34 protein-coding genes (1 of these 34 cut by a window edge) are annotated in these 54,452 nt (G+C 73.8%); 5 read left to right on the forward strand and 29 right to left on the reverse strand.

Features of this window, described 5'->3' with window-relative positions:
* The 6 genes from ACFO60_RS31675 to ACFO60_RS31700 form a co-directional block, all read right to left on the reverse strand.
* Positions 1-265 carry the 5' portion of a hypothetical protein gene (locus tag ACFO60_RS31675; RefSeq protein ID WP_380847727.1) on the reverse strand. 32 nt of this gene lie to the left of the window's left edge, so only the first 265 of its 297 coding nucleotides appear in the window; it begins with the start codon at positions 263-265; the stop codon falls past the left edge of the window.
* Positions 266-361: 96 nt separating this feature from the next.
* Complete coding sequence (locus ACFO60_RS31680) at positions 362-649, reverse strand: hypothetical protein (RefSeq protein ID WP_380847730.1); 288 nt, start codon at positions 647-649, stop codon at positions 362-364.
* 155 nt (positions 650-804) lie between these two features.
* Positions 805-1,584: a hypothetical protein gene (locus ACFO60_RS31685; RefSeq protein ID WP_380847733.1), complete on the reverse strand. Its 780-nt coding sequence runs from the start codon at positions 1,582-1,584 to the stop codon at positions 805-807.
* Between the two features lie 431 nt (positions 1,585-2,015).
* Positions 2,016-2,351: a hypothetical protein gene (locus ACFO60_RS31690; RefSeq protein ID WP_380847736.1), complete on the reverse strand. Its 336-nt coding sequence runs from the start codon at positions 2,349-2,351 to the stop codon at positions 2,016-2,018.
* 208 nt (positions 2,352-2,559) lie between these two features.
* Positions 2,560-3,522 (reverse strand): hypothetical protein, encoded by a 963-nt coding sequence (locus tag ACFO60_RS31695; protein WP_380847739.1) that lies wholly within the window; start codon positions 3,520-3,522, stop codon positions 2,560-2,562.
* Positions 3,523-3,526: 4 nt separating this feature from the next.
* Positions 3,527-3,823 (reverse strand): hypothetical protein, encoded by a 297-nt coding sequence (locus ACFO60_RS31700; protein ID WP_380847742.1) that lies wholly within the window; start codon positions 3,821-3,823, stop codon positions 3,527-3,529.
* A gap of 474 nt (positions 3,824-4,297) precedes the next feature.
* On the opposite strand from ACFO60_RS31700, the gene ACFO60_RS31705 reads away from it, so the two are divergent.
* Entirely contained in the window at positions 4,298-4,879 is a 582-nt protein-coding gene (locus ACFO60_RS31705) for a TIGR03086 family metal-binding protein (RefSeq protein WP_380847745.1), read from the forward strand.
* A gap of 107 nt (positions 4,880-4,986) precedes the next feature.
* On the opposite strand, the gene ACFO60_RS31710 is transcribed toward ACFO60_RS31705, so the two are convergent.
* The 3 genes from ACFO60_RS31710 to ACFO60_RS31720 form a co-directional block, all read right to left on the reverse strand.
* Positions 4,987-7,455 (reverse strand): tetratricopeptide repeat protein, encoded by a 2,469-nt coding sequence (locus ACFO60_RS31710; protein ID WP_380847748.1) that lies wholly within the window; start codon positions 7,453-7,455, stop codon positions 4,987-4,989.
* 295 nt (positions 7,456-7,750) lie between these two features.
* Positions 7,751-8,572, reverse strand: a complete 822-nt coding sequence (locus ACFO60_RS31715; protein WP_380847751.1) for an MOSC domain-containing protein — start codon at positions 8,570-8,572, stop codon at positions 7,751-7,753.
* A 121-nt stretch (positions 8,573-8,693) separates the two neighbouring features.
* The gene (locus ACFO60_RS31720) at positions 8,694-9,668 is read right to left on the reverse strand and encodes a helix-turn-helix transcriptional regulator (protein WP_380847754.1); all 975 of its coding nucleotides are present in this window, start codon (positions 9,666-9,668) and stop codon (positions 8,694-8,696) included.
* Between the two features lie 63 nt (positions 9,669-9,731).
* Between ACFO60_RS31720 and ACFO60_RS31725 the strand changes: the two genes are divergently transcribed.
* Positions 9,732-10,847 (forward strand): epoxide hydrolase family protein, encoded by a 1,116-nt coding sequence (locus ACFO60_RS31725; RefSeq protein ID WP_380847757.1) that lies wholly within the window; start codon positions 9,732-9,734, stop codon positions 10,845-10,847.
* 140 nt (positions 10,848-10,987) lie between these two features.
* A complete protein-coding gene (locus ACFO60_RS31730) occupies positions 10,988-11,764 on the forward strand; it encodes an alpha/beta fold hydrolase (RefSeq protein ID WP_380847760.1) in 777 nt (258 codons plus the stop codon).
* Positions 11,765-11,942: 178 nt separating this feature from the next.
* Here the strand turns inward: ACFO60_RS31730 and ACFO60_RS31735 are convergent, their stop codons facing one another.
* On the reverse strand, positions 11,943-12,686 hold the full coding sequence (locus ACFO60_RS31735; RefSeq protein WP_380847763.1) for a TetR/AcrR family transcriptional regulator: 744 nt from the start codon (positions 12,684-12,686) through the stop codon (positions 11,943-11,945).
* Positions 12,687-12,738: 52 nt separating this feature from the next.
* On the opposite strand from ACFO60_RS31735, the gene ACFO60_RS31740 reads away from it, so the two are divergent.
* Positions 12,739-13,557 (forward strand): ABC transporter ATP-binding protein, encoded by an 819-nt coding sequence (locus ACFO60_RS31740; protein ID WP_380847766.1) that lies wholly within the window; start codon positions 12,739-12,741, stop codon positions 13,555-13,557.
* A 3-nt stretch (positions 13,558-13,560) separates the two neighbouring features.
* Complete coding sequence (locus ACFO60_RS31745) at positions 13,561-14,316, forward strand: ABC transporter permease (RefSeq protein ID WP_380847769.1); 756 nt, start codon at positions 13,561-13,563, stop codon at positions 14,314-14,316.
* A gap of 49 nt (positions 14,317-14,365) precedes the next feature.
* Here the strand turns inward: ACFO60_RS31745 and ACFO60_RS31750 are convergent, their stop codons facing one another.
* The 19 genes from ACFO60_RS31750 to ACFO60_RS31840 form a co-directional block, all read right to left on the reverse strand.
* On the reverse strand, positions 14,366-17,281 hold the full coding sequence (locus tag ACFO60_RS31750) for a type I polyketide synthase (RefSeq protein WP_380847772.1): 2,916 nt from the start codon (positions 17,279-17,281) through the stop codon (positions 14,366-14,368).
* Positions 17,282-17,340: 59 nt separating this feature from the next.
* Entirely contained in the window at positions 17,341-19,095 is a 1,755-nt protein-coding gene (locus tag ACFO60_RS31755; protein WP_380847775.1) for a fatty acyl-AMP ligase, read from the reverse strand.
* Between the two features lie 105 nt (positions 19,096-19,200).
* Positions 19,201-19,938 carry a 4'-phosphopantetheinyl transferase family protein gene (locus ACFO60_RS31760; protein ID WP_380847778.1) on the reverse strand — a complete coding sequence of 246 codons (738 nt, stop codon included), beginning with the start codon at positions 19,936-19,938 and terminating at the stop codon, positions 19,201-19,203.
* On the reverse strand, positions 19,929-20,684 hold the full coding sequence (locus ACFO60_RS31765) for a thioesterase II family protein (RefSeq protein WP_380847781.1): 756 nt from the start codon (positions 20,682-20,684) through the stop codon (positions 19,929-19,931). The genes ACFO60_RS31760 and ACFO60_RS31765 overlap by 10 nt, the downstream gene beginning before the upstream one ends.
* A gap of 19 nt (positions 20,685-20,703) precedes the next feature.
* Positions 20,704-21,756, reverse strand: coding sequence for an HAD-IIIC family phosphatase (locus tag ACFO60_RS31770; protein ID WP_380847784.1), 1,053 nt, complete (start codon positions 21,754-21,756; stop codon positions 20,704-20,706).
* A complete protein-coding gene (locus tag ACFO60_RS31775) occupies positions 21,749-22,909 on the reverse strand; it encodes an acyl-CoA dehydrogenase family protein (protein ID WP_380847787.1) in 1,161 nt (386 codons plus the stop codon). The genes ACFO60_RS31770 and ACFO60_RS31775 overlap by 8 nt, the downstream gene beginning before the upstream one ends.
* A 14-nt stretch (positions 22,910-22,923) precedes the next feature.
* Positions 22,924-23,169 (reverse strand): acyl carrier protein, encoded by a 246-nt coding sequence (locus ACFO60_RS31780; protein WP_380847790.1) that lies wholly within the window; start codon positions 23,167-23,169, stop codon positions 22,924-22,926.
* 48 nt (positions 23,170-23,217) lie between these two features.
* On the reverse strand, positions 23,218-24,069 hold the full coding sequence (locus tag ACFO60_RS31785; protein WP_380847792.1) for a 3-hydroxyacyl-CoA dehydrogenase family protein: 852 nt from the start codon (positions 24,067-24,069) through the stop codon (positions 23,218-23,220).
* A gap of 28 nt (positions 24,070-24,097) precedes the next feature.
* A complete protein-coding gene (locus tag ACFO60_RS31790; RefSeq protein ID WP_380847794.1) occupies positions 24,098-27,991 on the reverse strand; it encodes an SDR family oxidoreductase in 3,894 nt (1,297 codons plus the stop codon).
* Entirely contained in the window at positions 27,991-37,242 is a 9,252-nt protein-coding gene (locus ACFO60_RS31795) for an SDR family NAD(P)-dependent oxidoreductase (RefSeq protein ID WP_380847797.1), read from the reverse strand. The genes ACFO60_RS31790 and ACFO60_RS31795 overlap by 1 nt, the downstream gene beginning before the upstream one ends.
* On the reverse strand, positions 37,239-42,257 hold the full coding sequence (locus ACFO60_RS31800) for an SDR family NAD(P)-dependent oxidoreductase (protein ID WP_380847800.1): 5,019 nt from the start codon (positions 42,255-42,257) through the stop codon (positions 37,239-37,241). Before ACFO60_RS31800 ends, ACFO60_RS31795 begins: the two co-directional genes overlap by 4 nt.
* A gap of 532 nt (positions 42,258-42,789) precedes the next feature.
* A complete protein-coding gene (locus tag ACFO60_RS31805; protein ID WP_380847803.1) occupies positions 42,790-43,689 on the reverse strand; it encodes an AfsR/SARP family transcriptional regulator in 900 nt (299 codons plus the stop codon).
* 1,071 nt (positions 43,690-44,760) lie between these two features.
* A complete protein-coding gene (locus ACFO60_RS31810; protein ID WP_380847806.1) occupies positions 44,761-46,185 on the reverse strand; it encodes an RsmB/NOP family class I SAM-dependent RNA methyltransferase in 1,425 nt (474 codons plus the stop codon).
* A complete protein-coding gene (gene fmt, locus ACFO60_RS31815) occupies positions 46,185-47,135 on the reverse strand; it encodes a methionyl-tRNA formyltransferase (protein WP_380847809.1) in 951 nt (316 codons plus the stop codon). The genes ACFO60_RS31810 and fmt overlap by 1 nt, the downstream gene beginning before the upstream one ends.
* Positions 47,136-47,139: 4 nt before the next feature.
* Entirely contained in the window at positions 47,140-47,688 is a 549-nt protein-coding gene (gene def / locus ACFO60_RS31820; RefSeq protein WP_380847812.1) for a peptide deformylase, read from the reverse strand.
* 162 nt (positions 47,689-47,850) lie between these two features.
* The gene (locus ACFO60_RS31825; RefSeq protein ID WP_380847815.1) at positions 47,851-49,212 is read right to left on the reverse strand and encodes a hypothetical protein; all 1,362 of its coding nucleotides are present in this window, start codon (positions 49,210-49,212) and stop codon (positions 47,851-47,853) included.
* A 63-nt stretch (positions 49,213-49,275) separates the two neighbouring features.
* Positions 49,276-51,000: a hypothetical protein gene (locus ACFO60_RS31830; protein ID WP_380847818.1), complete on the reverse strand. Its 1,725-nt coding sequence runs from the start codon at positions 50,998-51,000 to the stop codon at positions 49,276-49,278.
* 50 nt (positions 51,001-51,050) lie between these two features.
* Complete coding sequence (locus tag ACFO60_RS31835; protein WP_380847833.1) at positions 51,051-53,321, reverse strand: primosomal protein N'; 2,271 nt, start codon at positions 53,319-53,321, stop codon at positions 51,051-51,053.
* A gap of 877 nt (positions 53,322-54,198) precedes the next feature.
* Positions 54,199-54,452, reverse strand: a 254-nt coding sequence (locus ACFO60_RS31840; protein WP_380847821.1) for a methionine adenosyltransferase domain-containing protein, incomplete at its 5' end; no start/stop codon positions are given.

Below are 54,452 nucleotides of genomic sequence, written 5' to 3' on the forward strand. Positions count from 1 at the left end.
GGCAGAAGCAGAGGCTGAGCAGGCACGGAGGAGGCGGCGGGGCCTCGTTCCCGTCGAGGATCTCGATGACCAGCTCGTCGCCGGGCTCCGGTGGCAGCACCGGGGCGACGGATCCCTCGGCCAGCCGGATGTCGAACTCGGCCAGCACCACCAAGGGCTCGCGCTCGTAACGCTGCCGCAGCTCGGCGTCGAGCCACGTCTTCGCGGTCAACTCGCCGAACGCTCTGCGCTGGGCGGTGTCCCACCCGGTCGTGTCCACCGTCATCGAAAGTCCTCCCGCCGCGGGTTTGTGAGATGCTCTTTCGGGTGGGGTGGTGGGCATCTGGACTGCCCACCGCCCCACCTGGATCATGCGAAGTCGTCAGTTCTGCGCGCCGGAGAAGCATCCGGTCGGGCAGCTCACGGTGCCGATCGTGCCGAGGGCGCCGCCCGCGGACGATTCGAGGCTCTCCAGGTCGATGGCGTGGCCGGGCTGGGCGGGCAGATCGGGCGGGGGCAGCTCTCGCGGCCAGTCGACGCCCGCGTCCGCGAGCGCGGCGCGCGGGTCGCGTTCGAACTCCAGCCTGATCGACTCGTCGGACCAGGCGCGTGCGACGAATCGGGCGAGCTGCGCCCGCAGCTCCGGGGTCAGGGGTGGTTCTTCCAGCATGAGGTCACCTCGTTGGTGAGGCCCCGGGAGTCACGGACACCGCTGGTCCGCGCTTCCGGGTAGGTCAGGGGGGGTCGGCCGCCTATGAGGTCCACATTCGCGATCAGCGGCAAAGCACGCCAGAAACAACTAACACCGACATATCGTGACGTTCATCACTTCTGGTAATCCGGCTTTCCCGATAGGAGCCGCTGCTCCCGATGCGCGAACCCTCGCATCTCTCGCTGAGCCTCGCGGGCCATGTCGAGCATGCGGCCCAGTTCCTTCTTGACGACGTCGGACTCGCCGTCCACGCCGTCGAGGACCCTGCGGCCCTGGCCGGCGATGGCGTCGAGACGGCTGCCGAGGATGCCCTCCAGCTCGCTCATCGCCCGCACGCGCTGCGCCGCCACCTCGACCGCCGCCAACTCGGCCCTGGTCGCGTAGAGGAGCCTCGCCGTCTCGGCGAAATGCGTCAGCCCGGCCAGGGGGATGGCCGCCACCGAGACCGACAGCGTCCAGGACAGGCCTCCCGCCAGATCGTCGCCGAGTGACATCGACTTGAACGTCTCGGCGATCGCCACCAGCAGGAACACCGGGAGGTTGTAGGGCCGCGGGAGCAGTCCGAGCGCCATGGCGGCCAGGAAGACGGCCGACGCGGCCCACCACTCCCCCAGCAGCGGCAAGGGCAGGTACACCAGGAGCGCCATCACCCCCACCGCCCACCGGTGCCAGGGCCCGCGCGGGCCGGTGCAGCCGGCCGCGATGTAGAGCGCGACGACCGCCGTCGCCAGGATGACACCGGGGACCTGCCAGGAACGCGAGTCCTCGATGTAGTGCACGAACGTGGGGCTCATCAGGTACAGGCCGAACGCCACGATCGCGGCGCGGCCGAGCCGCACCTCCAGCGGCGCGCGAACGGCCACCCTCGATCTCGGAACCCCTGTCTGGGTCACAAACGGATCATGGCAACCGATTCCGGCGAAGGCAACGCATCACCGGACGCTTTTCGCAAAGGGCTTTCCATGGCGCCTTCGAGGCGCCTTTCGCAGACGGCTTTCCGCGCATCCGTGAGCGCCGTCCGGCCCGCCGTGGAGCACGGCGGCCCGGTGGCGTCAGGTCCGTGAGCGCCGTCCGGCCCGCCGTGGAGGACGGCGGGCCGGCGGCGTCAGGTCCGCCGTGGCACTCAGCGGCGGCGGGCCGGCCGGGTGCCACGGCGGAGGTCCTGGTGGGGGCGCCCATACAGGGCCGCACCTCCAAGATCGCTCAAGCGTGCGCGTCCAAGACCGCTCAAGCGTGCGTGTCCAAGACCGCTCGAGCGAGCGCTTACGGGATCGCTCAAGCTGCGCCTACGCGAGAACTCTCGAGCGTGCGCTGACGAGAGCGCTCAGGCCTGGGCTTCCATGCCGCAGCCGTAGGTGGAGGCGGTGCCCAGGCAGCCGCCGACGGTGCTGATCGAGCTCACCGAGCCGAAGCAGCCGTCGGCCGGAGCCTCGGTGCCGGCCGCGACCTCGAGCTCCTCGACGCTGAACTCGCCGGCGGGCTTGGGGGGCAGCGGTGGCGTGGCCACGCCCTCGGGGTAGGCGATGCCGTACTCGGCCAGCATCAGCCGAGGCTCGCGACCGTAACGGCTCTTGACCTCGCTCTCCGACCACGCGGCGGCGATCAGCCTGGCGAACTTCTTGCGGTCGTCGTCGCCGAGAATGTAGAGACTTTCGGCCATCGGGCCACTCTCCTTCCGCCCCGGCCCACGGGCCGGGATCCGACGGGAGTGGCAGCGGGCATCTGGACTGCTCGCTGCCCCTTCGTTGCAGCACCAGACTCGCCCGCGACGACCTTCGGCGGTAGAAACAACTAACACGAACCGTCCGTGATAACTATCATCGACCGCCCTCCCGGGGCGTGCCGCCGGCCCACAGCACAGCACGCGGCTAGCGGCGGTAGCGGCGCGCCACCTCGTGGAAGGCCGCCTTGGGCGTCCAGGCCGCCGGATCGCCTTCCGTCACCTTCACGATGCCGAACCCGGCTTTGTCGAGATCGAGTCGCGGGTCCTCGCGGTGCGGAAACCCCCGCATGGCGAAGGTGAAGACGAAGCACCCGTGAACGCCCGCCGTCCGGTAGAGGTCGATCAACTCGCCGAGGTAGGCCGCCTGCGTGCGCTCGTCCCTCGGATGGTCCCCCCGGATCGTCGGTTGCCCGGCGAACCAGCGGACGATACGGAACGAGCCAGGCCCACGCCGGTCGGCTCCTGCGAACGCGCCGCACCCGAACTCGGTGATGACCACCGGCTTGGCATGGTCGCGCACCAGTGACCGCAGGCGGCGTTCATAGCCCGCGTGGTCGGTCCCCGACCGGTAGAGGCTGACTCCGACCACGTCGAAGCGGGACCAGTCAACCTGCTCCCAGGCGGCGGCCGAGTAGCCGACCGGTCCGTGGAAGGTCCGCCGCGCGCTCCGCACCGCCCGGTCCAGGAAGGCGTCGAGCTTGCGGGTGATGCGGCGGCGCAGCAGACGGCGGGCCCGCAGGATCGCCAGCAGCCGCAGGTAGGACCAGGGAAGGGGCACGATCCCCGGGGCGGTGTGGGAGAACTCGCTGCCGACCAGCAAGGTCACTCGATCGGGATGCCCTGTGCGCAGGCGTTCGGCGGCCGTGGCGACGCGCTCCAAGTGCGTCAGCACCTCGGACCGGGGCCGGTCGCTCAGGTGTGGCCGTATCCAGATCTCCAGGCCGATGTTCAGGGCTTGCTCGGCAGCGTGGATCAGCTGTCGGTCGTCGATCCCGATCAGCATCACGGCGGTGCAGTACAGCTGGTCGTGGAGCACGCGCAGGTCATGCGCGACCGCGTCGGGGGGCACATCGTCGACGAGATCGGAGACGCCGCGAACCGTCAGCATCTGATCACCCACCGTTTCGCGCCGGCCGGTTGAGGCGGTACGCGGCCGGCAGCAAGCCGGCCACCAACGCCACAGGGTCGCCGATGGACTCGTCGTAGCCGAGAAGGCACTCGGCGCATACCGGCGCGAACACAATCAACCCCGCCACCAGCGACCACCGCACCCAGCCGGACAGGACGCCGTGGTTCCCGGCTTCCGCCTCACCATCGCGCCTTCCCCGCGCCAGCCCATCTCGCCACGCCGCGCGTCGTTCTCCCGTCACGGGCGTCGCCACCCGGTCCGGCCGGTGGAAATCGAGCATGGTGAGACGTTATGACCGGGACGCGGGAACGGCCTGGCCCATCGGTATCCTCGCCACCGACTTAGGTCTGCTCCTGTGCGGGGCCACGGCTCGACCAAAGTATCGGGGCGACCTGCGCCGCCGGTGCCGGCGTGTCGTCACCGCCTGTGAGATGCCGCCGATGACGTACGTGACCGACTGGGATCGAAAGCGCGATGGCGCAGGCCAAGGCCCTCGCCGGAGACCGGCATGTGCACGTCTCGAACGCGAGAGTGAAAAGATCACCGCTCATGAAGGCCGATGACTTCAGCGCGTGCCCCGGCCTGGACCGGCCGGCGCACGACCCGGCAGCCGACCGGGGCCGGGCCCGGAGTGGCGAGATCTTGTCGGGGGCCTGCTGTAGGTTCCGGGGCGAAGCCGAGAGAGTTCCCGATGGGCCGATGCGGTCCCGGTGTGAGGCCGCTGGAGTCACCGGTGAGCCGATGAAGGAGTGTCGTGAGCGAGATCGCCGTCCGCCACCGCGTCCGCGCCGCCGTCTTCGCGGCCAAGGTCGCCGCCGTCGGCCCTGATCAGTGGTCCAACCCGTCTCCCTGCGAGGGGTGGACCGCCAGAGACGTCGTCGGCCACGTCGTCGGCATGCACGCCGCGATGCTCGGCCCCGTCGGCCGGTCGCTCAGCCGCGCGCCGTCCGTCGAGGAGGACCCGCTCGCGGCCTTCGTCTCGGCGTGCGCCGACATCGAGTCCCTGCTCGCCGACCCGTCCGTCGCCGCCAGGCCCATCGAGACCCCGATGGGGCGTCTCTCGGCCGAGCGGCACGTCGACCAGGTGGCCAGCGCCGACATGGTCCTCCACGGCTGGGACCTCGCCCGCGCCACCGGCCAGGACGACACGATCGACCCGGCCGAACTCGAAGCGATGTGGCCCGCGGTCCAGCGAATTCCCCCGAAGATGCGCATCCCCGGCGCCTTCGGTCCCGGCATCGTCGTCTACGGCCCGGAGGTCGAGGTTCCCGGCGACGCCCCGCTCCAGCACCGCGTCCTCGGCCTCCTCGGCCGCGACCCCCACTGGTCCGCCTGACCACCCCGCGAGTCCGCAGGGACAGCGGCATTCCCACCACCGCGACGAGGACCACGAAGGCGCAAGGAGCGTCCGGACGCAGACCGCCGAGCCGGGGCGGGTGGAGGTCAGGGCCGGTCGAGGCTAGCGGACGGGGCGGTCGTCGTGGCGGAGGCGTGCGAGGGTTCCTGCCGGAGGGCACCGAGCTTTCTGCGCCAGGAGGCGGCGCCCCGGTTGTCCGGCCCGAAGATCAGCGTGTACTCGACGATCACGGCCTCGAGCCGGGCGACGGCGTGGGCGTGCGCGCCGAGCCGGTACATGCACCGGGCGATCTCCGCCCGGCAGTCCAGGAGCAGGCGCACGTCCTGCGGCCGGACGGCCCGAGCGTCCTCGACGAGACGCTCCCACTCCAGGCATGCCTGCAGGAACCGGCCGAGCTCGTACATGATCTGTGCGCGGAGGTGGCGGCACCACAGCGTCACCGGATGCCGGAATCCGTGCAGCCGGGTGGCGTCGGTGAGGAGGCGGTCGGCCAGCCGCAGCCCGCCCTCCGGATCGCCCGCCATGGCGGTGTAGAGCGCCAGGCGGTAATGGCTGGTCCAGTAGCGCACGTGACCAGGAGCGACATACTTGTCGGCCAGTTCCACCGCGCGCTCGGCCGCAGCCTTCGCGGCCGAGTGCTCACCGCACTCTCCCTGTATACCGGCGATGTTGCAGTAGTAGTCGATGTGCCACTGCGAGTCGGGGCCCTCCTGCCTGATCCGCTCGTCGAGCGCGGCCTGCCACAACCTCAGCGCGCCGGCGAAGTCGCCGAGATGCGTCGTCGCCGCGGCGACCTCGAAGGTGGCGCTCGCCGTGACCTCGTGCGCGTCGCCGAGGACGCTCCTGGCGGTCGCCGCCGTTCTGCGCGCCAGGCGCAGGGCGTCCCGGCCTCGGCCGGTCAGCCCGAGGCATCTCGACAGCCCGACCCGCGCCGAGAGGGTCAGGGGATCATGCTCGCCGCGCAGCGCGGCGGTGTCCTCGGCGAGCCGGCGGCTGAGCGGCAGGGCGCCGAGTGCGTCACCGCCCAGCGCCATCCAGAGGACCATGTCGAGTTGGAGGGTGAGAAGGTGGTCGGGGTCGGCGCCGGGCATGAACTCCGCCAGGTCGATCGCCGCGTCCAGGACGTCCAGCGCTGCCCTGTGGCGGCCGGTCCAGCCGAGGCAGCAGGCCAGTTCGACGGCGGCGTCGAGGCTGGCCACCGTCCAGCCCTTGCGGAGTGCCGTCTCGGCGACCTCGTACTGGGCGCGGTCGAAGGCGGAACGCCCGATTCCGACGCAGTCACGCGGACCGCCGTGCTCGACCAGGATGTTCCAGGTCTGCCGGGGGATCGGCGGCGGACAGGGCTCGGCGTCCACGGCGTCCGGCAGATAGTCGAATGCCAGGTAGCCGTCCTTCTGGTCGCCGTCGCCGGGGATGAGCAGGCTGCTGGTGCCGTACAGCGGCTCGGTGGCCCACTCCAGGGCCTGCTCCCAGGGTTCGGGATGGGTGGACGACCCGCCGATCTGGGCCAGATAGTGCTCGTGCAGGCGCCGGAGCACCGGGACCGGAAGCGGTACGTGGTAGCCGGCGCGGCGCGTGTCTACCGCCGCAGCGACCAGGGCGCCGGCGCGCGGCCCCCCGACGCCCGGCCGGACCGGGACGCCGGTGCCCGACAGGGCGTCCTGCCAGTCCTGGTAGAGCTGAGGACCGGCGGCGAGGTACTCGGCGACGCCGAACCGCCCGGCGTGGGCGGCGGCCGTGCTCAGCCGATCGTCACGGCTCTCTGCGGCCTGCCGGACCTCCTTGTCGGACCACCGGCGGGAAAGGTGGACCTCGCGTGCCAGGGCCAGAACCTCGCGCACGTTGCGCCGGATCTCCGCCCCGCCCTGCATCGCGTTGTCGCACTGCGGGCTGAAAGCGGCGCGCTCCCTGGCGCGCAGCGTGGCCACGATCTTGACCGCGCCACTGCGGGTGCACAGCAACATTCTGAAGGTCTGGGCGTTGAACTCATCGGCGTCGACATAACGCTCCAGATCGTCCAGCCACAGCACGGCGAGCCGTTCCCGCCGGGCCGCGCGCACCGCTGCCGGAAAGGCGGCCCGATACAGCGGATAGACCACCCTGTGGTCAGGAAGGCACGCGTGGATCGCCTCGTAGGCGGCGCGTGACTTTCCCGCCGTCGAGGCGCCGACGATCAGGACGAAACCGCTTTCTTTGATCGCGCGCTCGATGGAGTCGCTGAGATCCCGGCGGACGAACGAGGGCTCCCGGCCGCCATCACCCTCACGCGGGAGCGCGGCCGGGTGGACGCCCAGCGCCACCGGGTCGTCGAGATCGCGCACGACGGGAAGCCGGCCGCCCGCGTCACGGTGCAACCCGCCGGCCGCCGGACGGGCCGCCTTCTTGGCGCGCGCCGCGCCCTGGTCCTCCGCCAGCATGCCGGCGATCGTCCCGGCCAGCGCGGCCACCACCGAGGCCCAGACACTGGGCTGCCTGTTCACCAGGGCCGACAGGATCGCCATGATCAGCGCACCGCCGACCAGCGCGGGCCAACTCCTCGCCGTATACCGTCGCATCGCGTCTCCCACTCGTTCCGGAGACATGCTGCGCGGCATTTCACACGATCACCAGGGCCGTTGTACTCTCCTCGGCCGCGATTCCGGCTCTCCATTCCGCGCAGTGATTCCGGGCACCGGGAAATAGGGAATCGCGACCACCGCCATTGTTACGGCCGGCCTATTCCCCGCGTTCCCACCGGCCTCGGAACGCGATCTCAAAAGACGCCCGGAAAGCGTGCGATGAGCCGTGCTGGAATGCCGTGTCTGGTTCAGTCAGGTGCGGCGGATGAGAGCGAACAGGTTTCCAGGCGGTTCAGGCCAGGACGGTGACCGGGTCGCCGAGTCGCAGTTCGCCTCGGCCTCGGGGGACCAGGCGGATGCCGAACCAGGTCTTGCCGTCCCAGCGGCGGTGGCGCTTGAGGACGCGCAGGGGTTCCTTGCCCTTCTGCAGGGTGACCGGGTCGTAGGTGGTGAGGGCGCAGCGGTCGCAGTGTTCCGAGACGCGGAAGGCGAGCGAGCCGATGCGGATCTCGCGCCAGTCGTCCTCGGCGTACGGGGGTGCGCCGTCGATCACGAGGTTGGGGCGGAATCTGGTCATGTCCAGCGGGGCGGGCGGGTCGTCCTGGCGTTCCATGGCGCCTTCGAGGATCCATTCGTCCAGGCGGTGCAGCGAGGAGCGGGAGGTGAGCAGGATCGGGGCGTCCCGGGCGAAGTTGACGACCTCGCCGGGCAGGCCGCCGTGGGAGGACGGGAGGGCGCTGCGGTCGGGGTCGTCGAGCCAGACCAGGCGGGCGGGTTTGCCGAGCAGCCGGGTGAACCAGGCGTGCGCGTCGGGGTCCGCGAGCACAACGGTGTCCACTTTGACGAGACGCACGGGAACGCTCTCTCCAGTGGCCGGGGGGACCTTCAGCTGAGGCAGTCCCGGCGCGTCGAGCAGCAGCCCGCCCTCGTCGGTGACGCCGGCGACGACGGACAGCAGCCGGGGGTTGTTCCCGGCGCAGTGACCTTCCCCCTGCTCGTCCAAGACGGCCCAGCGGCGGTCCTCCGCCAGCCCCCAAGGCTCCACGACCGCCGAGTCCACCACCCACCCTGAGACCGACTTGACTGGGTATTCCCGGATCTCAGCTAACTCCATGCCGCCACCATAGAACCGCCGTCCGAGAGAGCGCTTTCACACCTGGGCCGCCGGTGACAGGCCGCGTCGGCGGGAACGCCCGCTCTTCAGGGATGTCCGTCTGTGCGAGTTTCCGCGTCCGTCAGTCAGCGGAAGGGGGTGGGGTGGAGCGGGCGTAGCGGGCTGTGAGGGCGCGCAGGTGCTCGACCAGTTCCGGGGGTTCGGTGACCTGGAAGTCCAGGTCGAGCATGCCCAGGTGGACCGCCAGGGTGTGCAGGGTGTCCGCGCCGGTGTGCAGGACGCAGGTGCGCTCGTCCACCGCCTCCACGACGCCGACCGCGGGGTTGATGCGCTCGGACACGACCTCGGCCGCGGCGTGCACCACGACGCGGCACCGGTGGCGCCATGCCGCCGCCGACACCCCGCGTGCGACGTAGGCGGCCGCGCCGCCCTCCGGCGGATCGCGCGGCGGGAAGCGCGGCCCGGTCGGCGTGCGCGGCTCGACGCGATCGACCCTGAACGTGCGCCAGTCCTCGCGCTCGACGTCCCAGGCGACGAGATACCAGCGGCGGCCCCACGAGACGAGCCGATGCGGCTCGACGGTACGTACGCCGGACGACCCGTCGTGCGCGCGATAGTCGAACCGCAGCCGTTCCTGGTCCCGGCAGGCCGACGCGAGCGTGGTCAGCACGCCGGCGTCGACCGTCGGCCCCGGCCGATCCGCCGGCACCGGTTCGACGTACGTCTGCAGCGCGTTGACCCGGCGCCGCAGCCGCGACGGCAGCACCTGCTCTAGCTTGGCGAGCGCGCGTACCGACGTCTCCTCGATGCCCGCCACCGCGCCGCGGGCGGCGGTGCGCAGCCCGACCGCCACGGCCACCGCCTCCTCGTCGTCCAGCAGCAGGGGCGGCATCGCGCTGCCCGCGCCCAGGCGGTAGCCGCCGTCGGTGCCCCGCGTCGCGTTCACCGGATAGCCCAGCTCGCGCAGCCGGTCGACGTCCCGGCGCACGGTCCGCTCGCTCACCCGCAGCCGTTCCGCCAGGTCCGCGCCCGGCCAGTCGCGCCTGGACTGCAACAGCGACAGCATTCGCAGCAGCCGTGCGGAGGTCTCCAGCATGCTTCCCAGTCTGCCGGTCCTTCAGGACAGAAGTTGACCGGAAGGGTATGTATTGTTCTTTTCATGAGCGAGAACACCGAGATCAAGCCCTTCCTGATCGACATCCCCCAGGCCCGGCTGGACGACCTGAACGACCGGCTCGACCGCACGCTGTGGCCGGACGAGATCCCGGGCGCCGGATGGGACTACGGAGTTCCGGTGGAGTACGTGAAGGGCCTCGCCGAGTACTGGCGCCACGGATACGACTGGCGCGCGCAGGAGGCGAAGATCAACCGGTACCCGCAGTTCACCACCGAGATCGACGGGCAGAACATCCACTTCCTGCACGTCCGCTCGCGGCACGAGAACGCCCTGCCGCTGATCCTCACCCACGGCTGGCCCGGCTCGATCGTCGAGTACCTGAACATCATCGATCTGCTCACCGACCCGGAGGACCCGGCGCGGGCGTTCCACGTGGTGATTCCCTCGCTGCCCGGCTTCGGCTTCTCGGGGCCGACCAAGGAGCGGGGCTGGAACCGGTACCGCACCGCCAGGGCATGGGCGGAGCTGATGCGGCGGCTCGGCTACGACCGCTACGGCGCGGCCGGCAACGACGGCGGCTCGTTCGTCAGCCCCGAACTGGGCCGGGTGGCCCCCGAGCATGTCGCCGGCGTGCACGTCACGCAGGTCTACTCCTTCCCCTCGGGCGACCCGGCCGAGTTCGAGAAGGTCACCCCCGAGGAGCACAAGGCGCTGGAAGTGCTGCAGTGGTTCTACGACAACAAGATGTCGTTCAACACGCTGCTCTCCCAGCAGCCGCAGACGCTGTCGTACGCGATCTACGACTCACCGGTCGGGCTGCTGGGCTGGAACTCCCAGCTCTTCGGCGACGCCGCCGACCTCGACGCCGACTTCGTGCTGACCAACACGATGCTCTACTGGCTGACCGGCACCGCGACGTCCGCCACCCGGTTCTACTACGAGGACGCCCGCGCCGAGCACCCCAAGGAGCCGACCACCGTCCCCCTCGGCCTGGCGATGTTCGAGGGCGACTTCGTCTCCATGCGCACCTTCGCCGACCGCGACCACACGAACATCGTCCACTGGAAGTCCTACGACCGAGGCGGCCACTACGCCGCCCACATCGTCCCCGACGTCCTCGCCGCCGACCTGCGCGACTTCTTCGCCCAGGTCCGCTGACCCCCGTCGCCACGCCGGGCTCCCGACCACCTCCGCCATACGGCGAACGGGCGGGAGCTCTGCTACGACCGATGCGACTCCGAGTAAGGCGGGCGCCGCTGCGTGCATGGTCAGGGCGTGGTTGTGCCAGCATGGCCGGTATGACGATCTTTGTCCACGAGGCGGGCCCCGCCGACGCACCGGTGGTGGTGCTTCTGCACGGCGTGGGAACCAGTGGCTGGATGTGGACCAAGCAGGTCCTCGATCTGGCCGCGGACACGCGTGTCCTGGTCCCCGATCTGCCGGGGCATGGGAGGAGCAACGCTCTCCCGTGGGTCTCGATCGCCGACACCGCCCGCCTGGTGGCCGAGGTGATCGCCTCGCGGGCGCCGGAGGGAAGGGCGCACGTCGTGGGGCTCTCCCTGGGCGGTTACGTCGGCGCGCACCTGGCCGCCACCGCGCCCGAGGCGGTGACCGGAGCGATCGTGAGCGGGGTGAATGTTCTGCCGTTCCCCAACCCGGGCAGGCTGCGGCTCATGGGCACGCTGATAGCGCCGGTCATGAAGTGGGGGCCGGTGCTTCGGGCCAACGCCCGCGCGCTCAACGTCCCCGCGGAGGACATCGACGGCTACCAGAGTGCCGCGCGGGCCACCACCCGGCAGGCATTCCGCAAGGTGAACGACGAGGCCCTCGGCTTCAGGCTTCCGGCCCAGGCGAAGGAGTCCCCGTGTCCGGTCCTGGCGGTGGCAGGCGGGAACGAACACGATCTCACCAAGCGCTCTGTGGCCGACATCGCCGCCGCGTTTCCGGCGGGCGAGGCCCGCCTGGCCCCCGGGGTAGGCCATGCGTGGAACGGTGAGAAGCCCGGACTGTTCACGGCAATGATCCGTTCCAGGGTCACGGGCGACCCGCTGCCCGAAGAACTCATCCCCGTGTGACCGCTCACTGAGGGACTGCCTCCAATGACGCTTCTTACCGGGAAATGCTGCGAATATAGCGGTCAGAGCGATGTCATATGAGTTCGTACGCGCACAGCAGGTCCCCGCTCCCACACCGGAGGTCCTGCCAGGCCCGGACGGCGTTGCCAGGATGATTTCAGGGAGATCGTCCTCACGGTCATCGCACAGGATCTGGGCGACTCCCGGCTCCGGAACTCCGCGATAGCCGCTCGGCGTCCGGGCGTCCCGGTGGCCGGCTCGGTCGCGGCTCGGCGATCGGCTCCCGGCGGTCGCGGGCGGCCAGGGCCGCCACGATGTCGAGGAAGCCGTCGAGGTCGGCCTGGTACTCCGCGTCCCAGTCCACCGGGGCGTCCAGATGCTCCGCCAGCAGCTGATGAGCCGGCAGCAGGTCCGGATGCAGCTGGGCGCGGCGGCTGCGGGTGTCCAGCGAGCCCTCGGAGAACCGGCCGCCGACCTCCGAGATCGCGTACCCGATGATGAAGGTGCTGATCATCCGCTCCATCCTGGGCACCCGCGCCGGTTCGACACCGGCACGCAGCAACGCGTCGAACAGCAGGTCGATGACCATGATCGCGGACGGGCTCACGGCCGGACGGGTGAACAGCAGCGGGACGACGGTGGGGTACCGGCGCGCCACGGAACGGACCTCTGCGGCCAGATGCAGGATCGTCTCCCGCCAGCCGAGACCGGTCGCCGGCCGGGAGATCTCGGCGAGCATGCGGCCGATGACGGCGTCCAGCAGCTCGTCCTTGTTGCGGAAGTACCCGTAGAGCGCCATCGGCGTCAGCCCGAGGCGGGCGGCGACCGCGCGCATCGACACCGCCTTGATGCCCTGCTCGGCCGCGACGAGCAGGGCGGCATCGACGATCTCGGCGCGGCGCGAGTCCTTGAGCTTCCGCATCGTCTCAGTCTACACTGTAGACTGCTATACGGCGTAGACCGAGGAGGTCTCGATGCTCCAGGCGGCCGGCCTGACGAAGCGCTACGGCGATGTACGCGCCCTCGACGGATTCACACTCGGCGTGGAGCCGGGTGAGATCGTCGGCCTGGTCGGGCACAACGGCGCAGGGAAGACGACCTTCGTGGAGATCGTTTGCGGTCTCGTCCGCGCCGACGCCGGCACGGTGACGATCGGCGGCCAGGCGCCGCGCGCCGCCCGGGGCGATCTCGGGGTGGCCCCGCAGCACATCGCGCTCTATCCCGGTGCGAGCGCCCGGGAGCATCTCACGCTCTACGGCCGGCTGGCCGGGTTGCGCCGGTCGGCGCTCGCGGCGGCGATGGACGAGGTCGTCGAGGCGATGCTGCTCGCGGACCTCCTCGACCGGCGCGCCGGGTTGCTGTCCGGCGGGCAGCAGCGGCGGATCCAGGCCGCGATCGCACTCCTGCACCGGCCCGGTCTTCTCCTGCTCGACGAGCCGACCGCCGGCGCGGACCCGCAGACCCGCCAATCGCTGCTGGCCGCCGTGCGGCGGCGCGCCGCCGCCGGAGCCGCGGTCGTGTACACCACGCACTACCTGCCCGAGCTCGCCGAACTCGGCGCCACCCTCGCGGTCGCGCAGGGCGGACGGATCATCGCCCGCGGGACCAGCGAGGAGCTGCTCAGCGGCCTGGCCGACGAGGTCCGCGTGCACATCGACGACAAGGAGCTCCGGATGCGCACCAACGACGCCGCCAAGACCCTGGTCGATCTGCTGAGCGGGCCACACGGCTCGGTGCACAGCATCGACATACGCAAGGCCTCCATTGACGACCTCTACCGTTCGCTGGCGTGACCGATGCTCGCCGAATCCCTGTACCGGATGTTCGCCCTCGCGCGGATCAACTGGACCCTGCGGCTGCGTGACCCCGGCCAGTTCATCAGCTACCTGCTGATGCCGATGATCCTCATGCTCGTGCTCAAGCCGATCTACAACCGTGCGTTCTCCGGCGGCACGACGCAGGTGGCGACCGGAATGCTGGTGATCTTCTCGACGCTGGCGCTGGCCATCGTCGGCACCGCGACGCTCACGGAACGGACCTGGCACACCTGGGACCGGCTACGGTCCACCCGCGTCACCACCGCCGAACTGCTGCTCGGCAAGGCGCTGCCGATCTTCCTGCTCCTGCTCACGCAGCAGGCGATCCTGCTGGCCTACGGCATGCTGGTGATCGGGGTGCGTCCGGCCGGGAACGCGTGGCTGGTGGCGCTCGCGGTGCCCACCTGGGGCGCGACGCTGCTCGCCATCGGCACGGCGATCGCGGCCACGGTCCGCAGCCACGGCGAGCTGAGCGCGATCTGCGACATCGGCGCGTTGACGCTGACCACGCTGGGCGGCGCGTTCGTCCCCGTCGACATGTTCCCCGGGTGGTTGCAGGTGGTGGCACCGGTGTCGCCGGGTTACTGGGCCCTGTCCATGCTGCAGGCGGCGCTGCGCGGGGACGTGCCGGGAACGCTGGTCCCGGCCGCCGTGCTGCTGACGGCCGGCGTCGCCGCCGGTGCCTACGCCGTCTGGCGGCTGGGCCGCGGCCTCGGCCGCACGACGGCGCTCTAGGTGGCAGGACGGGCGGGGCGCGGCCTCAGCGGGTGGGCGTCGCGGCCGCTCAGCGCCTTCTGGCCCGCAGGCTCTGCTTGCGGCGGTCGGCGCGGGCCTGCCGGTCCGCGCCCGGCTCCGCCTCGTCGGCCTCGTCGAGGCCCGGCACCGGCGGGGCACCGGCAGAGGCGGCCGGGCGCGGCGCGGAGTCGTACGAGGCCTCCGGCTCCTCCTTCGGCGAGGTGAGGGCGGCGGCCGGTCCGGTGGCGGCATCTCGCCGCGCCTCCAGCCAGAACGGCCGGCGTTCGAAGGGGTAGGTCGGCAGCGGCACCCGGCCCGGCAGCGCCGCACCACCGTCAGCCCGGTCCGCACCTTCATCGCCCCACGCCGCACCGCCGTCGGCCCCCGCCGCGCCTTCAGCGCCCCGCGCCGTGCCGTCGTGGCCCCGCACCGCACCTTCAGCGCCCCGCGCCGCGCCGCCGCGGCCGTGGTAGGCGGGCCAGTCGACGTGCACGCCTGCGAGCCACATGCGCCCGAGCGCCTCGGCGAGCACCTCGTCGTCGGGCCTGCCCTCCGCGGCCGCGGGCTGCGTGGGCACGATGAGAGACCTGCGGTCCTCCCCGCACGCCGGGTGGGCGCGCACCAGGGCGCCCAGCGACCGGCCGGGTCCGATCTCCACGAAACAGGTGTCGGGGTCGGACAGCGCCGCGGCCACCGCATCGGCGAAGCGGACGGTGGCGCACATGTGCGCGGCCCAGTATCCGGGGTCGGTGACCAGGTCGGCGGTGGCGAGGGCACCGGTGACGTTCGACAGGTAGGGCAGGGCCGGCGGGTGCGGCGTCACCGACGCGGCGGCCCACGCGGTGAGCTCGTCACGGACGCCGTCGAGCATGGCGCCGGCCGGCCGCGCCGCGATCAGGCCCGCCCGGTACGCCACCAGCCGCAGCGCGTCGGCCAGGGACAGCACGCCGGACAGGCAGGCGGCCACGTACTCGCCGACGTCGTAGCCGATCATGCCGCTGGGCGTGACGCCCCAGTCCATGAGCGTGCGGGCCAGCGCGTACCCGGCGACGAAAACGGCCGGCTGGGCCACCTCGGCGCGGCGCGGCGGCATCGCGCGCGGGTCCTGCTCCGCCTCGGTACGGCGCGAGGGCGCCTCGCGCGGGTCCTGCTCCGGCTCGATCCCGCGCGGTGCCAGCGACGCGGCCTCCGGGCCGGACGGTCGCGGCGGCGTGAGCAGCAGCGACCGGACGCCGGCGGCGAGCGGCTCGCCGAGCAGCGCGCGGCATTCGTCGACGTGCGCGCGGAACACCGGTTCGGTCTCGTAGAGGCCGGCGACCATGCCGGGGAACCGCTCGCCCTCGCCGGCGATGAGGAAGGTGACCGGGCGGGCGCGCCGGCACTCGTGACGGGTGCGGGCCGGCGCGCCTCTGGCGGGTTCGCCGCGCAGCAGAGCCGCGGCCTGCGCGGTCGACGCCGCGACCAGGACCCGCCGGTGGTCGAACACCCGGCGTCCTGCCTGCAGCGTGAACGCGACGTCGGCCAGGCGCGGGGCCCGCTCGTCCAGGTGCCGGGCCAGCCGGGCGCAGGACCGCTCGAGCGCGGCCTCCGAGCGGGCCGACACCGGCAGCACGTGGTGGCGGCGCGGGCCCGGCGGACGCTCGGGCGCCGGCGGGGCCTCCTGCACGACGACGTGGGCGTTGGTGCCGCCGGTGCCGAGGCTGTTGACGCCGGCGATGCGCGGCCGGCCGGCCGCCCGGGGCCAGGGCACCGGGTCGGCGCTGACCCGGAACGGCCCGCCCGCGAAATCGATGTTCGGGTTGGGGGTGCGGAAGTGCAGGGTCGGCGGGATGACCTCTTCGCGCAGCGCCATGATGACCTTGATGAGCCCGGTGACGCCGGAGGCCCGGTCGAGGTGCCCGACGTTGGTCTTGACCGAGCCGAGCACGCAGGACCGCCGCCGCGCGAGGCCGCCGAAGGCCTGGGTCAGCGCCGCCACCTCGATCGGGTCGCCGAGTTCGGTGGCGGCCCCGTGGGCCTCGACGTAGCCGATCTCGTCGGCGCGCACACCCGCGTTGGCCAGCGCCGCCGAGACCGCCGCGGCCTGCCCCTCCATGCTCGGCGCGGCGAACCCGAACCTCATCGTGCCGTCGTTGTTCACGGCCGAACCGCGGATGAGCGCCAGCACCGTGTCACCGTCGGCGAGCGCCGCCCGCGCCGGTTTGAGCAGCACCACCGCCACCCCGTCGCCGTACATGGTGCCGCGGACGCCGGCGTCGAAGGTGCGTACGTGCCCGTCCGGAGACGCGAGGCCGCCCGGCGCGTACAGGTGCCCCACCGTGTCCGGCACCCGTACCGACACCCCGCCGGCCAGGACGAGCTCGCAGTCCCCTGCGCGCAGCGACTGGCAGGCCAGGTGCACCCCGACCAGCGACGTCGAGCAGAACGTCTGCACCGAGACGCTGGGCCCGGTCAGGTTCAGCTTGTACGACACCATGGTGGACAGCGCGTCCTTGTCGTTTCCGACGACCACCTCGAAGGAGCCGGCGCCCAGGTCCTGCTCGAACTGGGCGCCGCGCTCCAGCATGTAGGTGCTCAGGTTGGCCCCGGCGAAGACGCCGACCCGGCCGCGCGTCTCCGGGTCCGGGTAGCCGGCGACCTCCAGCGCCTCCCAGGCGCACTCGAGGAACAGCCGCTGCTGTGGATCGGCGATGGTGGCCTCGCGGGGGCTGAACCGGAAGAATTCGGCGTCGAACCCGCGTACGTCGTCGAGCACCGGCCGGGCGGGCACGTACGCCGGGTCGTCGGCCAGGGCCGGGGCGACTCCGCTCGCCAGCAGCTCCTCCCGGCCGAACCGGCGGATCGACTCGGTCCCCGAGGCGATGTTCGTCCAGAACGTCGCCACGTCGCGGGCCCCGGGGAAGCGGCCGGACATGCCGATGACCGCGATGTCGGTGTCCCGGACCTGGTCGTCGGTGACTGCCATGGTGCCTTGACCTCCAGGGGTGTCTGTCGCTGGTGGGACGGGCGGGCCGGGCGGCGGCGTCACCGCCGGGCGGCGCCGACCGGCTCGGGCAGCAGGGCCGACAGCCGCGGCGGGAGTTCCTCGTGCACCGGGGTGAACTCCCGCGCCAGGAACATGTCCCGGCAGCCGCGCCTGCGGACCTTGCCGCTGGTGGTGCGCGGCACGCCGGAGGCGATCAGGACGATGCCGGGCAAGGACAGGTCGAACGTCCGCACGATCGCCTGGCGCACCTGCAGCGCGAGTTCCCGCGCGGGCAGGCCGCGCAGCTGCGGGACGCTGATCTCCTGCACGATCACCACGTGCTCCGGATCGGTGCCGGCCGCGAACGCCGCGCCGATCCTGCCCCGCAGCGCCGGGTGCACCGACTCGACGACCTGCTCGACGTCCTGCGGGTAGATGTTGCGGCCGTTGACGATGATGACGTCCTTGAGCCGGCCGGTGACGTAGAGGTAGCCGTCCATCAGGAAGCCCAGGTCACCGGTGCGCAGGAACGGGCCTTCGCCGTCGATGGTGTGCGCCCCGAAGGTCTCGCGCGTCTCGCCGGGCTTGTTCCAGTAGCCCCGGGCGATGCTGGCGCCGCGCGTCCAGATCTCACCGACGGCGCGCTCGGCGAGCACCCGCCGCGTCCTCGGGTCCACGATGCGCACCTGCTGTTCGATCGGCCTGCCGCTGCTGACCAGGACCGTGCCGGCCCCGGCGGGGGCCGGCACGATCTCGTGGCGGGCCAGCGCCTCCCGGTCCACCTCGCAGGTGACCGCGGCGCGCTCGTATGGTGTCGCGCTCACCGCGAGCGTCGCCTCGGCGAGGCCGAATCCGGGCTTGACGGCCTCGGGGCGCAGTCCCGACGCCGCGAAGCGGCGGGTGAAGTCCGCTATCGTCTGGGCGCGGATCGGCTCGGCGCCGTTGACACAGGTGCGCAGCGTTCTCAGGTCCAGTTCGCGCAGTTGCTCGTCGGTGACCCGGCGCAGGCACAGGTCGTAGGCGAAGTCCGGGGCGAAGGTGTTGGTGGCCCGGTGCCGGGTCATCGCCTGCAGCCAGTGCACCGGCCGCTTGATGAAGTGGGTGGGGGTCATCAGCACGGAGGCTCCGCCGACGAACATCGGCGCGAGCAGCCCGCCCATCAGACCCATGTCGTGGAAGTGCGGCAGCCAGCTGACCATGACCGTGCCGTCGTCCATGGCGCAGGCCGTGGTCAGCTCCCGCTCGTTGGCCAGCAGGTTGGCGTGGGTGACGACCACGCCCTTGGGTTCGCTGGTGGAACCGGAGGTGTACTGCAGGAACGCGACCGTTTCCGGTCCCACGCCCTCGGGCATGCGCCACCGCGCGGCGTCGCCCAGCGGTGCGGCGTCGGTGACGACGCAGTCGAGCGCGTCGAAGCGGCCGTCCTCGCGCAGCAGTTCGGTGACGCCGGGCGCGCTCTGCTCGGCGGTGAGCACCAGGCGCACGTCGGCGTCGATCATGATTCCTGAGATGCGCGTCATGCTGCGGCTGTCGTGCGGCATCGGCGCGGGCACCGGGATCATGCCCGCGTACAGGCTGCCGAGGAACGCGACGAGGAACTCGGCGCCGCTCGGGTAGACCAGCAGCACCCGGCTGCCGGCGGCCAGCCGCCGGGCCAGCCCGTCGGCCACCTGCCTGGCCCGCTCGTCGATCTCGCGGTAGCCGGTGCGCTCCTCCACCACCCCGGTGCGGGTCTCCCGGACGACCGTGTAGTGGCGTCGGTCGGCGTACCGCTCCAGCATCGCTCGGACATGGTGGACAAAGCTCGTGGACATCGGCTTCTCCTTGTCGGGGGAGCCCAGGCCCGGCCCGCGTACGGCCGGTAGGGCCGGAAGACGTCTTAGGCGTACCGGTCGGAACAGTTCAGGGTCGTCCATCGCTCACCCTCCATCGCACAGGCGTGCTTCGATGTCGCATGTCCGGAGTCCTGCGGGCCCCGGTACCGGGCACAGCACCACCGCCGCGGCGCATCCGGCCCCGACGTCGAGCGGCCACAGCCGGCCCGTCGAGCGCGGGTCGGCGCCCAGGCGCACGGTGCCGGGCCGCACCACGACGTCGCGCAGCCGGGCGATGCCGACGCCCAGGGCCTTGAGGTAGGCCTCCTTGGCCGTCCACAGGCGCAGGAACCGGTCGGCGCGGTCCTCGCCCCGGGCGGCGGCGACCCGGTCCGCCTCCACCGCCGGGAACATGGACCGCGCGACCGCGGCGTAGTCGACCAGTGCGGAGCCGTGCTCGACGTCGACGCCGACGCGTCCCGCGCCCCGCCACAGGGCGATCAACGCGACGTCGCCGCTGTGGGAGAGGTTGAAGTCGAGCGGGCGGGCGCCGGGGCCGTCGCGCGGCGCGAGGCTCGGCCTGCCCGCCTTCGACGTGGCCAGCCGCAGCTCCCGGGGATGTACGCGGCCGGCCCGGCCGAGCACGGTGCGCAGCGCGGCGCGCGCCACCACGTACCGGCGCCGGTCCTCGACCCGGGCGAAGCACCCGGCCCTGGCCCGCTCGTCCGGGCTGAGCAGCGACCAGGCGCGCCGGCGGGCGGCCATGTCCTCCATGTCCTGGTCCAGCGGCACCCGCCACAGGCGCAGGCCCTGGGCCGGCGATGGCAGGACGGTCAGCTCCACGGCGCGAGCTCCCCGGCGATCAGCGCGGTCACCCGCGGGGCCTGTTCCAGCACGGCGAAATGGCCGCCGCGCAGCGTGTGCCGGCGGAAGTCCGCGCGGGTGCGCGCACCCCACGCGGCGACGTCGGCGACGGAGGCGCGGGCGTCGGCGGTGGCGGCGAACGCGGTGATCGGCACGTCCAGCGGCGCGTGCGAGGCGTAGCGGTGGCTCTCGTTGACGGCGAAGTCGGCGCGCAGCACCGGCGCCATCAGCGCGAGCACCTTGCGGTCGCCGAGCAGCTCTCGCGGGGTGCCGCCGAGCCGGCACAGCAGGTCGGCCAGCTCGTCGAGGGAGGCGCCGGCCAGCGGGGGGAGGGTCTCGGCGAGCTGCGGGGCCTTGCGTCCGGACACGAACAGCCGCGCCGGCGGCGGACAGCCCCGCTCGATCAGCTCCCGCACCAGCTCGTACGCCAGCAGTGCGCCGAGGCTGTGCCCGAACACGGCGTACGGGTGGTCCAGCGTGGGCGCGACCTCGCCGGCGAGGTCCGTCACCAGCGCCCGGCAGTCGTGGTACGGCCGCTCCCCCAGCCGGGTCTCCCGTCCGGGGAGCTGCACCGGCGCCGCGCCGATCCAGCTCGGCAGCCCCGCGCCCCACTGCCGGTACGCCGAGGCGCCGGCCCCGGCGTGCGGCAGGCACAGCAACCGCAGGCGGGCTCCGGCGGCCACCGGATAGGGAAGCCACCGGCCGGCCCTGAGGTGTACGGACACCGTCGCGTCTCCCGCCCGGTCAGCCGGTGAGCAGGGTGACGGTGGACGGCAGGGGCGGGATCGCCTCAAGGTCGGCCCGCAGCGTCACCTGCCGGTCGTCGCGGTCGATCTCGCGGAACCCGGCGAAGGCGTAGGCGATCTGCATCATCCGGTTGCGGCCGGTCTCGACCAGATCGGCGTGCAGTTCCACGCCGGCGTCGCGAGCCTGGCGCAGAAGGTGGTTGAGCACGATCGTGCCGACGCCGCGCGACATCACCCGGCACGACATCAGCAGCAGGCGCAGGCGCCAGATCTTCTCCGAGGTCTCGACGAGGACCAGCCCGATCTTGCCGTAGGAGCCGAACCGGTCGTCCAGGGTGACCACGTACAGCAGGTGGTCGCCGGAGGTGCGCAGCTTGTCGAGGTCGTCATAGGAGTAGGTGCGGCCGGTCGAGTTGAGCTGGTTGGTGCGGACGGTGAGCTCCTCGGCGCGCTGGAGATCGTCACGTGCGGCGGTCTCGATGCGGACGACCAGCTTGAGCTGGGCGAGGAACTCCTCGCTGGTGCCGACGAAGCGCTCCTCCTCGTCGTCGCGGCTGATCTGGCCGAGGTACATCTCGCGGCGCAGCCGCGACTCGTCGGTGACGAACCGGGGCCGGAACTCCGGCGTCCGCAGCGCCTCGGCGAGGTCGGCCGGGTCCACGCAGACGACCTGCGGGCAGGCCGCGGCCACCTCGGCCCGTTCGAACTCCTGGTCATCGACGAAGGCGATCGCGTCGAGCCCGATGTTGAGCTTCTTGGCGATCCGCCGGACCGAGTGCGACTTGGCGTTCCACCCGATCTGCGGGTGAAGGAAGAAGTCGGCGAGGCCTGCCTTCTCGAGCTGTTCCCAGGCCGCCTCGTGCTCGTTCTTGCTCGCGATGGAGTGCAGGATGCCGAGCCCGTCGAGCGCGTGGATCGCGTCGGCGACCTCCTGCCTGACCGTCACCGTGCCGTCCTCGAGCAGCACGCCGTCCCACAGCGTGTGGTCGAGGTCCCAGACCACGCACTTGACCCGGCCGCGGCGCTTCTCCTCGAACAGTTCGTCACCCATGAGAGGTCTCCCTGTATGCGTCGGCGGCGATCGTGATCCGCTGGATCTCGTTGCTGCCCTCGATGATCTCCATGACCTTGGCGTCGCGGTACAGCCGCTCCACGGGGTGTCCGGGGCCGCAGCCGGCGGCGCCGTGGATCTGCACGGCCTCGGCGGCGTGCCGGGCGGCCGCGACGGAGGCGAAGTACTTCGCGACCCAGGTGGCCATGAGCGTGCCGGCGTCGCCCCGGTCCTTGAGCCGCCCCGCCTCCTCGTAGAGCAGCCGCGCGGCGCGGGTGTCGGTGACCATGTCGGACACCTTCGCCTGGATGAGTTGCAGGTCGCGCAGCGGTCCGGAGCTCACCTCGCGCCGGGCGGTGTAGCGGGCGCAGGCGTCCAGGCAGGCCTGCAGGATGCCCACCGATCCGGCGGCGACGCTGTAGCGGCCCAGGTCCAGCACGCCGGTCATGACCATGCCGGCGGCGAAGCCGTCCGGGCCGACCAGGGCGTCGGGTCCGGCCTGCGCGCCGTCGAAGGTGATCTCGGCGAGCATGCTGCCGCGGGTGCCGAGCATGCCGTGGATCGGGGTCACGGTCACGCCCGGGGCGTCGCGCGGCACCAGGAACGCGCCGATGCCGCTGCCGGTCCGCGCGAACACCAGGAACAGATCGGCGCGCTGGCCTCCGGTGATCCACTTCTTGACGCCGTCGACGACCCAGCCCCGCGCTCCGCGGGTCGCCCGGGCGGTCAGGTTCGCGGCGTCGCTGCCGGCGCCCGGCTCGGACAGGCAGAACGCGCCCAGCACCGTTCCCGCGGCGAGCGGCGGCAGCCACCGCCGCCTCTGCTCCGGGCCGCCGAAGCGCAGCACGGCCCAGGACACCATCCCGTGCACGGTCAGCAGGCTGCGCACCGACGAGCAGGCACGGCCCACCTCCTCGTGAACGTGGCCCACGGTCAGCATCGAGGCACCCCGGCCGCCGTACTCGACCGGCAGGAACGGCGCCCACAGCCCCGCCGCGCCGATCTGGTCGAGCGTCTCCTGCGGGACGCGGCCGTCCTGGTCGAACCGGCCGGCCAGCGGCGCCACGTGGGTCTGCGCGAAGCGCCGTGCCGCGGCCCGGTCCACGGCCGGGGCCAGGTCGAGGGCGGGGGGCTCGGTCAGCGAGGAGGTCATCGCCGTGTCCGCCGTCAGACCGTCGCCGTCTGGCGGCCGACCAGCGCGGCGATCGAGTCGATGGTGCGGAAGTTGTCGATGCGCAGCTCCTCGTTGGGCACCGTGAAGCCGAACGTCTTCTCCACGAACATGACCAGCTCGGTCGCGAACAGCGAGTTCACGAAGCCGAGCGAGAAGATGTCCTGGTCGTGGGCGAACTCCACCTGCGGGTAGCGCTGGTGGACGAAGGCGGCGATGGTCGTGGTGTCGTGGTCGGACATGGTGTCCCTCCCGGTGGTGGTTGCGGCCGGACCGAACTGCCCGGCCGGTCAGGCGGAGGTGCCGTAGTCGTAGAAGCCGCGGCCGGACTTGCGTCCGTGCAGGCCGGCGTCGGTCATGGTGCGCAGCAGCGGGCAGGGCCGGTACTTGCCGTCGTTGTAGTGCTCGTACAGCACCTCGACGCTGTAGAGGATGGTGTCGACGCCGATCAGGTCGGCGGTCTCCAGCGGCCCCATCGGGTGGCCGAAGCAGCTGCGGAAGACCTCGTCCACGGCCTCGGCGGTGGCGACGCCCTCGTGCACCAGGAACGCGGCCTCGTTCACGGTCAGCATCAGCACCCGGTTGGAGATGAAGCCGCAGGCGTCCTTGACGTCGACCGCCTTCTTGCCCATCGCGCCGAGCAGCTCGCGGGTGCGCCGCACCGTCTCGGCCGAGGTGTGGTGGCCCGGGATGAGCTCCACCGCCGGCTTCATCGGCACCGGGTTCATGAAGTGCACGCCGATCACCTGGTCCGGCCGGCCGGTCACCGAGGCCACCTTCGTGATCGGCAGCGCGGAGGTGTTGACCACGAACACGGTCTCCGGCTTGCAGATCTGGTCCATCTCCCGGTAGAGCTCGCGCTTGAGCTCCCAGTTCTCCGTGATGTTCTCGATCACGAAGTCGGTCTCGGCCAGGGCCCCGGGACCGACCGCGGTGGTGATCGACGCCAGCACGGCGGCGGCGTCCACGGCCGGGCCGCCGAGCAGCCGGCTCATCCGCGCCTGCGTCTCGATCTTCCGCAACGCCGTGTCGAGCGCCTGCCGGTCCTTGTCGATGAGGACCACCTGGTGCCCGGTCTGTGCGAGGTTCTGGGCCACGCCGGCGCCCATGACGCCGGCTCCGGCGACACCGATCACGCTCATGGTCAACGTTCTCCTCTCGGGTGGTGGGTCATTCGCCGGCCACGGTGGCGAGCTCGGCGGCGTACCGGCGCAGGGTCGGGTGGTGCAACACGGTCATCACCGACACCGGGACGCCGAGTTCGCGCCGCACCTGGCCGGTCAGCTGGGTGGCGAGCAGGGAGTGGCCGCCGAGCTCGAAGAAGACGTCGTCCAGGCCGATGGGCTCGACGCCGAGCACCTCGCTCCACACTCGCGAAAGGCGCCGCTGCAGCGTCGTCGCCGGCGGCACGAACGGGGTGGTCAGATCGGGTCGGGGATGGCGCGGCGCGGGGACCTGCCCGGGCGCCGGCGCGGCGGGCGCCGAGGCCGTCCACTGGGCCTGCCGGGCCGCGAGCGGGCCGCTTGAGGTGACCAGCCGCCCGAGCCGCGGGATCAGCGACCAGGCCCGGTCGAAGACCTCCAGGCCCTCGGTGACGGTCATCGCGTACGCGGCGATGGTCGTGCCCGGCGCGAGGTGCGCCTCGGCGCGGGTGCGCCACGCCTCCCAGTCCACCGACAGCCAGCGGCCGGCCCCGGCCTGCCTCTCCGCGAGCGCGTACGCGTCCAGTGCCGCGTTGGCGCCGGCGTACGCGGCGAAGCCCAGCCCGCCGAGGACCGCCGCCAGCGACGACAGCGTCAGCCGGTGCGGCGCCCGGTCGCCGAGCGCCTCCTGCAGGGCGAGGAAGCCGTGCACCTTCGGCCGGAAGTGCGCCGCGGCCTGCGCCGCCGTCATCGCGACGGCGGCGCCGAAGTGGTCCTGATGCGACACGCCCGCGCCGTGCACCACCGCGTCCAGCCGCCCGAACCGCTCCTCGGCCGCGGCGACGACCTCGCGCATGCGCTCGGGGTCGGCGGCGTCGGCGGTCAGCGCGAGCACCTCGGCGCCCGCCTCCTCCAGCGCCAGCACGTTGCGCAGGGCGCGGCGCACCCGCTCGGTCAGGTCCGGGCGGTCCAGCCACGCCTGCCATTCCTCGCGCGGCGGAAGCGCGGAGGCCGCGGTCAGCACCAGCCGGGCGCGGACGGTGCGGGCCAGGTGCTCGGCGATCGCGAACCCGACCTCGCCCAGGCCGCCGGTGATGAGCACGACCGCGCCGTCGGGCAGCCCGGGCCGGGCCGCGTCGCGGGCGACGGGCGGCACCGGCAGCGGCTCGTAGTCGCACACCCAGCGGCCGCCGTCGCGGTGGGCGACCTGCGGGTCGCCGTCCTCGCAGGCCTCGGCGAGCAGGTCGCTCACCGCCTGGTCCGGCGGCGGCTCGTCCCAGGGGACGTCCAGGTCCACGTGGCGGCAGCGGATGCCGGTGTGCTCCTGGTTGAGCACCAGCGCGAGGCCGCCCAGGGTGGCGTCCTCGGGGCGGCGCAGGTCGTCGCCCACGACGTGCTGCGCGAGGCGGCTGAGCAGCAGCATCCGCGTCGGCTCGGCGGCGGGCCCGCGCAGCAGCGCCGCGGCCAGCGCGCGGGCGCCGTGGAAGCCGTGCCGCTGGGCCTGGTCGAAGGCCGCGGCCCGCTCGTGCGCGCCGGCGCCGGCCGGGACGGGCCCGCCGGGTCCGGGGCCCCACAGCACGGTGCGGGGCGGCGTGCCGAGCGCCTCGACGAGACGTTCGTGGTCGCCGTGGTCGTCGACGCGCACGGTGAAGCCGCCGGCGATGGAGCCGCCGAACGCCTGTCCCTGGCGTACCGTCCACACCTGCGCTCCGGCGGCGCGCAGCCGGGCGGTCACCGCCTCGCCGAGCGGGCCGTCCGCCTGGACCAGCCAGGGCCCGAGTTCGCGCAGCCGCCGCGCGGACGCCTCGGCGAACAGCGGCCGGGCGCGCCAGACCGGCTGGTAGAACCAGTCGGCGACCTCGCCGCGGCGGGACAGGTCGGGCTCGCCGGTGACGGCGGTGGCCTCGGCCGGACGTCCCGGCTCGATCCAGTAGCGCCGGCGGCGGAACGGGTAGGTGGGCAGGGCCACCCGGCGCCGGTGGCCGTCGGAGAGCGCCGCCCAGTCCCATTCCACTCCGGACAGCCACAGGTCGCCGAGGCGGTGCAGCAGCCAGGCGGCCGCGCCCCGGTCGGGCGGCGTCAGGCTCAGCGCCGGCCCGGCCGGCGCGGAAGGCTCGGCGAGCGGCAGGTCGGCGAGCTCGTCGCGCCGGTGGGCCGGGCCGGTGAGCTCGGCGATCCGCAGGCCCACCCCGGCCAGCAGGCGGACCAGGTCCGCCGGGCCGCCGGCGTCCGCCAGGCCGGGGATCGCGCCGGCGAGTTCCTTCCAGGCCTGGGCGCAGGGCGGGTCGGCGTCGGGCAGGTCGAGCCGTACCGGCGGGTCGCGGCGCTCGGCGGTCCCGGTGGACCAGCGCACCTGGTCGGCGAGCGCGGCCAGCGCGTCGTCACGGTCGGCGCAGACCACGTGTGCGCGGACCGCGAATCCGGTCCGCGACCGCTGCAGGGTGTACGCCACGTCGCCGAGGTCGAGGCCCGGGTTCGCGGACAGGTGCGCGCGCAGCCGCCGCGCGACCGCGGCCACCGCGTCCTCGTCGCGCGCGGACCAGGCCAGCAGGTACGGCCCGGACCCGGCCGGCCGCGGGGCCGGGTCCGGGGGCTCGCGCAGCACCACGTGCACGTTGGTGCCGCCGAGGCCGAACGAGCTCACCCCGGCGTGGCGGGAACCGCCGTCGCCGGGCCAGGGCCGCCGCTCGGTCAGAACGGAGAACCGGCCGCCCGCCTCGGCCAGCGCCGCGTTGGGCGTGCGGTAGTGCGGCGTGCCGGGGAGCACTCCGTGACGCAGGGCCAGGCAGGCGCGGATGAGCCCGGCCACGCCGGAGGCGCGGTCCATATGCCCGTGGGTCGGTTTGAGCGAGCCCAGAACGGTCACCGGGCGCGGGCCGGCGGGCGGGCGCTCCTGCTCGATCGCGGCGAACGCCTGGCGCATCGCGGACAGCTCGACCGAGTCGCCGAGCATGGTGCCGGTGGCGTGGCACTCGATGTAGCCGATGCCGGCCGGATCCACTCCGGACAGCCGGATCGCGTCCTCGATGACCGCGGCCTGGCCGGCGGTGCCCGGGGCGGAGTAGCCGGCCTTCCCTCGGCCGTCGTTGTTCATCGCCGAGGCGAGGACCACGGCGTGGATCTGGTCGCCGTCGCGCAGGGCGTCGTCGAGTCGCTTGAGCGCCACCACGCCCACCGCGTTGGCCACGACGGTGCCGTTGGCCGCGGCGTCGAAGCTGCGCACCGTCCCGTCCGGGGAGACGATCCCGCCTTCCTCGTACCGGTAGCCCGCCGGCTGGGGCAGGTCGATCGAGGCGCCGCCGGCCAGCGCGACGTCGCTCTCGTAGGTCAGCAGGCTCTGCACGGCCAGGTGCACCGCCGACAGCGAGGTCGAGCAGAAGCTCTGCACGCCGAGGCTGGGGCCGCGCAGGCCGAGCTTGTAGGACACCATCGTGGTGAGCGCGTCGCGGTCGTTGCCCGCGGCGAACTGCAGCTTGCGCAGCGAGCCGGTGAGGTCGGGACGGGTGAGCAGGTTCTGCTGCAGGTAGTGGCTGAAGCCGCAGCCGCCGAAGACGCCGGTGGAGCCGGGCATCCGGTCGGGCCGGTAGCCGGCCCCTTCCAGCGCCTCCCAGCAGCATTCGAGGAACAGGCGGTACTGCGGGTCGGTCGCCTCGGCCTCGCCCGGGGTCAGCCCGAAGAAGGGGGCGTCGAACAGCGCCACGTCGTCGACGGGCGCGGTCACCCGCACATACTGCGGGTCGGCGAGCCGGTCGTCGCCGACTCCGGCCGCGCGCAGTTCCTCGTCGGTCGCCCGGCGCAGCCCGGCGCGGCCGGCCATCAGCGCGTCCCAGAGCCCGTGGACGTCGGCGGCGCCAGGGAACCTCCCGGCCATCCCGATGACGGCCACGGCCGCGCCGGTCTCGGCGTCGTCCGGCTGGTTCATCACTTCCTCCTTCGCTGGGGCGTGCCGTTCCGCAGGGCCACGCGCCGCCGGTCGGCCCGGTCCTGGCGCCGCCCGTCCGCGCCGGGCCGGTCGCCGTCGGCGCCGTGCCGGAGCGTGTCGGCGAGCCGGGCCAGTTCCTCGACCGTGGGCGCCTCGTAGAGCACGTGCGGCGGCAGTTCGGCCAGGTCCAAGGCCACTCGCAGCCGCCCGATCAGGTCGATGCCGATCAGCGAGTTGCCGCCGAGCTCGAAGAAGTTGTCGGCGACGCCGACCTGGTCCAGCCGCAGCACCTCGCCCCAGGCCCCGGCGACGACCTGCTCGGTCGCGGTCTGCGGCGCGGCGTACGCGGTGGCCAGTTCAGGGCGCGGGTAGCGGCCGCCGGGCGTGTCGTCGCCCGGCCGGCGCACGGTGTCCACGTCGAAGCCGGTGCTCAGGCGCACGATCGAGCCGAAGTCCTGGGTGGACACGATGACGTGCGGCAGGCCGGCCGCCAGGCTTCGGCGCAGTGCCCGCCAGCCCTCGTCGAAGCCGATGCCGAAGCGGGCCCGGTGCCGGGTGAAGAACTCGCGCAGCGCCGGGTCGTAACCGTCCAGGCCGGCCGACCAGGCGTTCCAGCGCCACTCGCCCCAGCCGACGGCGACGGTGCGCCGGCCGGTGGCCGCGCGGACTCGCGCGAAGGCGTCGAGGTAGGCGTTGGCGGCGCAGTAGTCGACCTGGCCGGGGCCGCCGCCGGTGACCGAGGTGATCGAGGAGAACAGCACCAGGAAGTCGAGCGCGATCTCGTCGCTCTGCCCGGTGCGCAGGGCCGCGGCCAGGGCCTCGGTACCGGCGACCTTCGGGGCGAGCGCCCGGCCGAAGTCGGCCGGGTCCTTCAGCTGCATCAGTCCGATGCCGGGCACGCCCGCGGCGTGGAAGACGCCGTGCAGCGCGCCGAACCGCTCGAACGCGCGGCCGACGGCCTTCTCCACGTCGGGCAGGCTGCTCACGTCCCCGGCGACGACCTCGACCTCGGCGCCGGCGTCCAGCAGGCCGCGCACCGCGGTCACCCGCCGCCGGGTTTGCTCGTCGACCTCGCCGGCCGCACCGGCGGCGATCGCGTCCCAGGTCCGGCGCGGCGGCAGGCCGGTGCGGCCGAGCAGCACCAGCCTCGCGCGGCGCTCACGCGCCAGCTCCCGCGCCATCGCCAGGCCGATGCCGCCGAGGCCGCCGGTGATCAGGTAGACGCCCTCGTCTCGCAGCGGGTCGCCGCCGTCGGCCAGGCCGGGCAGCCGGGTGTGGTCGCAGGCCCAGCGCAGGCCGTGGCGCACCGCCACCACCTGCTCGCCGTCGCCGGCCAGCACCGCGCCGAGGACGCACGGGTCGGCGGCGTCGGTCACGTCGATCAGGCGGGTACGCACCCGTGGGTACTCCAGGGGGATCACCCGCACCGGGCCGGTGACCATGGCCCGGGCCGGCCGGAGCTCGTCGCCGGGCAGCACCTGCTGGGTGGCCCGGGTCACCACGTCCAGCGCCCAGTCGCCCCAGCCGACCTCGCCCGCGGCGCGGGCCAGCGCGGTGAGCGTCTCGAATCCGAGCCGGATGTGCTCCTGCTCGGACGGCGGGTCGGCCAGCGTCCACAGGTGCAGCACCCGATCCGGCCGGAGCCCGCGCGCACGCAGCTCCCGCAGCAGCCGCACGGTGTCCTCCAGCGAGCCGGGGCGGACGCGGAACCCGTCGCCGTCCTCGGCGTACGCCGGTCCGGCGTGCACCAGGACGGTGTCGCCGCCGGCCGCGGCCACCGCGTCGCGCACGGCCGTGGTGAGCGCGGCGGCGCGGCCCGCGCCGGTGAAGACCAGCCACGAGCCGGTGGCCGGCCTGACGTCGCCGACCGGGGACAGCTGCCGCCACGTCGGGGCGTACAGCCAGTCCTGCTCGTCGAGCCGGGGCAGCCGGCCGGCCTCCGCCAGCGGGCCACCGCCTTCCTGACCCGGCGCCGGTGCCCCCGCCGGTCGCGGACCGCCGCCGGAGGCGCTGTCGAGCCAGTACCGCCGGCGTTGGAACGGATACGTGGGCAGCGGCACCCGTCTCCGGGCGCGTGCGCCGCCCGCCGGGCCGTACACGGCCTGCCCGTCGACGCTCACGCCGGCCAGCCACAGCCGGGCCAGGCCGTCGGTCAGGGTCAGGTCGTCGGGGCGCGGGTCGTGGGCGGCGGGCAGGGTGGCGACGATGAGCGGCCACCGCTCGCGTGGACAGTCGGAGGAGCGGATCATCGCGCCGAGCGACTGGCCCGGGCCGATCTCCACGACGGCCAGGTCGGACCGGTCGACGACGGCGCGCACGCCGTCGGCGAAGCGCACCGTCTCGCACATGTGGCGCGCCCAGTACGCCGGATCGCGGACCAGGTCGGCGCAGGCGAGCGCACCGGTCACGTTGGACAGGTAGGGCGTCACCGGCGGGTGCAGCGTCACGTTCGCCGCGATCCAGGCGGTCAGCTCCGCACGCAGCGGCGCGAGCCGCCGGGAGTGGAACGCGTGGGTGGTGTCCAGCTCACGGCTGGCCACGCCCTCCGCGGTCAGCCGCGCGGCCAGTTCCCGCACGGCGGTCACCGTGCCCGCCACGACGACACTGTCGGCGCCGTTGACCACGGCCACGTCCAGCCCGGCCGGCTCGAGCGGGCCGAACCGGTCGCGCAGCCGCGCCTGCGACAGCGGCACCGCGAGCATCGCCCCGGCGGGCATGGTCGAGATCAGCGCCGCCCGGTGGGTCACCAGCCGCAGCGCGTCCCGGAGCGAGAGCACACCGGCCAGGCAGGCCGCCACGTACTCGCCGAGGCTGTAGCCGATCATGAGCTCCGGCTGGACGCCCCAGGCCATCAGCGTGCGCGCTATCGCGTACTCGGCGGCGAACACCAGCGGCTGCGCGACGTCGGTGCGCCGCAGCGCCGCGGCCCGGTCGTCACCGGAGCCGGCGTCCGCGGCGCGGCCCAGCAGCGCGGCGAGGTCGTGTCCGCCCGCCCGCGCGCCGGTCAGCAGCCCGACCGTGTCGATACGGGGATCGCACTCCCGGATCACCGCCGCGCACTCGTCGAGCGCCGCGCGGAACACCGGTTCCCGCCGGTAGAGCTCGGTGACCATGCCGGGGTACTGCTCGCCGACGCCCGCGAACACGAACGCGGCGCGGCGCCCGACGGTGGCGTCGGTGCGGGCCATCGGCCCCGGGGCGCCCGGCAGGCCGGCCAGCGACGCGCCCGCCTCCTGGAGCGAACCGGTGACCAGGGCGCGGCGGTGGCCGAACACGGCGCGTCCGGTCAGCAGGGTGAAGGCCGCGTCGGCGAGCTCGGGGGCGTCGTCGGCCAGCAGTCGCTCGCCGAGGCGCCGGCATGCCTGCTCGGCGGCCTCGTCGCCGCGCGCGGACAGCAGCAGCGGATGGTAGCGGCGCGCGTGCCCGGCCGGTTCGGCCGGGTCGGCCGCCGGCGGCTGCTCGACCACCATGTGGACGTTGGTGCCGCCCATGCCCAGCGAGTTGACCCCGGCGATGCGCGGACGGTCCGGGCCGCCGGGGAAGGGCGTCAGCTCGGCCTGGACGTAGAACGGGCCGCCCGCGAAGTCGATCTCGGGGTTGGGCTCGGTGAAGTGCAGCTGCCGGGGAAGCACCCCGGTCCGCACCGCCAGCGCCGCCTTGATCAGCCCGGTGACGCCCGCGGCCCGGTCGAGGTGCCCGACGTTGGTCTTCACCGACCCGAGCGCGCATGAGGCGCGCTCCACGCCCGGGCCGAAAGCCCGGGTCAGCGCCGCCACCTCGATCGGGTCGCCGAGCGGCGTGCCGGTGCCGTGCGCCTCGACGTAGCCGACGTCCCGCGGGCGCACGCCCGCGTCGGCCAGCGCCTCGCGGATCACCGTGGCCTGCCCGGCGACGCTGGGCGCGGTGTAGCCGACCTTCATCGCGCCGTCGTTGTTCATCGCCGAGCCGCGGATGACGGCCCAGACGGTGTCGCCGTCGCGCAACGCGTCGGCCAGCGGCTTGAGCACCACCACCGCGGCGCCGTCGCCGAACATGCTGCCGCGCGCCTGGGCGTCGAAGGCGCGTACGTGCCCGTCGGGCGAGGCCATGCCGCCCTCCTGGTAGAGGTGCCCGACCCGGTTCGGCACCCGGATGGACACGCCGCCGGCCAGGGCCAGCTCGCACTCCCCCGCCCGCAGGCTGCGGCAGGCCAGATGCGCCGCCACCAGGGAGGTGGAGCAGAACGTCTGCACCGCGATGCTGGGCCCGGTGAGGTCGAAGGTGTAGGACACGGTGGTGGTGAGGGCGTCCTTGTCGTTGCCCATCACGGCCTCGTAGTCGTTGACCTCCCCCGAGGCGAGCATGTCGTACTGCCGGGAGTGCATGAAGTAGGTGCTGATGTTGGTGCCGCCGAACACCCCGACCCTGCCGCGTCCGCCGGGCGCGCCGTACCCGGCGTGCTCCAGGGCCTCCCAGCACACCTCGAGGAACATGCGCTGCTGCGGGTCGGTCAGCGCGGCGGCGCGGGGGCTGAAGCCGAAGAACCCGGCGTCGAAGTCGGCGATGCCGTCGAGCACGGGCCGGGCCGGCACGTAGTCGGGCCGCGCCGACAGCTCGGGGCCGACGCCCGCCTCTGCGAGTTCCTCCGGGCTGAAGAAGCTGATGGACTCGGTGCCGTCGAGCAGGTTCTGCCAGAGCTCGGCGACGTTCGCGGCGCCGGGGAACCGTCCGGACATGCCGACGATGGCGATGCGCTGGTCGCGTGAGGGGGCGCCCGCCACAGGGGCGACCGGCGCGGTGGCTCCGGGGGCGGGGGCGGCCGCAGGCCGCAGCGTCGCGATGGGCACGACGGGCGCGACCGGGGCGACGGGCGTGGTGAGCGTGATGGGCGCCGCCGCCGGCTCCGGGCGGGGCTCGACGGGAGTGGCCTCGGCCGGCGCGGCGGGCGGCGGCAGCAGCGTGGCCAGGCTCCGCACGGTGGGCGCCTCGAACAGCGCCACGGCCGGCAGCCGCGTGCCGAACTCCCGGGCCACGCTCGCCAGCAACTGCAGCCCTAGTAGCGAGTTGCCGCCGAGGTCGAAGAAGTTGTCCTGCGCGCCGACCTCCCGCAGGCCGAGCTGCTCGGCCCAGATCGCGGCGAGCCGGCGTTCGACGCCCGGCGCGGGCGGCACGAACGGCTGCGCCAGGTCCGGGCGCGGGAACCGCTGCACCTCCGGCGCCGGGGCGGCGGCCGGCTCGGGCAGCCGGCCCGCGATGCGCCGCGCCGGGTCCGCGGCGGTCGCCGTCATCGCCGGGTACGCCGACGCGAGCGCGCCGTCGAGGGCGGCCGTGCTCTGGTCCACCGTCATCGCGTGGGCGACGAACGCCGCGCCCGGCCCGCCGGCGAGGCGCCGCGCGGTCGGGGCCCAGGTGTCCCACTGCACGGCGAGCCAGCGCGTCCCGCCCGGCACGGTCCCACCCGCCTCGGCCCCGGCCGCCTCGGCGAGCGCCGTCAGCGCGGCGTTGGCGGCCGCGTACGCGGCGAAGCCGATGCCGCCGAGCAGCACGGCGACCGACGAGAACAGCAGGCAGAAGTCGGGAGCCTGGGCCGCGGGCAGCTCGTCCAGCACCTCGCGCAGGACCCGCGCCCCACCGAGCTTGGGCGCGAAGTGCCGCGCCGTATCGGCCGCGCCCAGGTCGCGCAGTGCGACGAAGCCGTCCGCCCCGGTCTCGCCGGCCGCGTGGACGACCCCGTCGATGCGGCCGTGCCGCCGCGTGAGCTCGGTGACCAGCTCGCGCATGCGCGCCGCGTCGGTGACGTCGGCGATCGCGATCTCCACCTCGGCGCCGGCGGCGGCCAGGCGGCGCAGCGCGGGCGGCAGGGTCCCGGCCCGTCCGGTCCTGCTGGTGAGCACGACGCGGGCCGCGCCGCGCTCGGCCAGGTGTGTCGCGACGAGCGGGCCGACGTCGCCGAGCCCGCCGGTGATGAGGTAGGTGCCGCCCGCCCGGATCGCCGAGCGAGGCGCCGCCGGTGCCGGGACGGGCGCGTGCCGGGCGACGAGACGGACGCCGTCGCGCAGCGCGACCGCGATGTCGTGTGCGGGCCGACGGGCCTCCTCCAGCAGCGCGTCCGCCACGCCAGCGGCGTCCGCGCGGTCCGCGCCGAGGTCCACGGCGCGGCAGAGCAGCCCCGGGTACTCCTGGCGCGCGACCAGGCACACCGGGGCGACCGCGGCCTGCTCGGGCACGGGGACGTCGCCGGGCGCCGCCGCGCACCCGCCGCGGGTGACGGCCAGCAGCTGCGGTCCCCGAAGGGCCGACTCGCCGAGCGCGCGGGCCAGCGCGGCGACGCTCGCGAAGCCCAGGTCCGCGCTCCGCGCCGGGTCGCGCGCGTCGAGCGCCCACAGGTGCATGGCCAGCACGGGCCGGTCGCCGGCCTGTTCCCCGGCCCAGCGGACCAGGTCCGCGTAATGGTCGGGGCGGTCGGGGTCGATGGCGCAGCCGTCGCCGGCGAGCCGGAGCCCGGCCCCCGGGCGCGCCACGGTGATGGGGACGCCCAGCTCCGTGAGGCGGGTGCGCAGGTCCCGTCCCGTCGGGCCGTCGTCGGCGAGGAGCAGGACGTGCGGCGTGGAGGACCACGGTGCGGGCGAGGGCTCCGGCGCCGACTCCCACGCCGGCGCGGTGAGGAACCCCTCGCCGGGCGGCTCCGCGGCCGACCCGGCGCCCGGTCCGGACGGACAGACGGCCGGGTCCGCCCCGGCTCCCGCGCCGGCCGTGTCCGCGCCGGCTCCCGGACCCGCCGCGGCGGAGCCGGCCGCGTCGAGGGAGCGGGCGACGCCGGCCCCGGCAGGTGTCGCGGCGGCCCAGGCGGCCGTGGTGACGCCGGCCGCGGCGGGCGTGACCACGGCGGGCGGGTCGATCCAGTAGCGCGCGCGGTCGAGCGGGTGGCCGGGCAGGTCGACCTTCCGCAGCGGACGGCCCTCGTGGAACCGTGCCCAGTCCACCGGCACGCCCGCGAGCCACAGCCGTCCGATCAGGGCGTACGCGGCGCGCTGAGCCGTGGCGGTGTCCGTGGCGGTGTCCGTGTCCGTGGCGGTGTCACTGTCGAGGCGCAGCGTCAGGCCGGCGTGCCCCTGGCCTCGCGCCGCGCCCGGCAGCAGGCCGCCGGCGCCGAGTTCGAGCAGCACCGTCCCCTCGTCGCGGGACAGCGCCTCCGCCGCCGGCCGGCCCGCGGCGGTCAGCAGTCGTGCCCACGTCTCGGGGTCCCGGGCGGCGGTCGCGTCGAGCGGCTCGCCGGTGAGGTTCGACCACACGGCGGTCGCGGGCGCGCTGAAGGTGACGTGCCGCCGCAGCCAGCCGGCCAGTGCCGCCTCGCCGGTCGGCTCGGCGGCCGTCATCGCGACCGCGAGCGCCTCCCGTAGCGGCAGCGCGCCGGCCAGGCAGGCGGCGACGGCCACGCCTGTCCGGTGTCCGAGCACCGCGGCGGCCGCGACCCCGCGGGCCCTCAGCCACCGGCCCAGCCCGTACGCGGCGGCGAACGCGGCGACCTGTGGCGGGCTCGCGGCCAGGCTCGGGATCGGGGCGCCGGTGATCTCCGCGGCCCGCGCCAGACAGTCCTCGACCGGGTCGCGGAACCACGGCTCGGCGGCGTGCAGGCCCTCTGCCCAGCCGAGGTCGATGTGCCGGTCCGGGACCAGCAGCGCGACCGCCCGGTCGGTGCGCGGCTCCGGGCGCGCGGCCACGTCCGATCCCGCGCGCAGGGCCGTCGCGGCCGCACCCGCGTCGGCGGCGACGAGGAACCGCCGGTGCTCGAACGCGGTCCGGCCGCGCTGCAGCGTGTACGCGACGTCGGCGAGGAAGCCTTCGGGGGTGTCGCCGGAAAGCCGCTGGGCCAGCCGCCGGGTGAGCCGGTCGGCGGCCGACGCGGTGCGGCCCGACCAGACCAGCAGTTCCACGCCCGTGCCACCGGTCGTCTCCCGGGCGACGTGCGGCGCCTCCTCCAGCACCACGTGCGCGTTGGTGCCGCCGATGCCGAAGGCGCTCACCCCGGCCCGTCGCGGGCGCTCGCCCCGGGCCCAGTCGCGCCGCTCGGTGACCACGTCGAGGGTGGCGCCGCCCAGGCGCAGCTGGCGGTTGGGCGTGCGGAAGTTGAGGGTGGCGGGCAGTTGCCCGTGGTGCAGGCTGAGCGCGGTCTTGATCAGGCCGGTGGCCCCGGCGGCGCGGTCGAGGTGGCCGACGTTCGTCTTCACCGAGCCGATGAGGCAGGTCTGCCCGTCGAACACCTTCTGCAGGGCGGCGAGTTCGGCCGCGTCGCCGAGCGCCGTTCCCGTGCCGTGCGCCTCCAGGTAGCCGATGTCGCCGGGGACGAGGCCGGCGCTGGCCAGCGCCTCGGCGACCACGGCGGCCTGGCCGCCGACGCCCGGAGCGGTGAAGCCGACCTTGCGGCCGGCGTCGTTGTTGACCGCCCAGCCGCGGATCACCGCGTACACCCGGTCGCCGTCGCGCAGCGCGTCCCGCAGCCGGCGCAGCGCCACCACCGCGACGCCGCTGCCCACCGGAGTGCCCAGCGCCGACTCGTCGAACGCGGCGCAGCTGCCGTCCGGCGAGGTCATCCCGCCTTCCTGGTAGAGGTAGCCGACCCGGTGCGGCACCTGCACGGAGACGCCGCCGGCCAGGGCGAGGTCGCACTCGCCGCCGGCCAGGCTGGTGGCGGCGGTGGCGACGGCGACCAGCGAGGTCGAGCAGTAGCTCTGGATGCCCAGAGACGGCCCGGCCAGGCCGAGGATGTGCGACACCCGGGTGGTGAGCGAGTCCTTCTCGTTGCCCAGGCCGATCGCGAGCTCGCCGGTGGAGGCGACGAGCGGTCTGTTGGGCAGCAGGTTGTTGGTGAGGTAGGTGCTCCACGCGGCGCCGCCGAAGGTGCCGATCAGGCCGTCGAAGCGCGACGGGTCGCAGCCGGCGTCCTCCAGCGCCGTCCAGGAACACTCCAGGAACAGCCGCTGCTGCGGGTCGAGCAGCTGCGCCTCCTTCGCCGACAGGCCGAAGAACGCCGGGTCGAACAGGTCGACGCCGTCGAGCACCGCGCCGGCCTTCACGTACGCCGGGTCGGCCAGCAGATGCTCGGGCACCCCGGCGCCGCGCAGTTCGTCGTCGGTGAATTGGGTGACACCGGTCCTGCCGTCGTGGAGCAGTGCCCACAGTTCGCGGGTGTCGGCGGCGCCGGGAAACCGGCCCGCCATACCGACGATCGCGATGTCGGTGCCCGATAGCCCGGTGCTGGTCTGGTCCGTCACGCCGTCCCCCCTCGCCTTCGCTCGCCGCCGTTGCCCGCGCGTGCCTGCCGCCGGCGCCGCCCGCGTTCCCCCGCCGCGAGGGGCTCCGCCCCGTCCGGCTCTCCGCCCATCCGGGTGGCGAGCTCCGCGATCGTGGGATGCTCGAACAGCGCGGCAGGTGGCACGCTCACCTGCAGTTGCTCCTCCAGTGCGCGCACGATGCTCATGCCGACCAGAGAGTTGCCCCCGAGGTCGAAGAACGGGTCGTGCACGCCGATCTCGCCGATGCCGAGGTACGCGCTCCACACCCTCGCCACCTGCCGCTCCAGCGCGTTGCGCGGCGCGACGTAGGCCTGGCGGAGCACGGGCCGCGGATGGCGGCCGGCCTCGGCGGTCTCCCCTTCGCCGCCCGCCTCGCCGGCGAAGGGCGCCGTGGGCGGGGTGTGCAGCCGCGCCCAGCGCCGGGCGAGCAGGTCCAGCGGCTCGCCGACGACCATGACGGTGGACCGGCCCTGCGCTGCGAGGCTCGCCGCGCGGGCGCTGCCCTCGGCCTCACCGATGCCATGGCGCTCGCGGTAGTCGCGTACGGCCTGGGCCAGCGCCGGCGAGTGGGCCAGCGCCGCCGACTGCCAGGCGTCGTGCCGCCACGGTCCCCACAGCACGGAGCAGACACGGGTTCCGGCCGGCTCGTCGACCGCGGCGGCGAACGCGTCGAGCACGGCGTTGGCCGCCCCGTAGTCGCTCTCGCCCGGGCCGCCGACCTCGCCGGCGACCGAGGAGTAGCACAGCAGCAGCTCCAGCCGCTCGCCCTTCGGGACATCCGGCCCGATCAGCTCCAGCAACGGGCCGAGGGCGGCGACCTTGGGCGCGAGCACGGTCCGCGCCTGCGCCGGGGTCTTGTGCTGGATGAGACCGCCGCCGGGGACACCGGCGGCGTGCACTACCCCATGCAGCGCGCCGAAGTGGCTCCGTGCCTCGCCCACCGCCCGGCGCAGCTGATCGGGGTCGCCGGCGTCCGCGCCGAGCAGCAGTACGTGCGCCCCGAGTGCGGTCAGCTCGGCGACGCCGCGCGCGGTCCGCGCGAGCCGCTCGTCACCCGCCCGGGCCGCGGCGGGCAGGTCCGCGAGCGGGGGCAGCGGGCCGCGTCCCAGCAGCGCCAGCCGGCGTACGCCGGCGCGGGCGAGTTCCCGCGCCAGGGCCAGGCCGAGGCCGCGGGTGCCGCCGGTGATGAGGTAGACGCCGTCCGGCCGCCAGGCGGTGGCGCCCTCGCCGATGGGGAGCCGGGCGCCGGTGGTCTCCGGCCGCCAGGCCCGGGTCCACCGGTGTTCCCGCCGCCAGGCGACCAGCGCGCCAGGGCCGGTGTGCTGCTCACCCAGCCGCAGCCGCCGCAGCTCCTCGTGGACCTGACGGGCGCGCTCGGCGACGCCGCCGCGGGTGTCGACGTCCAGTCCCGACCAGCGCGCCCCCTGGTACTCGTGGGTGAGCGAGCGTCCGAACCCGTGCACCACGGCCCGCTCGGGCGCGGGCGCGTCCCCGCCGATGACCTCGGCGCAGCCGGCCGACACGGTCAGCAGGCACAGGTCGGGTCCGGATACCTGGACGCCCAGCGCTTGGGTGAGCAGCAACAGGCTGTCGAAACCGTGACGCAGCGCGCCGTCGAGCGTGGCGTCGGGGTCGTGCGCCGCGTCGCCGAACAGCGCGCCGGGGACGAGGCTCCACAGGTGGACCACGCTCACCGGGCCGGGGCCGTCATCGAGTTCCGCGACGAGCCGGCGGTAGTGGCCGGCGTCGGCGGGGTCGATCGTGCACAGGTCGCCCCGCCGGTGGTAGCCGTCGCCGGGACGCGCCTCCAGCACCGTGCCGCCCTCGGCGCGCAGCCGCGCGGCCAGGTGCGCGCCGATCCCGTCCGGGTCCGCCAGGATCAGGTGCCGTCCCGCGGGCGCCGGGGCTGTGTCCGGGGCCGGCCGGAGGCCGTCGCGGGTCCACTCCGGGACGTAGGTGAGCAGGCCCGGCGGCGCGGCTCGCGTGAGCGGGGAGGCGGCGTCCGGGTCCGGCTCGGGCCAGTGGCGCGAGCGCTGGAACGGGTAGGTCGGCAGGCTCACGATCCGGCCGGCGCCGCCGTGGCCGGGCTCGCCCGCGCCGCGTTCCCACAGGTCGCCGAGGGCGCGCAGCACGGTACCCCGCTCGCCGGCGCCGGGGCCTGGCCGCGTACGGCGCTCCCCGGGCGAGCGCAGGGTGGCGACGACGACGCCGTCGGGCCCGGCGAGGCCGTTCTGGCGCAGCAGCGTGCCGAGGGTGGCGCCGGGACCGACCTCGACCAGGACGCCGGCGAACCGCCGCAGTTCGGCCGCGCCCTGTGCGTAGCGCACCGGCCGGCAGAGGTGGTCGGCCCAGTAGCGCGGGCTGGTCGCGTCCTCGTCGGTCAGCCAGGTTCCGGTGGTGTTGGAGACGATGGGCACCGAGGGTGCCGAACGGGCGACGCCCGCGATCACCGCTGCCAGCTCGGACCGCACGGGCTCGAGCAGCGGGGAGTGAAAGGCGTGGTCGCTGCGCATGCGCACGGAGGCGACTCCGCGGTCGGCCAGCCGGCGGGCGGCTTCGGCGACGGCGACGGCGGTGCCGGACAGCACCGTCATGGCGGGCCCGTTCAGGGCCGCGATGGCGATCGGTCCGGCGGCGAGGACCTCGCCGAGATCGTCCGGGGCCGCGGCGACGGCCAGCATGGCGCCACGCGGGACGGTCTCGATGAGCCGGGCCCGCCGCACCACCACGGCCAGCGCGTCCTCCAGGGTGAACACGCCGGCCAGGCAGGCCGCGCTGTACTCGCCGAGGCTGTAGCCGAGCAGCGCGGCCGGGCGGACGCCGCGGCTGCCGAGCAGCGCGGCCATGGCCATCTCGACGGTGAACACGTAAGGGTGGGAGAGGCGGGCGCGGGTGAGCGGGTCCTCGCCCGCGGCGCCCGGCCGCGCGGCCACGAGGGCGGCGAATGCGTCAGCGTCCGGCCGGGCCGGTTCGGGGTCGGCGAACAGCAGCGGGGCGAGGTCGACCCCGTGGTCGCGGGCCAGCACGTCCAGGCACCGGTCCACGACGTCGGCGAAGGCGGGCTCGGTCGCGTAGAGCTCCCGTCCCATGCCCTGGTGGTGGTCGCCGACGCCGGGTAGCAGGTACGCCACGCGGGGGCGGTGGCCCGCGTGCCGCAGCACGTGCCCCGAGACGAAGGGCGCGGCCGACAACTGCGCCACCGCGTCGGCGGTGTCGGCGGCCACCAGCGCGCGGCGCGCCGGCAGGCGGGTGCGTCCCTCGTCAAGGGTCCGGGCGACGTCGGCCAGGTCGGACGCGGGCGCCTCGGCCAGGTGCCGGGCCAGGGCCGCCGCCTGTTCTTGCAGCGCTTCGGGGCTCGCCGCCGACAGGAGCAGCAGGCTCGCGTCCGAGGCCGCGGCGGGCGCGACGGCCCCGGCCGGGGGCGCCTGCAGCACGCAGTGCGCGTTGGTGCCGGACCAGCCGAAGGAGCTGACCCCGGCGACGGCCGCGGCGGACGCCGGCGGCAGCTCCAGGCGCCCCGGCGCGGGCCGGACCGGCCCGTCGGGCTCGACGGCGCCGTTGGGTGTGTCCAGGTGCAGGTTCGGCGGCAGCTCGCCGTGTTCCAGAGCCAGCACCGTCTTGATCAGACCGGCCATGCCCGCGGCCGCGAGCAGGTGGCCGACCTGGGTCTTGACGGCGCCGACCCACAGCGGTGCGGTGCGGGGCGCCTGGCCGAACACCTCTCGCAGGGCGGACAGCTCGATCTCGTCGCCGAGCGGGGTGCCGGAGCCGTGGGCCTCGACGAACGCCACCTCCTGCGGGGCGACGCCGGCGTCGGCCAGGGCGTCACGGATGACGGCGGTCTGCGACGCCATGTTGGGCGCGGTCAGCCCGTTGCTGCGGCCGTCCTGGTTGACGGCGGAGCCGAGCAGGACGGCGCGGATGCGGTGCCCGTGGCGTATCGCGTCGGACATGCGCTCGAGGATCACCGCCCCACCGCCCTCCCCCATGGCGAAGCCGTCGGCCTCGGCGTCGAAGGTCTTGCAGCGGCCGTCCCGCGCCAGCATCGACATCGCGCATCCCTGCACGAAGGCGTCCGGGTGCAGGATGAGCGAAGCCGCCGCGGCGATCACCAGGTCGGTCTCGCCGCGGCGCAGGCTCTGCGCGCCGAGGTGCAGCGCGACCAGCGCCGAGGAGCAGGCCGTGTCGATCGTGACGGCGGGGCCGCGCAGGTCCAGGCGGTGCGCGATGCGCCCGGCGGCGACGCTGGGCGCCGCGCCGAGCCCGAAGTACGGGTCGGTGAGCGGGCCGGCGCCGTGCATCTCCCGTTGCAGGCGGGCGTACTGGCCGGAGTCCATCAGGCCCGCGAATACCCCGGTGCGCTGGCCGGCGAGGCCGTCCGCCCGCATGCCCGCGTTCTCCAGCGCCTCCCACACCAGCTCCATCAGCAGCCGGTGCTGCGGGTCTGTGCGCAGCGCCTCCTGCGGCGTGAGCCCGAACAGCGCGGCGTCGAATCCGGCCACGTCGGTCAGGAACGCCGCCTGGCGGGTGTAGGAGTAGCGGCTGGAGGTCGGCCGGTCGGGATCGAAGGCCGGCGGCTCGTGCCAGCGCGACGCCGGGATCTCGGTGACCGCGTGGACGCCCTTGACGAGGTTGTCCCAATACGCCTGCGGCGTGTCGGCGCCACCGGGGAACCGGCAGGCCACCCCCACGATGACGACCGGGTCGTGCGGAACGCCGCCGTGCCCGGCGTCTGGACCGTCGCGGGCCGGCGCGGGCCCGGCGCCCGCGAGGCCCGCGGCCAGTGCCGCGGGGGTGGCCCAGCGGTAGGCCACCGCCGGGTCGACCGGGGCGCCGAGCCGGTCCTCGAGCTCGGCGAGCAGGCTGACGAGTTCGACCGAGGCGAGCCCGTGGCCGGCGAAGGTGTCCGTGGGGTCGATGTCATCGGCGGCGCGGCCGGTGAGCGCGGCCAACCGGCCGACGATCCACCGTTCGACTTCTCCGGGATCAGACACCTGCTGTCCTTTCATCGAGCATTCTGCCGTGCCGCGCCCGCTACCGCGCCGCGCCTTTCGGTACGCTGTGACCGAGGCTAGACAGCCGCCCTTTCACCTCGTTTACACCACGTTTTCAGGGCCCTTTCACATCGCTGTCCGATCTGTTGCACAGGCCTGCGGGGCATGATGAACAAGGGGAAACAGGCGTGATCTCGCACCAGGAGGAAAAACGTTTGGACGCCGGGCGACGGCGAGGCGCAATGGGGCGCCGAATCAGAAAAGGGCACGGTTTCCGTCCGGAGCGTCAGCGGCGCTTCGAGCCCGCTCGCTCTCCGGGGGAAACCGTGCCCGTGGTGTCAATCTCTCGGGGAAAACGTGCCTGGCGCCGATCGTCGCCGATCTTCCGCGTGGCCCGGCCTTCTCCATCGCGAATCAGGTGGGCGCGGCGCGTCACCCGCGTCCTCCGGGTGCGCGCCGGCAGGCGTGCTTCCTGGCCTCTGGCGGCCGGCGGAACGCCGGCGCGTTCGGGCGGATCCGCCGCGTCACGCGGTCAACCGGCTCCGCCCGGCACCATCGCCGCGGCCTGGGGGTCGGGGAACTCGAGCTGGTCGTCCTGACGCAGAACGGCGAGCTGGATCCTCTTGAGGGAACCCGACGGCTCGATGCCGAGCTCCGCCACCAGACGCCGCCGGATCGCCTCGTAGACGGTGAGGGACTCGGCGGTCCTGCCACCTCGATAGAGCGCGATCATCAGCTGTGCGTGCAACGTCTCCCAGGTGGGAAATCTCGAGGTCAGTTCGTACAGCTCGCCGATGATGTGCTGGTGGCGCCCGAGGTCCAGCTCGAGCTGGATCAGTCTCTCGTAGGCGGCGTTCCGCTCCTCCTCGAACGCCCGTGCCGCGCACTCGAGGACCACCGAGTCGCGTAGATCGCGAAACGGGTCACCTCGCCACAGCGACAGCGCCTGCCGGAGCTGCCGGGTCGCCGACTCCATGAGACGTTGCCGGTCGCTCTGCCTCGCCTGCGCGACCAGGTCACGGAAGTCGTGGACGTCGAGCTGGTGGCATTCCAGGTCTATCGCGTATCCATCGGGCGCCGTGACCACGGTGCCGGGATCGACTCCGGCGTTCGCCAGGTACTTCCGTAACCTGGAGATGTTCACCTGAAGTGCCGTGAACGACGTGCGAGGCCGCTCACTCGGCCATAGGGCGCTCAGAAGTTGATCGGCCGAGACGACACGCCCCGCGTCGACACACAGGTGAGCGAGCAGCATTCGTTGCCGCAGGGAACTCGGCGTGATCCTGCTGCCGGCGGCGTCCAGCACCTCCAGCGGGCCGAGCAGCGAGATCTTCATCGGCCGGAAGCCTTCTCGCATGAACCGCCGTTGTCCGGCCGGGCTCGCCCGCAGCGCCGCAGCGGCTGGGCGGACGACCTCGTGATGAGGGATCACGTGTGCTCCTTCGCCTACGGGCGGCGAGTCGACGTCATGGTTCGGATCAAGCGGCTCACAGAGGGCGAGCCGACACCGGTAAGGCTCGTACGCATCGGCCTTCACGACGGCGGTGTCGCTCGGCTCGGACATCAGCGTGAGGCGCGCGGCGGTATAGGAGTGCCGAGGCCGTCACCTGCTCCGCCTGGGGGTCACCGAGTTCGAATGTCGCACCCCCGTCGCGGAATGACGGGCCGAACTCCACGACCGCGTTCGAAGCCGGCCGGCATATTTTCGAAGTCCGTGGCGACACCGTGATGAGCGCGTTGTCCAGCAGATCGGAGAACCGGCACGGAACATCCCCCACCTAGGGAGCATCTCAGCGTCGCGAAAGCCTTGGCAGGCACATCCGTTCGATCAGGACGAGCACGTTCAGGTTGGCCGGCGTCAGAGGGCCGCCGTTTTCGGAAGCGTGTTGCATCCCGAGCACGGCCACACAGGTTCGCCGGTCGATGAGCCACGTTCTGGTATGTCGCTCTCGTCTGACATTCAGGAGTCAGTCACATGACATTCACGGGTAAGGTCTCATGTCACGTTTGTACGAGCTTCATCACTCGCGATATTCCCATCCCGTCCCGGCCCCGTCAAGATAAATTTTCGGTCCGCCGGGGATCCGTCCGCCACACCGCAGGGCCGGCCGGAAGGAGCGGCGCCCCCAAGGGCCGGCGCGTCCGCGGCGAGCTCGGCGGCAATGGAATCGCCGGGCCTTTCCATGCCTACCTCCGCGGCGTCCACACCCATGCTGACACGCACATGTCAATGAGGTTACCGCGCGGTAAATAGTTAATTGTATCCCGCGGGCCCGCCCGCCCGGATGTGGGATATCGCTAATAGCTCCGGCGAAATATCAGCAAGGTTCATCGCCCTGTCCCCCCATGGCGCCGACCCGTGTCGCCGAGCGTGAACCCCCGATCACGTCCTGACCGCGACCGGCTTGATCCGGTTTGCCGGGCACCTGAGATCAAGGGTCCTTCCCCCGAAGGATGTCGAGGACACCGGCCAGGAGAAACCGCCACACGGCGGGGTGGCGGGTCAGGTGCGGCGGAGGAGGGAGAGGAACATGGCGTCGGTGCCGTGGTGGTGAGGCCAGAACTGGGCGTAGGGGCCCTCGCCGAGGCGGTCGACCTCGCGCAGGTACGCGGGAGCGTCCAGGACCTCCACGTCACTCCTGTGCTTGACCACGTCGTCGACCACGACGCGGGTCTCGGCCAGGTGCGGCGAGCAGGTGACGTACGCCACGACCCCGCCGGGGCGGGCGGCGTCCAGGGCCGAGCCGAGCAGCCGCCGCTGGAGCGCGCCCAGCTCGGGGACGCTGTCGGGGGACCGCCGCCAGCGGGCCTCGGGACGCCTGCGGAGGGCGCCGAGGCCCGTGCAGGGCGCGTCGACGAGCACCCGGTCGAAGACGCCGGGACGCCAGGCCGGCTCGGTGCCGTCGGCGGTGATGACCCCGGCCCTGCGGGTGGCCCGCCACACCAGCCGGGCGCGGTGGAAGCGCTGGTCGGCGGCGAGCAGGTGGCGGTCGTTCTGCACGGCGAGCGCGTCGAGAAGGCCGGCCTTGCCGCCCGGGCCCGCGCACATGTCCAGCCAGAGATCGTCGGAGCCCTCCACGGGCACCCGGGTCAGGGCCAGGGCGACGAGCTGGCTGGCCTCGTCCTGGACGGCCGCGCGCCCCTGCGCGACCGCCTCGATGGACGCGGGGTCGCCCTCGGGCATGTAGGCCGCGTACGGCGAGTAGCGGGCCGCGACGGCGCCCGACTCGACCAGCTCGCCCACGGTGCTGCGCCCCGGCCAGGCGACCAGGGTCACCGCGGGGCGCTCGTTGTCGGCGGCCAGCAGGTCGGCCGCCTCGCCGAGGTCGCCGCCGACCGCGTCGCGCAGCGCCGAGGCGATCCAGCGCGGATGGCTGTAGGCCACGGCGAGGTGGCCCACCGGGTCTTCCTCCACGTCCGGCGCGACGATGGGCAGCCACTGGTCGAAGTCACGGGTGGCGACCTTGCGCAAGATCGCGTTGGCGAACTTGGAGGCTCCGGTGCCGACGCGCAGCCGCACCAGGTCGACGGTGGCGCTGACGGCGGCGTGCGGGGGCACTCGCATCTTGAGGAGCTGGTGCACGCCGATGCGGATGGCGTCCAGCAGCGGCGGGTCGATCTCCTCGGGCGGACGGTCGCTGCAGGCGGCGATGATCTCGTCGTAGGTGCCGAGTCCCCGCAGTGTGCCGTAGGCGAGCTCGGTGGCCAGGGCCGCGTCACGGCCGGTCAGGCCGCGCTCGCGCAGCAGCGTGGGCATCAGCAGGTTGGCGTAGGCGTCGCGCTCGTCGACGGCTCGCATCAGGTCGTAGGCGACGTTGCGGGCCTCGTCGCGGACCGGCTTCGGCCGCCTGCCGCCCGCGCCGGGCCTCTTGCCGCCCGTGGCCGGCCGCCCGCCGCCCGCGCGGCCGCCGCCGCTCGAAGCGCCCATCAGCCGAGCCGGTCGTCGTCGGCCGGGCGCACGCCGCGCGCCCACTCGCCCGCGGTCATCAGGCGCTTGCCCTGCGGCTGGACCTCGCCGAGCCGCACGGGGTGGGTGGCGGTGCCCACCAGGACGGTGTCCTTGGCGACGGCGATCTGCCCGGGCGCGAGCGCGCCGGCGCCGGGGACGATCGCCGAGGCGTCGGGCACGAGCGTGACGGGGCCGAGCTTGAGCCGGGCGCCCCGGAACTCGGTCCAGGCCCCCGGGTTGGGGGTGCAGGCGCGCACCAGCCGGTCGACGCGCATGGCGGGCGCCGTCCAGTCGGCCCGGGCGTCGGACACCTCGATCTTGGGCGCGTAGCTGACGCCCTCGGCGGGCTGGGGACGGGCTTCCAGGGTGCCGTCCTCCACGCCGTCCAGCGTCGCCGCCAGCAGGCCCGCACCGGCCTCCGACAGGCGGGCCAGCAGCTCGCCGCTGGTGTCGGCGGGCCGGATCTCCTCGGTCACCACCCCGTACACCGGGCCCGCGTCGAGTGCCTTGACGATCTGGAACGTCGCCGCCCCGGTGATCGGGTCGCCGTGGAGCACGGCGTGCTGCACCGGGGCGGCGCCCCGCCAGGCCGGCAGCAGCGAGAAGTGCAGGTTGATCCAGCCGTGACGGGGGATGTCCAGCGCCGACTGCGGCAGGAGCGCGCCGTAGGCCACGACCGGGCAGCAGTCGGGGTCGATGGCCTTGAGCCGGGCCAGGAACTCGGGATCGCCCGCCTTGGCCGGCCGGAGCACCTCGATGCCGGCGGACTCGGCCAGCTCGGCGACGGGGCTGGTGTGGAGCTTGCGGCCCCGCCCGGACTGGGCGTCCGGCCGGGTCACCACGGCCACCACCTCGTGCCGGGGGGAGTCGAGCAGCGCCCGGAGCGGCGGCAGGGCGGTCTGCGGGGTTCCGGCGAAGACGAGGCGCACGGTGCTAGAGAGCCTTCCCTTGAGTGGCGTGCGGCGAGAACTTGACGGCGGGCGCGGCCAGGCCGCTCCACTCCGCCTCGCGGATGGCCTTCATCGCGATCTTTCGCTGCTTGGGGTCCATGCGGTCGATGAACAGCACGCCGTTGAGATGGTCGGTCTCGTGCTGCACGCACCGGGCCAGCAGGTCGGTGCCCTCGACGGTGATCGGCTCGCCGTGCATGTCGAAGCCCTTGGCGACGGCGCGGATCGCGCGCGGCGTCGGGAAGGTGAGGCCGGGGAAGGAAAGGCAGCCCTCCTCCCCCTCCTCGTCCTTGTCGTCCGACAGGTCGAGAGTGGGATTGATCAGGTGGCCGAGGGTGTCGTCCACGTAGTAGGTGAACACCCGCAGGCCGACGCCGATCTGCGGCGCGGCGAGCCCCGCCCCCGGGGCGTCCATCATCGTGTCGGTGAGGTCTTTGACGAGCTTGCGGAGTTCCTTGTCGAAATCCTTGACCGGATCCGCGGGGGTGCGCAGCACCGGGTCGCCGAACAGGCGGATCGACTGTATGGCCACGGAAGACTCCGTTCGCGTCACGAATTGAAGGTCTCACTAGTTTATGGCGCACCGTGAACGCGCCGACTGCCATCGCACACCACGCGCCCGCCGCGCGCCCCGCCGCGCGCCCGCGGAGTCGCGGTGCGGGGGGCGGGATCGGCGGCGCCTGACGGGGCGGGCTCAGCGGGAGCGGGCCTTCATGGCGGCCTTGCGGGCCGCCTTGGCGACGGTGGCGTCGGGGTGGTGGGCGCCGAGCAGTTCGAGCACCGCGATGGCGTCGGGATGGCCGCTGCGGCTGATCTCGTCGACCAGGCGGAGGAGTTCCTCCCCCGCCTCCAGCGCCTCGAACTCGCCCATGGCCTCCTGGGCGTCGGGGATGTGCAGCAGCGTGGCGAGGGTGTCGACGGCGAGCCAGGTGCCGTCGTCCTCGTTGAGCACCGGCGCCTCAAGGTCGCGCACGCCCAGCCACACCGCCGCGTGGCGCCACATCGAGGGCTCGGCCAGCGCCTCGCGCACGGCGGGTTCGGCCTCCGGGCCCATCTCCTCAAGGACGGTGCCGATCACGCCGCGCTGGCCCGCGGTGCCGGACGCCGCCACCTTGATCAGCTCGCGGGCGGCCTCCTCGGGGACGCGGCGCTCGACCCACAGCGTCGGGGCGCTGGACGGCGCCTCGCCCGACAGCATCGCCTCGACCAGCTCGACGGCGCTCAGCTCGGCGTAGGAGGCGACCTCCGACAGCAGCGGGGCGTCGTGCCCCTCACGCAGGAGATCTTGCCGGACGGCCCACACGCCGAGCGGCGTGAGCCGCACGCTGTCGGCCGTGCGCTCGAACAGCCCGCAGTAGGCCAGCAGGTCGAGGGCGGTGTCCAGCTCGCCCGGCAGTTCCTCGCGCAGCCGCCGCATCTCGGGCGCGCGCGCCTCGCAGCCGATCTCGTGGGCCTGCAGCATGCCCTCGACCAGCGCGGTGTAGGTGATGCCGTCGCTGGTGGCGTAGATCGTGGCGAGCATCTCGGTGAGGTGCTCGTCGGCCACGGCCGAGCCCGTCAGCCCCTCGTCGGTGCGGTCGAGGACGTCCATGACGACCCCGTCCCAGAAGTCCATCAGGTCGGCGGGCAGCCCCGGCCCCGGGGACGCGCCCGCCCCGGTGATGCGGAGCAGGCCGGCGTTGACCGCGACGATCCACACCAGGCGCAGCCGGTCGTCGCTCAGCCCGAGCGTCTCGGCGGCCTCGCGCGCGTCGCCCGGTGAGAGGAACCCCTCGTCGGTGACCTGCCGGGCGCCCGTCCACTCGGTCAGCCGCCGCGCGTCGCGTACCAGCGGCACGGCCGGCACCGCGCAGGCGAGCTCGGCCGTGGGCGCGAGCTCGACCGGCGGGAAGCTCAGCACCTCGCCCTCGCAGTCACCGCAGTCGCATTCGTCGTTCTCCCCCGCCATCTCGGCGAGCAGCGCCTCCCGCTCCTCGCCGGATACGCTCCCCAGCTCGTCGATGAGGTTTCGCAGCTCTCCAAGATCGAAGATGCCGCCGTTCCCGCTGTTGGCCATTCAGGCAACTTACTCCACACCAGCCACACGCGATGACCGAGTGCGGACCTTGGCCTGGACCGCTCAGTGAATGCCACGCGAACGCGCTTTGAAGGCGGCCTTGCGGGCCGCCTTGGCGACCTCGCGGTCGGCCAGGTGGCGGCCGAGCAGGTCGAGCACCTCGGCGACGTCGGGGTGGTCCACCTGCCACATCTCTTCGATGACGTGGGCGGGCGGCGCGGCCAAGGCCAGGGTACCCGCGAATCGCTCATGATCGTCTTCGGTGGCCGGCATGGCCACGGCGAGCGTGTCGACGCTCGCCCACAGCGCCTCCTCGTGCGTCAGCGCGGGCGCCGGAAGGTCGCGGGCCGCCAGCCAGTGGACGGCGTGCGGGCGAAGCTCGGCGTCGTCCAGGAACGGGCGCACCGCCGCCTCGGCGTCGGGGCCGAGCCTGTCGATGATCGTGACGGCCACGCCGCGCCGCGCCGCGGCCTGTGCGCGCACGCCGCCGAGCAGCTCGCCCGCCGCCTCCTGCGGGGAGCGGCGGGCCAGCCAGGCGGCGATGTCGCGTTCGGCCTGCTGGGCGGGGATCCCGCCCACCAGCGCGTCGATCAGGCCGGTGGCGTCCCCTTCGGCGGGGTCGGGCGCGACGGGCGCCGGCATGCCCATGCGGGTGAACGTCTCGCGCAGCCCCCACAGGCCGTGCGGGGTGAGCCGGACGGTGTCCTCGTCGCGCTCGACGGTGCCGCAGTGGGCCAGGACCTCCAGCGCGGCGTCCAGCTCGCCGGGGTCGTCGCCGCCCGGCCGGCCGCCCGCCCAGGCCTCGTCCAGGTGCTCGCGGAGCGCGCCGACGGCCATCGGGGCCTGCAGGCGGTACAACATGTCGTGGACGGCGTACAGTTCGTGGTCGAACTCGGCCGAGCCGGTGATGTCGGCCGGGCCGTCGGTGACGAACGCCACCGTGCGGGCCCACAGGTCCAGCACATCGTGGTCCTCGCGCGAGGGCAGCGGCCGGAAGGCACGCGTGACCGTCATGGCGGCCCCGGACACCTCCACCAGGCCGAGGGCCACCGCCAGGTGCCAGGCCGTCGCCGGGGCGGCGACGCCGAGCTCCTTGGTGATGCGCGCGGCGTCCCTGACGCGCAGGGCGCCCCGGACGGTCGGCGTGCGGCCGCCGTCGCGCATCCAGCCCACCACGTGGTGGGCGTCCCGCAGCAGGCCCACCTCGCGGGCCGCGCGCGCGACCTCCTCGGGCGGCGCGAGCCGTACGGCGGGCAGCGGGGAGCAGCCGGGACACTCGCAGTCGTCGTCGGCGGTGACGCCGCGCAGCCGGTGGAGCGGCACGCCGAGCGGATCTTCGCCGGAGCCGGGCGCGCCGGCGGCGTCCAGAGCGGTCGGGTCGGCCTCGTCGGCCCCCATCGCGCCGAAGATGCTCTTGGCCATGCCGAATTTGGAGGTGTCGGCGAGCGCGCCCGGCATCTCCGGCGCGATCTCGTCGATCTTGGCCCGCATGCGGGCCGCCATCTTGGTGCCGATCTCCCCGCTGTCAAGCAGGAAGTCGACCAGCGTGCGCGCCGCGGCCACCGTCTCGGCGGCGCTCTCGGGCGGCGCGATGACCTTGCGGGGATAGATGTCGAGAAGCAGCTGTTCGAACGTGCCGGGCGTGAAATCGGCGAGCTCGCTCACGTCCAGATAATCGCTGGCGTAATCGCAAAGGAGGCGGACCTCGTCGGCGTCCACCGCGACGTTCTTCGAGCGCCCCCACGCCCGGATCTCCTCGATGGCCCCGTTCACCCATTCGATCGACACAGGGAGAAACTAACGGCTTACTTTCAGCCCCGCGAATCGGCGGCCTCCGGTCAGATGAGATCGATCGGATCCATACACACCCGGACCAGGTCGGGAGCCTTACGAGCGGACCTCACGCCCGCCGCTCCTTTGAGCGCGCGGGCCAGCGCCGGGCCGGCCGCGCGCGGCACCCGCACCATCAGCCGCTCCTGCGGCTCCTCGCCCCCGGGGCGGGAGGTCTCGACGGGGACGGGGCCGAGCACCTGCGCCCCCTCGGGCAGCCGAAGGTCGCCCGAGATCTCCCTCAGACCAGCCGCCGTCCCGGTCAGCGTGGCCATGCGCACGGCGGGCGGGAAACCCAGCGACGTGCGCTCCGCCAGTTCGCGCTCGGCGTGGGTCACCGGGTCCCAGCGGAGCAGCGCCTGCACGGCGGGGAAGGAGGAGTCGGCGAGCACCACGAGCTCGGCCGCAGGGCGCAGCAGCGCCGCGGCGTTCATCCAGCGCCGCAGCGTCTCCTCCGAGGCGCGCAGGTCGGGACGGCCGAGCAGGGCCCAGCCGTCCAGCAGGACGCCCGCCGCGTACCCGCCCTCGGCGACCGGCTCGGCGCCCGGGGTGGCGACGACCAGCGCGGGAGCGGGGCCGACGGCCGCCAGCACGCCGTCACGTCCCGAGGTCTTGACGGGGACGGACGGGAACGCGCGCCCGAGCTCCTCGGCCGTGCGGCGGGCGCCGACCACGACGGCGCGCATCCGGTTGCCGCCGCACGCCTGGCAGCGCCACATCCCGGCGATCCGGCCACACCAGCGGCAGTAGGGCGCGGCGTGGCCGCCCCGCAGCGCCAGCGGCCCCCCGCACACCGAAGGGCCCTCGCCTCCCCCTTGGACCGCCGGCGCCGGCCCGTCGATCCCCGGGATCGGCGGCTCGGCCGCCGGACGTCCCGCGGTCCCGGCATCGGGAGCTCTCAGCGACATCGGCGTCGCCGCCACGGGCTGGTGGCAGCGGGCCTGGGCCCGGCAGGCCTGGCACGCCAGCGCGGGCAGGTAGCCGCGGCGGGGCACCTGGACCAGGACGGGGCCGCTCGCCAGTCCGTGCTTGAGCGCGGCCCAGGCCGAGCTCGGCAGCCGGGCCGCACGCGCGGCCTCGTCCCTGGCGAGCTCGGTGTCGTCACCGGCGGGCCGCACCCGGGGGGCGTGCCGCCGCAGCGCCTCACGCGGCGCGGCGATCGGGCGCGCCCAGCCCGCCGCGATCAGCTGAGTCGCCTCGGCGGTGCGGGCGTGGCCGGCGATCAGCATCGCGGCCCCCGTCTGGTGGGCGCGCAGGGCCAGCACCTCGCGCGCGTGGGGGTAGGGCGCGAGCCGCTCGGCGTGCAGGTCGTCCCCGTCGTCCCAGATCGCCACCAGGCCGAGGTCCCGGACCGGGGCGAAGGCCGCCGCCCGCGTCCCCACCGCCACCCGCGCCTGCCCGCGGAGCACCCGCAGCCACCGGCGGTACCGCTCGGCGGGGCCGAGGCCGGCGGTCAGCGCCACGTGCGCGCCCTCCGCCAGGACACGTCCCAGCGCGGCGTCGAGCAGGGCCACGTCCTTGCCGTCGGGCACCACGACCACGGCCCCCCGGCCGCCGCGCGAGGCGGCGAGCACGGCCTGGGCGATGCCCTCGGCCCACCTCGGACCGCGCTCGGCCCCGGGAAGGACGTTCCACACCGCCCGCGGCGCCCGTCCCTCGGCGATCGCCTCGAGGAACGACGCCCCGAGCGGATATTCGTCCCACTCCCCCCGCCCAGCCACTCCCCCCTCGGTCACTCCCCGCCCGGCTTCTCCCCGTTCGGTCCCCTCGGAGGACTCCGCCGAGGGGCCGGCGGTCTCGCCGGTCACCGCCGGACGCTCCCCCGCCGCCTTCCGCTTGGCCTCCTCGGCCTCTACCCGGGCGTGTCGCGGGGGTACGGCGAGGCGCAGTACATCGGACATGGTGCCGGCGTATCGGTCCGCCACAGCGCGGCACAGGGCCGCGATCGGCGGGGTGAGCACCGGCTCGGAGGAGACCACCCGTTCCAGGGCGGCCAGCTTGCCCTCGTGCTCGGTGGTGTCCACCCGTTCGAGCAGGAACCCGTCGACGAGCTTGCCCGCGAAGCGCACCCTGACCCGGCAGCCGGGCACCGCGTCCGCGGCCATCGCCTCGGGCACCACGTAGTCGAACGGCCGGTCGAGGTGGGGCAGCGGCATGTCCACGAGCACCCGCCCGATCGGATGATCGCCGGCGGGCACCACCGCCCCCTTGGTCGCGCCGGTTCCTCTGCCGGACGGCGCCGCGTCGCCCCAGAGGCCGCCGGGCTCGCCGCCCCGCACCGCCCCGGTCCGCTCGACCGGCGTCGCGTCGCCCTCCACACCCCCGGACGCGGCCCAACCCGGCCGCCGGGGGTCGCCGGCGGTGGCGCCGAGAGGCTTCGGCGCTTCGACGGCCTCCTGGGCGGGGCTGGCTGCGGTCACGGTTAGGTCCTACCAGACGACGCCCGCCGGTCCTGAATCAACCCGCGAAGCACGGCCGGCCGCCACAAGACCCCCTGCGGCCGAGGGCGCCCGTCCCCGCCGTACGGCGGGCCCGAACGGCCGTACGGCATTCGACCGCGTCGGCGCCGAGGATCATACGACCAAGCGCGACGGCGGACAGCACGTGGCACGAATGGACAAGATTGCGATGAAACATCACTATTGCGCCCACAAAGGACGAATAACGTACAAAAGTCCGTGGGGAATGTGCGGAAGTGGCGTACTCGAACAGATCGCAACGGGAACGCCCCCACCTCGGCCACAAAGGACGAACCGCGGCGCGAGGTCGACACTGCACGTCAAAGAACCGACCACATACGACCAGACCGTGACGTACGGGCAAGAGTGCCCTGTACCAAGACAAACCAGACCATCAACGCCGGCGTCTCGGCCACAAAGGACGGCCCCTCACGCAAGGTCGTCACTGCGCCATACAGATCGACCGCATGCAGCCAAGCCGTGGCGCGCAGGCAGGAGTGGCACGTAGTGGGAAAGACCATGGCGGAACGCCGTCACATCGGCGCGGAAGGACGGACCGCGGCGGAAGGTCACCGCCGCGGGTCGCTGAAAACGATCGATGGAGGAAGGTGCCGCCGCGGCCCTGGACGGGCCGCGGCGGGGGGCCGCCGCCGAAGTGTGAGAATCGGCGGCGGGTGAAACCTGGAGCCGATGGGGCTCAGAGGCCGGCGGCCTGGCGGAGCTGGTCGGCGCGGTCGGTGCGCTCCCAGGAGAAGTTGGGCTCCTCGCGGCCGAAGTGCCCGTAGGCCGCGGTCTGCGAGTAGATCGGCCGCAGCAGGTCCAAGTCACGGATGATCGCCGCCGGACGCAGGTCGAACACCCGCAGAATCGCGTCCTGGATCTTCGCCACGTCGATCTTCTCGGTGCCGAAGGTCTCCACGAAGACCCCCACCGGCTGCGCCTTGCCGATCG

The sequence above is a fragment of the Sphaerisporangium dianthi genome (assembly GCF_042654065.1).
In the GTDB taxonomy this organism is placed as follows: Bacteria; Actinomycetota; Actinomycetes; order Streptosporangiales; family Streptosporangiaceae; genus Sphaerisporangium; species Sphaerisporangium dianthi.

Coding starts and splice junctions, on each gene's coding strand:
- ACFO60_RS31680 (WP_380847730.1), bottom strand. CDS start 649: ATGCTGGAAGAACCACCCCTGACCCCGGAGCTGCGGGCGCAGCTCGCC.
- ACFO60_RS31690 (WP_380847736.1), bottom strand. CDS start 2,351: ATGGCCGAAAGTCTCTACATTCTCGGCGACGACGACCGCAAGAAGTTC.
- ACFO60_RS31695 (WP_380847739.1), bottom strand. CDS start 3,522: ATGCTGACGGTTCGCGGCGTCTCCGATCTCGTCGACGATGTGCCCCCC.
- ACFO60_RS31700 (WP_380847742.1), bottom strand. CDS start 3,823: ATGCTCGATTTCCACCGGCCGGACCGGGTGGCGACGCCCGTGACGGGA.
- ACFO60_RS31710 (WP_380847748.1), bottom strand. CDS start 7,455: ATGCGACGGTATACGGCGAGGAGTTGGCCCGCGCTGGTCGGCGGTGCG.
- ACFO60_RS31715 (WP_380847751.1), bottom strand. CDS start 8,572: ATGGAGTTAGCTGAGATCCGGGAATACCCAGTCAAGTCGGTCTCAGGG.
- ACFO60_RS31720 (WP_380847754.1), bottom strand. CDS start 9,668: ATGCTGGAGACCTCCGCACGGCTGCTGCGAATGCTGTCGCTGTTGCAG.
- ACFO60_RS31725 (WP_380847757.1), top strand. CDS start 9,732: ATGAGCGAGAACACCGAGATCAAGCCCTTCCTGATCGACATCCCCCAG.
- ACFO60_RS31730 (WP_380847760.1), top strand. CDS start 10,988: ATGACGATCTTTGTCCACGAGGCGGGCCCCGCCGACGCACCGGTGGTG.
- ACFO60_RS31735 (WP_380847763.1), bottom strand. CDS start 12,686: ATGCGGAAGCTCAAGGACTCGCGCCGCGCCGAGATCGTCGATGCCGCC.
- ACFO60_RS31740 (WP_380847766.1), top strand. CDS start 12,739: ATGCTCCAGGCGGCCGGCCTGACGAAGCGCTACGGCGATGTACGCGCC.
- ACFO60_RS31745 (WP_380847769.1), top strand. CDS start 13,561: ATGCTCGCCGAATCCCTGTACCGGATGTTCGCCCTCGCGCGGATCAAC.
- ACFO60_RS31750 (WP_380847772.1), bottom strand. CDS start 17,281: ATGGCAGTCACCGACGACCAGGTCCGGGACACCGACATCGCGGTCATC.
- ACFO60_RS31755 (WP_380847775.1), bottom strand. CDS start 19,095: ATGTCCACGAGCTTTGTCCACCATGTCCGAGCGATGCTGGAGCGGTAC.
- ACFO60_RS31770 (WP_380847784.1), bottom strand. CDS start 21,756: ATGGGTGACGAACTGTTCGAGGAGAAGCGCCGCGGCCGGGTCAAGTGC.
- ACFO60_RS31775 (WP_380847787.1), bottom strand. CDS start 22,909: ATGACCTCCTCGCTGACCGAGCCCCCCGCCCTCGACCTGGCCCCGGCC.
- ACFO60_RS31780 (WP_380847790.1), bottom strand. CDS start 23,169: ATGTCCGACCACGACACCACGACCATCGCCGCCTTCGTCCACCAGCGC.
- ACFO60_RS31785 (WP_380847792.1), bottom strand. CDS start 24,069: ATGAGCGTGATCGGTGTCGCCGGAGCCGGCGTCATGGGCGCCGGCGTG.
- ACFO60_RS31790 (WP_380847794.1), bottom strand. CDS start 27,991: ATGAACCAGCCGGACGACGCCGAGACCGGCGCGGCCGTGGCCGTCATC.
- ACFO60_RS31810 (WP_380847806.1), bottom strand. CDS start 46,185: ATGGGCGCTTCGAGCGGCGGCGGCCGCGCGGGCGGCGGGCGGCCGGCC.
- ACFO60_RS31825 (WP_380847815.1), bottom strand. CDS start 49,212: ATGGCCAACAGCGGGAACGGCGGCATCTTCGATCTTGGAGAGCTGCGA.